Raw genomic sequence first — 45,126 nt, forward strand, 5'->3', positions numbered from 1 at the left:
GCGATTTTTCCTTTTGGTAACGAACCATAATACGTCCCATAAGGCACTAAGAAAAGAACGGTCTGGAAACCTGCACCAGACAGTTCTTTTCTAAGTGCCTTAAAAATTGATCAATAGACTTTCGCAACATATTCTCACTGCGTTCCGATATTTCACGATTCTATTGACCAATTTTTAATGGGAGTATTACGTTCTTAACTACCAAAAGGGAAAAATCTTCCCCTTTGGGAAGAGAATTGCTTCGTTATCAAAAGCAAAAATCAAATCTAAAAATCAGAGGAGAAATGCAAAATGGAAAAAAATACAGATAAAATGATTCTTTTAGTAAAAGGACAAGGAAACTGGTCATTATACATTAGACCAAGTTTCAATATGACAACCGTTTTCTCTATTGCTCATGAAGGTAGTGGGGCAAAAGATAGCGTGTTTGGTAATCTGAGTTACTTTACAAGATGGTTAAAACAAGAGCTAAAAATTAATTCATCAATTGAAACAGGAATTACACCTGAAGGAAGAAGAATTTTAACCGAAACAAAATAAGCCGATTGCTATTGAAATAGCAATCGACTAGGGGGTCAAGATATTGAGAACCTTGCCCCTCAATCCTAACACAAATAGAGAGGTTGAGGAAAATGAGCAAAAAAATCTATGAAACCATTACAAACAAAATAATAGAGAAATTAGAAGAGGGAACTATCCCATGGAAAAAACCTTTCCAAGATGGAGACGGTACGCCAGTAAATTGGGTGACACAAAAGCCCTATCGTGGAATCAATACTTTCCTTTTAGATGGTGGGGAGTATGCCACCTACAAACAAATCAAAGATAACGGGGGGGCGGTTTTAAAAGGTGAAAAAGGAAATCCAATCTTCTTTTGGAAAATCATGGATATTGAAGACGAAGACACAAAGGAAGATAAAAAAATTCCTTTATTAAAAACTTACACCGTTTTCAAAATCGGAGTTCAAACAAAAGGTATAGAGCCAAAAAGAAAAATGGTAGAACATGAACATCAATCAATCGAACAAGCTGAAGAGATTTATAAAAATTATATGAATGGTCCAGATTTCACTTTTAAAAATGACGATGCATATTACAAGCCGGCTTTAGATGTTGTGAACGTTCCACCAATGAAAAGCTTTGCTGATGTGAACGCATATTATTCTACTCTCTTTCATGAAATGGTACACAGTACAGGACATAAAACACGTTTAGACCGTGCAGGCGTTGTAAGATTCAATGGATTTGGGACAGAGCAATACAGCAAAGAAGAGTTAGTAGCTGAATTAGGAGCATCTATGCTATGCGGAGTGGCACAGATAGACAATACCACCTTAGATAATTCAGCCAGTTATATCAAGTCATGGTTAAAAGCTTTGAAAGACGACCAAACGCTAATTATAAGTGCTTCCCAATTAGCGCAAAAAGCCAGTGACCATATCTTAAATACAAAGTTCGAATAATTTTAAGAAGGCAGCAACCAACAAACGGTTGATGCCTTCCTAAAATATTCATTTCAAAGGCGAACAATGAAGCTTTCCGGATCTTCCGGAAACGCACTCAAAGACGAACGATCAAAAGCCCAGGACAGCTGTAAAATGCACTTAAAACCGAACAATACAAATAAAAGTGAGAAAGGAAGATAAAAATGAATCTACTATTAAAAATCCTTTTAGCGATTGCCGTTTTAATATTCATTGATAAAACAATTTTAATGCTTTCCCCTCTAATGCTATTCACTGTTCTTGTTATGGCTTTTCCGTTTTATATCGGGTATAAATCTTTCAGATTTATACAAAGGAAAAAAATAGCCTTTTAAATCAACTATCAAAGGAGGAAAAATGATGAATCCTAATAACGCTTGTAAAGGGTGTACAAAGATTATAGAAACCGAAGGTGTACCGATTAGTGAAAACTATTGCCATGACTGTACAGTCTATCCAGAGCTAAATAAAGACCGTCTCAAAACTTTCATTAAGAAAGATGGCTATGTAAAGTTCTTATTCACTGATTTAAAAAGTAAAGGTCACAGTCCAGATCGTGCCCTCGAAATTCTTCACAGCATATTATTAGAAGATAAGAGTCTATTAAATAGCTACAGAATGCTTTAAAGTTTTAATAGTGATATACACCAAATAAAATCCGATAGGGAGTCTTTGAATGAAAAGCACAGGTATAGTAAGAAAAATAGACCAATTAGGGAGAATCACCCTTCCGAAATCGCTTAGAAGCGTTTTAAATTTGAGTATCGGTGACCCAATGGAAATATTTGTTGAAGGAGACCAAATCATAACAAAGAAATATAACGTTCAAAAGGCTTGTATAATCACAGGTGAAATTTTAGATGATAATATTGAATATGCTCAAGGAATTTTTCTAAGTCCTGAAGGTGCAAAAATCCTTCTGCAGAAATTACAAAAAAAACAAAATTAAAGGAGAGATTACATTGGAATTCGATTATAAAAATGTTGGAGATATATTATATGCGGTAGAAAATTTCAAATTCAGAGTTAAAGGAAAAGAAACAGCAGATATCACTTTACTAAACTTTCTTGATGACGACCTATATGCGTACGATATTCAACTAGATAAAAGCATTCCTGCTGAATTCAAGCATATTAATAGTGCAAATTCCCGAATATACGAATCCCTCGAAATTGAATTTAAAAGTGTTTTCAATGATAAAAAGGAAGCTTTACAACATGCAATAAATGTGATAAATGAAATTATGTTAAAAACAGAAAAAGTATAATAAAACAGATATTGTATTCAATAATGAAAGCGACAAAGAGAGTATTTTCTCTTGTCGCTTTTTTTTGAGCATCTAATCATGAAAACGTGTCTGTACGGGCGATTTTAAGACGTTTTATAAACATTTCAAATACAATCCCCCATTAACATTCTTTAAATCCCTTCTCTAAATCTAAATACTGTCGAGTTCTAACATGAAGATCAATTTCAAGATGAAAAAGCGAATACGGGTTGCCTAAAGGTCTGCTGATAATTTGTAAAGTTGCAAAAGACGCAACTAAACAATTTATCGCATCTCGCTTGAATCTAAAAGGTTCGATAACAACGATCCGTAATGTGTGGCCACTTTCCAAAAGACGAAAGTAGCAGCACAAACGGTTCGTAAGTTCCTGTACCTTTCTTAACGATTCAACGACTACAAAGGTCAATAGCCTAAGTTCAAGTGCCAAATTCCAAACCTATTCGCTCTCGTCCACTCGTACACTCCTTTTATTATGGTTCATTTTTGTGTACTAAGTCATTTGCTGAAACGTGATTATAGACCACCAAATTAAAAAGCAAAAGGGTAAATGGCACTTCGCTACGCTCGCCCTTTCGCTTTTTAATTCGGAGGTCTTTTTTATAATCACAGCAAACGACTAAGTACACTGAAAAAAATGAACCATAAACAACAAAAGGAACGAGTAAGTATGACGAAAGCGAATATGGAATTTTTAAAGATTCCAGCACCAACAAAAGTTCCTAAAAAAAATGGTTTGAAAGACATTAAAAACAAAAAAAGGAAGTGACGAAATGAATATCACAATGTATGTATCAGTTTTATCAGACGAAAAACAGTCAACAATCGCACAACTTATACAAAAGGAATTAGAGTCTATCGGTTATGAAGAGCAAGCTGAAATGGACGAAATAATCTCGAACGGTCTTGATAGTAAATTGTGTGACCTTGAAGAATTGATTCCCTTGAATGTTTTAAAATCATTCGCAAACTAAAATCAAAGGTGTATATGACAACGTAGAAATAGATTGGGACAGATACAATTTTGAAGGACGTTCCCCAGTAGCAACAAAAGAATATTCAGTCGTAGTTGATTTTATAAATGAAGAAATCAGAGGTGATTGCATAAAATACGGAAGTTGGTATAAGTTAGAAAAAGAAGAGTGTTTAGAGATACTTACATCAATGTTAATCGACCATGAACCAAAAAGAGATTTTTCTCATATCATCTAAAAATAATTTAAGTCATTCCCATACCTTGTTGACGGTGTGGGTTCTACTTTTCTATATCCTTAAATAGATTTCTACTTAAGGATATTTATAAAAAACATAACTGTCAGTAACAAGGTGAATGTATGTTTGATATTTATTGTTTTCAAAATAAAAACTACTTCTATCCAGAAGACTTATACTCTGAATAGAAGTAGTTTTTATTTTGCTCGTATCTATTTCGTTATCTTTGTTTTCTTCTATTAGTAAGTGCAAAGACAATTACAAGAATAACCAAAATAACAATTATCAAAAAAAGTCCCACATTGGCATAAAGCGATTCTATATACTCCATTTATTTCTCTCCTTCCTTTGATGAAGAGTAAACCTAAAGGTAAAGAACAATTATTACCTCATACCCTTTTTTTCAAAAAAACATGTATCTTGAATTTTGATACCAATAAATACTTAATCTTAAATAAATGACCTAGTGGTACGTGAAATTCACGCAACACTAGGTCACCATCAACTCTTTCTTCATTAATAAACTATTAATTATTCCATCCTGTATACAAGTTATTCGCCACTCTTAATGTTAAATATACTATTGAGCTCGCCGTACCCCCTGCTGCTACATATTGAAACTTTAACTGTGCTTGTGCTGGGTTATCAAGCGTTTCATACTTTCTAATAATACTTAAGCTTATATTATTAGCAGTTCCGCCAAAGGTTCCTACCCACGCACCCCAAACACTTGAAATGTAATCTTTACTGCTACCAGATAGAATGGTGAAATTAGCATAGAAATGTGCATCAGCAATACCAGTCTTCATGTATACTTTTGCCCCAGAGTACGTAGCATATCCTGTACCTGTACTAATTGTCCCTGGACTAACACCCAAAGGTACAATTAGGTCTCCATCAGAATCTGCTTTTACTACCCCTTCTTCTACTTTGGCAGGATCTATAGTTGTTATTTTTACCGAACCATCTTTAAAAGTGTCGATAGTTTCTATTTCATCATCTATTTTGATTGTTTGAGAATTTACAATCTCACTATTTTCATTGAGAGAATCCCAAACTTTCCCTGACTTTATCTTTGCTATTAACTTTTGCTGTACTGGTTCCTCAACACCATATTCAGTTAGGAAGCTTTTCAAATATTCTACGTCTTCTTTTGTCACTTTATATTTTTCGAAATGTTGCTCCTGTGAAACAGGACTCTCTGCAGTTGGACTAGATGCATAAACACCAGCATTTGAACTTAAAAGTAAAGATAGAGCCAAGCCGGAAGAACCTAAAACTTTCAAAACATTTTTCTTCTGCATTTTATAGCCTCCATTTTTTCTATTTTCTTACATACATATTATATTCTTAATATTCTAACAAATCAAAATTTTTTTTGGATAAAAATACTATTTTTAAAAAATTAGTAAATAATACATACAAAAAACTTTTAGTATGAAAATACAGACGCTTTTATCTGTTCATTTTGAGTGTAATTCTAAGGGGATTTATCTTTTTTTGTAACTTTAATCGATAATTCTTAGAAATTTTATGTGTTATTTTGCATAGAATATAAAAAAACCAGTAACCTTAGTACAGAGGTCACTGGTTTTTAGAATTATATATTTCAGTTATAAAACTACCGATACGCCCTCATATGTTAACTTTATTAGAATTGAAGGTATAATCAACTATTGCTTCAATAACTTGACAGAGAGTCATTTTGCGATAATCTTCTCTACGCATTATAAAAATAAAAAGTATGGAACAGTACCGCAGAGAGCGCAGCCATTTGCTCAGTTTCTGCGTAAGCGTCCAATAGTTCACACCTAGTTTCTTAGAAAAGAAAATGCCTTTCCGATTTTTTGTCGGAAAGGCATTTTCTATTTTTTCTTTTGGATGTAACAGTCTTTTGGAAGTTCCGTTGACCAGGGCATGAGATGATCGAGGTTCAGGTCCGCCGTCATGTCCAGCGGCTGGCTGGACCCAGGGTCCGGCCAATCGAACAACCCTTTTTCCAACCGCCGATAGTAGAGCCAGAAGCCATTGTGATCCCAAAACAGGATCTTGAGCTTGTCCTTTTTCCGGTTACAGAACACAAAAAGTGCGTTGGAGAAGGGATCGAGCTGGAACAGTTCCTGGACGATGACCGCGAGCCCGTCAATCGACTTTCGGAGGTCTGTCGGTCTAGCAGCCAAATACACCCGCTCGACAATTCGGCCGTTCATCATAATTGATTAAGTGTCCGAAGGACCTTCAGCAACAGTTCGTCCTGGAAGCCACTCATCACCTCAATTTCCACATTTTTTATCTTCAACGTAATCGTATCGCTCGAAGGTTCTTCCACCAGACAGGAGACCCAAGCGGTCTCTTGCGACTTTTTGGATACGGGCGACTGCTTGCGCAGCCAGTATTTCATCGTGTGGATTTTAATGTCCTTCTTCTCACACCATTGAACTAAAGTTTCTCCACTTTCCCGATATTCACAGGTTTGACCTGTCCAATATAATTCTTTCTCTTTTCTTTTCAAAAAAACTCCTCCCAGAAATTTAAATCTGGAAAGAGTATCTCATGAAGAATCTTCTATTAGAATGTGTTCACTATTTGATGCTTACGTACAAAGTAAATATTGCGGATTTAGGAGAGGTGTACTTAATCAAAATGTTAGACCGAGAGACAAGCATTTGTTCACCAGAAGCGGATCTGGGCTTAGACGATCTGAGTGAAGAGACTTTTTTAGTCAAGATGGATGATTTAATGAAGTTACCCATATTAAAAGAGATTGTTCCTGTGCCGACTCGCAGCATTTACCAGAAACTTTTCAACTGATTAAAAGCTAGCTGCACTTTTGTGAAATTGGAGGCATTTTTGAGTCACCTGGATGAAGCGAAGTTGTCTAGCTTATATTGACAAACAGAATTATTAGTAAATTTATGAATTTTTATATAATAAATATTTAAATGTAAAAAAAAGTAGTATAATGGAAATGTTGGGAGGTGTAAATATGAAAAAGAAATTGATAACTCTATTGTTTGTTTTTTCTTTAGCTTTGGGTATTTTTGCTGTTAGTGGGGAAGAGGCTAGCGCAGCTCGTGCAGATGTAGTAGTCCAGAGTCATCTAATCAATTATAACAATTGGGACAAGTACAATTATGTGTATAAAACTTTGTACTTCAATACGGGATACACATCTAGCTATAAAGATACAAAGTACTCCGGTACTTCAATTTTTCAAAGAACTTTTACTTATTACACGTATTAATTTGATAAGCAAAAGGCCATCGATTTTTAGACAACTAGAAAAGAAGGGTTGTCCAAATTATATTTTGGACAGCCCTTCTTATATAATATTAGTGGAACTACTTCTCATTTTACTGTCACCGCATTTTATTGGCTAATTCCACTAAGTTACCTAACTTGATAGATTTAATAAAAATATGAAGTTATATTTATCTACATTATTATCTAGATTAAATTAAAAAACTAGTAGAAGCATAAAGATAACGTCCTATAAACCAATTTTATTAGTATACTTTGTTAAACGCTCACCGAATAATTTTTGTGCAATACCGATTTTTAGGCTAATAAAACCGTATACTCCTCCACCAATTAAAGCAACAATAAAAATTCGAACAAGTGAATGGAATTTAGAATCCAGACCAAGCCATTGATTTAGAAGAGTTATCGTAACAAAGATTATAATAGCCATAACGAGATTCAGTCCCACAATTAATACAATCCGCCTTGTAACCATTACAGATTTATAGTTTAAGGTTTTTGAAATGATAACTAAATTCATACCATTAGCTATTAAGTATCCAATAACTGTAGCTACAATTGCACCATTTGTTTCGAACAAATGGATTAATGGAATGTTAAGAAGTGCTTTAAATGTTATACCAGTTAGTAGATTTAGAATAATCCATTTTTGCTGATTAATTCCTTGAAGTATTGAGGCCGTTACAGGGAAAAGTGCAAAAAGTATTGCTACTGGTAAATATGATGACAAGATATTAGAACCAATATCACTGAGTTTGTAAAATACATGGTAAAGTTCATCAGAAAGCATGGTCATTCCTATGACTGCAGGTAGGGTTAGAAACAAAAGAATTTGAAATGACTGATCCAGCGTTCTTTTGACCAAATGCATTTCATTTTTTGTGTAATACTTAGTAATTAAAGGTATAAGAGCCATTGAAAATCCAGTAGCAAGCATTACTGGAATCATAACAAGCTTGTGAGCGGTCAGATTCAGAATACCTAGGTAAATATCGGATGATTCCGCACTTTCAGTAACACTCATAGCTCGATTGAAAGTTAAGAGATCAACAAGTTGAAATAAAGGGTTTGCAATTCCAAGAAATACAACCGGAACTGCATAGAAAAGAATCTCTTTGTACATGTCTCGTAACTTTACGTCATAAGATTCAGATGAATTATGTAATAGGTTGTCATACTCTAATTTCTTCTTTTTCCAAAAGTAGTATAGAGTAAGTAATCCACCTAATGCACCGATGAAAGCTGAAAGAACTGCGAATTGAATAGCTGTTTTAGGTGTTCCTCCGTAAAAGTAAATTATTATATATGCTGCACTCAGCAGAAATAAAATACGAACAATTTGCTCAATCAGTTGAGAGACAGCTGTTGGCATCATATAATTATTTCCTTGAAAGAATCCCCGCAACAAACTCATAAAAGGAACAGCAATTAATGCGAAGCTGACCCACTGGATTACCTCTTTAACGTCTTCTGTCGTATGAATTTTTTCATCTCCAGCAATAATTAGATGTGCTAATGGTTCTGCAAATATATATAGAACCAGGAAAGATATAAAACCTGTAACAAGCATTGTGATTAATCCAGATCTTAACAAACGTCTGCCAGTCTCATAATCTCCTAGCGAATTATATTTCGCTACAAATTTAGAGAACGCAATAGGTGCCCCAGATATGGCTATTGATAGCATGAGATTATAGGGTATATAAGCATATTGATAAAGCACAATATTTTCTTCTCCGACCATCTTATAGAAAGGAATGACATAAATAACTCCGAGAATTTTTGATAAAAACAAACCTAAAGTTAAAATCGCTGTTCCTTTGATTAGTGTAGACACATTGCACTTCCCGACTAGTTAATTATTAGAAACTTTTATATGGAATTTTACACTTATTTAAAATAATAATCAAAATTTTTAGTCGAAGTAGTAACACATATAAAAGTTAAATATAAATTATCTGATACGCCTTTTCAAACCTTTAAATTTCGTTAATAGTAAATATATTACTTGAAATAAAAAAGAGGTATCGTTAAAAATTTATAATTAAGAGGAGCGTTTTTTACGAAAGATTTTCACATATAATGCTTATAAATATCTATTTTGAGCATTTTAGAAAGGTATTTGAAATTAAGTTTTAGCTACTAATGTGGTCTGATAATTATTTCGCCACTCATTCTCCTCAATTTTGAAAAGGGACTCTCAATAATTAAAAGAAAAAGCCGGAATGTTTATCCGGCTGTCTCTTATAATAATAGAAAAAGTGAAGAAATTTAATATGCTTTAATTTATTTTAAGATAACTTCTTTGTTTTAAGTATTAATACAGAAATTACAGTCAAAAACAAACTGGACAAAATAGAAGCAGATATACCATTTTTAACACTTATTCCGAAATTTTTTGTTTGCACAGCTAATGAACCTTCAATAACATCTGCCACATTTATGTAAGTAAATGGAATTAAGTGAATTAAACTATTCATAACTTCCTTACTAGGAATAACGTAACCAAATATATAATAGGTAATTATAACTACAATTAAAACTAACATGCTATTATCAATGGTTACCGATAGAAGAAATATAAACGAGATTGTGAATAAAATCAAAAACAAGAATAATAACGTGGACATACTTAAATATTCTATTAAATTTACGATTTTATAGGACAACTCTTGTTGTAATAACACGGGATATTGTATATCACCAATTCCAAACACAAAAGTCCCACTTAAGAAAATAAATACAATAAATGTTGATATCATCGCTACGCCGAAAATAATGCTAAGAAGAAATTTCATCGAGAATATATTTATTTTTGAAAAAGATTGGGCTAAGAGAAATTTTATAGTACTTTGTTCTTTTTCTTTGGTGTATATATTACCAATGAATATGCCTAGAATAAGAATTCCTATTATCCCGTAAAATATGTCAAGTACATACTTTAAAAAATAAAACCCTTTAGTATTTCCACTAAATTCCATAGGCTGAACATTTCTAGTTAAAAATTCGTTGTTCAAAGAAATTTGTTGCTCGATTTCTTCGTTTGTAGAAGATGTAACTATATTTCCGTTCTCTACTCCAAGTAGTACCAATTCTTGTTGTTCATTTTGGAACTTCAAATATTCTTTCCAATTTCCTGTTTCAAAAGCTTGTGCTTGTTTCTCTTTTATAGAAATTTGAATCATGATGTTTTCTTTAATATCCTGAGTTTCTGGTATCTCAGGGAGATTATTATGAGCTTGTGTAAGCGAGTCCAATTCACTATTCAGGGTAGTTGATAACATTTGTTTGGAATTTTCATCTTGGTTACTTACTACGAATAAAAAAATTAGAATAACAACAAATGGGATTAAAAAAAGAAAGATGTTTTTTCTAATAAATATTTTTTGTAATTCAAAGAAAAAAAGGTTTTTATTCATAACTATCTCCATATACTTCTTTATAATGTTTTTCTAGTAATGTGGTTTCTTGATTTACTGATTTGACTGTAACACCATTTTCATAAATTTTCTTGAAAACCAAATCTAAGTTTGCTTCACTTACTATTACTACTATTTTTTCAGCAGTATATTCTAAGATTTCTATTTGATGAGTTTTCAGACAATCAATTAAACTCGTACTAGATTCGGAAACATTTAGTTTATAAATTTTTTCATCTACTTTATTTTTGTTATTAATAGTTTTTTCGATCTTACCCTTCTTTAAAAAGAACGTTCTATCTGAAATTAAATCGACTTCAGATAACATGTGTGACGAGAATAAAATGCATGTACCCTCTTCTTTTAGTTTTTTTATAATATCTCTAAATTTAATAACACTATCTGGATCTAATCCATTCAAAGGCTCATCTAATAAAAAAATATTAGGTCTACATATTAATCCACATGCAAACATCAGATGTTGTTTCATACCTAAAGAATAATTCTTAACTTTTACAGAAATATAACTATGCATGTTTAACTCATTTATTACGTTGTCAATATCCAAAGCAGTTTTCTTGTTTAATTTAGCCACAAACTTTAAGTGCTGCAATCCAGTCAAATCCTTATAGAGTACAGTAGATTCTTGCATAAAGAAAATTTTGTTTTTTGTTTTTCTTATTTCACCAGAATCAATTGTGCTAATACCTGCAATAAGATTTAATAAAGTAGTCTTGCCTACTCCATTTGGTCCAATCAAACCTACAATCTCACCAGATTTTAACTCAAATGTAATATTGTTAATGACATCTTTGTTTTTATAGTTCTTCACAACATTCTTTAACGTTAACAATTAATCATACCTTTCTTAACTACGACATTATCGGATTACAATTTATTTATTTAATTATAAATATTCTTTATTTTTTTAAAATTTTAAAAAATATTTAAATTAAAGATATTTTAATAATTAGTAGTAATATTTTAATTTAATCTATCAGTTAGGTAGCTTAGTGGAATTAGCCAATAAAATGCGATGACAGTAAAATGAGAAGTAGTTCCGCTAATATTATATAAGAAGGGCTCTCCAAAATATAATTTGGACAGCCCTTCTTTTCTAGTTGTCTAAAAATCGATGACCTTTTGCTTATCAAATTAATACGTGTAATAAGTAAAAGTTCTTTGATAAATTGAAGTACCGGAGTACTTTGTATCTTTAAAGCTAGATGTGTATCCCGTATTGAAGTACAAAGTTTTATACGCATAATTAAACTTGTTCATAGTTTCATAATTGATTAGATGACTCTGGACTACTACATCTGCACGAGCTGCGCTAGCCTCTTCCCCACTAACAGCAAAAATACCCAAAACTAAAGAAAAAACAAACAATAGAGTTATCAATTTCTTTTTCATATTTATACCTCCCAACATTTCCATTATACTACTTTTTTTTACATTTAAAAGGCTCATTATAAAAAAATTCACAAATTTACTAATAAATAAAAAATTAACAACTAAATAGGAATAATTACGCTAGCATTGGCAACGTTAAATTTTAACTTAGTTCTTAATCAAACACTTTAATGTCTTAGCAATACAGAAAAATATTTATGCCTTCTTTTCCTATGTATATTAGAGATCGTCAATAAGTATGTGTAAATAAGTAAAACCTTTTCTTGTATGTATTTTGATTAAGCCTGTTTGAACTTCTCGGCCAGCTCTGCGCGAGCTTGATCGAATCCAATATGGGAGCGTGTGGAGAAGTTCTAGTTATAGATTTCAAACTGGGAAACCAGAAAGCGGTCCAAAGAATCTTCATTCGGGAATTGCTCTTTACGCTTGCCGTATTTCTTCACTTTCTTGTTGAACGACTCGATGAGGTTCGTCGAATAAATGCTTCGTCAAATCGATTTGGTTTGCCAAGGCCGTCTTTTCAATTAAACTGGTTCGGACAGACTCGTAATTCAGCGTAATTTTTCCTAGTCGCTTATAAAGATTAGTTCCTGGGATTTTAATAGAAGTAAAATACGTCAAATTTAGATATATTTAAAGCGTTCGTAAAAGTACACTTTTACGAACGCTTTGAAAAGGGCCGAAAATGACCGAAAAGAGCGTTCGTAAACGTGTCAAATCACTTTACGAACGTTCGCGAATTTACATACACTTTTACGAACGCTTTTCGGGTATAATGAGAGAAAAGAATCGTTTACAGAGGTGAATTATGGAACATCGCAAATTTGGCTACATACGTGTCAGCAGCAAAGATCAAAATGAAGGTCGTCAATTGGAAGCCATGCGGAAAATGGGCATCACTGAACGGGACATATATTTGGACAAGCAAAGTGGAAAAAACTTTGAACGAGCGAACTATCAATTACTGAAACGGATTATCCGCAAAGGTGATATTTTGTATATCCATTCACTAGATCGGTTTGGACGGAACAAAGAAGAGATTCTCCAGGAATGGAATGACCTTACGAAAAATATTGAAGCTGATATTGTGGTGTTGGATATGCCGTTATTGGATACGACCCAATACAAAGACAGCATGGGAACGTTCATTGCGGATCTGGTGTTGCAGATTCTTTCCTGGATGGCCGAAGAGGAACGGGAACGAATCCGGAAACGGCAGCGTGAAGGAATCGATCTGGCACTGCAAAATGGTATTCAGTTTGGCAGACCTGCAGTTTATGTTTCAGAGGAATTTAAAGAGGTTTATAGAAAATGGAAATCTGGAGAATTAACAGCAGTGCAGGCGATGCAGGAAGCCGAAGTCAAAAAGACTAGTTTTTATAAATTGGTAAGAGCACTCGAAGAACAGACAGCAAATCTATTATAATAGAAGAAACTTCAAAAAAGAACGGCACTAAAGTTAACGAATAACTTCAGTGTCGTTCTTTTTTTGTTCTAGTACTTGTTATTTTTCTAAGATTCTATCTCTGGTGAGGATGGCGGAGTATAATTTTTATGTACATATAATTCTTCTGAAATCTCTCCGTTTTCCTTCTTTCTATACAAAAGTGTTAGTCTGGTTTGAGTTTTTTCATAATCATTATTCAATCTAGGAAAGAAAGAGATGGGGATATAGTCGTTTGACAACTTGTCTTTTTTCAAAAATAAATTCAAGTAATATTCTTTGGAGTCTTGTCTTATCTTTAATCGTAATAAATAATCAGCATCTATTTTACTGTATGCTTTTTTCTTCAAAAAAATGAAGCTTGCTTCTCCAACGTCAATTCCTTCATCAAAAATAGGCTTAATTAGAGGGAAAAACTTAATCCTATTTTCAATAGAATGCTCAAACTGACCATGTATATAAAGACTACTTTTTTCAATTTCGCTTAGCTTGATTTCGCCATTTTGTATCCCAGCAACAATCTTCGCCTTACTTTTTCCTCTGTATATTGAATCGGCTATATCAGTTAACTTATCTAAACCAATAAGATGAGGAAAATGTTCATCCGAAGCTGAGATAGTTATTACTTGTTGTTCTCGTTTTTTGTTACCGAAAATAAACGTGAATTTGTATTTTGATAAATCATTAAACAAAGCTGTAGCTTCTTGAAGAATATCCACGAACTCACCTCAACCAATTCAAAGATTATAAAAGTAAACAAAAAAGGAGCTGCAAAACAGCTCCTTTTCGTTTGATATTTTCTTTCGAGCAAACTTTTGAATTTGCTCTAGTCATCTTGAGGCGAATATCAAAAACCCTTTCGAGGACTCCTCTAACCACCGCCAGATGACCCAGCCATTAGAATCAACATCCAATGCACACTCGAGTTGTACATTTAACCAATTTCTTTACCTACTCAAATTATAACTGATAACGGCATAAAAATCAAACAGAAAAGATTAAGCTATTCTATACTCATTAATCAAGGGCGTAACTTTCAATATACTCATTCTTTATTTTCTTTTCATCGCTTACAAAGCACACACTATATCGAGCTCTAGTTAAAGCAACATAATATGGTGCTTTCGATTTTAGATGTGGTTCTAATTCTCCTGTTTTCAAAAATTTATTTAAAGGACCATTACATAAAATAAGAACTCGATTAAACGTAAGGCCTTTCGACTTTCTAAAATTTAATGGCAGACTTTCTCCTTTAAATTTCGTCTTTCTATCATACCGTAAAATTTGAGGATTATATTTTGATATATAGCTCTCAACATCTTGGCTGGTTATGTGAAATAATCCATCATGTCCAGTTATCTCTTGATTCAAAGATTTTGTTTTAGGCATTTCCGGATAGAATAAATCCGCTAAATCACAAATTTCCTGGTTGCTTCTATAGCAATTTGTTTTATAACTAATTTTACAAAACCCTTTATCTTCCCATGCTTTAAACAGATTAAAGATATGCTCGCCTTTTTTATTCTTATTTTTTGCTGCTTGATTGGTGAAAAATACTGCCTGTCGATTATCTCCCACTACCACTACTTCAATTTTCGACTTAAATAGTTCAAATAGAAAGTCTAGATCATGGCCAGCTAAATCTTGGACTTCATCAATCATAATTACATCATATAAGCTCTCTAATCTTTTAATAATCGCATGATGAGAAAGTTTGTTAACCTCCATGATGAAATCACACATTTTATCTGTATAAATGTATTTTCCAGCCCTAAAATAGTATTTTTCAATTTGGTTCTTTCTTACATAGTTTGTGGACCGACCAGTGACAAACTCGATATTTTCGATCCTATTTTTATCGTACAAAAAATTTTGATAAGGTCGTACACCTTCATTTAATAGAAATGAAAACCAAGTCTGAATTTTTACGTTGGAAGGAGCATATCCGGAATCCTCAAAAAACTTCCTTTTTATTTCTTCAGAGTTTTCGATAGTAAATGTGGTAATTAAAATTCTTTTATTCAATATTTTATTTGCTTTAGTGATTAGCTCACTTGTTTTTCCAGAACCGGCAGCAGCAATGACGACTTCATTATTATATTGCATTTGCTATATACTCCGGTATTTGAAGAATTTCTTCACTATCAAATAATAGCATCGCACATTCGCTCTTCTTACTTGGACTGGTCATGTATTTTATTAGCTCTTTTTCAGTGGAATAGGTAGTTTCTAAAATTCCATTCAAAAAATCCACCCCATTTGCCTTAATGAGTTGCGGTTCCAAAGTTGAGTAATTTTCATCTTTACCATAACAAATGCGGATTCTTGGATGATTTATGTATTTCTCTCCATACTTCTTATTTATGTTCTTTTCAATATCCCCATCATTATCTGTAATGACCGTCACAAATTTCGATAATTTGTCAGCAATCTCCAGATAACGCTTAAAAGAAAGGCCTCTTATTGTAATTACATCAATTCCATCTTCAATTGGAAGCACTCCATACTTTTGTAAATATGCTTTTTGAACAATTAATTCATCTGAGGGCCCTTCCACTAAAATAGCCTTTTCACTTAAGATGAGCCGAAGAGTATCATAACCTGGAAGCTTTTTAAAATAGTTATAAGTGTCTTCATCTAAGTCTTTTAGAGTCATTGTCTTTCCTTCGTTCAGAAAAATGACATGATCTAAACCAAGTTTATTCAAAACATACGTGCTATGGGTAGTAATTAATAATTGTTTCCCCACACATTTCTCAGAGATCTGCTTTACCAATTTACTCATATTTGCATATGATAAATGCGTCTCAGGCTCCTCTATTAGAATGACGTGTACATCTTCTAAGTTTGTTTCTAAGGATAGTTTTAATTTAATGGAATTTTGTTCGCCTTTTCCGATTAAATCAAAAGGTATCTCATCTAAATATGCCGTTAAATGACTCTCCCATCCACTCTTTTGAGAAACATCTAATGATATGCTTAAGCCTTTATCAGATATTTGTCCGGTCTTACTCGATAGGCTTCTATTGATATCCTGGATAGCATTTATACTAGAGAAACTTTCTTTTAAATCTCTGTAATTCACGTTTAGTGCTACTTTTTCTTTTAAATCTAATGTATTACCAATAATATTGGAAATGTATCTTTCCGTGCCATTCCAAGCTTTCCCTTCAGTAGCATCTATCAGCAGACACTTAATGGGATTGCTGCGTAGCGTCAATGGAGAAAAAGCAAACGAATACCATTTCACCGCGTAATATTCGATAGGAACGTTGTTAATTTCATCCGGATTTCTGATGTATTCTTTGTATTCATCCGCAAACTCTTCATCCAATTCTATAGATAGACTAATCCCCCAAGCATCTTCTTTTAATGAGTTGTTTGTTCCTTTCAAGCTTGCAACTGTTTCGTTTTCTTGAAAGTATACTTCTATTAGAATTTTAGGAGGTTCACTAGTCGTTTTATTCCGAAGAAGATCAAGATAATTATTAACAGTATTCCTATTAAAAATAAAAGGAGATATTTCATTATGTATGCTTCTTTTGTTCAAACTCGCAGTAAGAGCTAAATTTATCGCTTCAAGTATTGTTGATTTTCCTTGCTCGTTATCCCCTACAAGAATATTAATGTCCTTATCAACATTTAGAGATAAAGACTCTATCGATTTGAAGTTTTTAATGATTACTTTTTCAATCATTTTGAAAGTTCCCCCTTTTCTTAATAACCGTTATTATTTACTTTAAGTATAGATGGATTAAAAATATGCCATAACTGGTATTTACAAACTACTCTGATTTTAACATAAATATCCATTATTTCTTCAGTTCTTCAAATATAACTCTTCATGAAATCTATCCCTTTATGATTTAATAATTTAAAAAGAGATTTTGCTATAAAAACCCATAAAAAAAGAAGGAGAATTTTATCTCCTTCTTCTTTCCTTAAAAACCATCGTTAAAGATAAGGAGAAATCATTTCTTCAACATATAATCCTTTAATATGACTAATTTTATTAATTACTTCAGGGGTTAAAGCTTCTCCAACAAAATACATATAATAATCGTAACCAAAATGAACTTCAAACAAATCATTTGCTCGGAGTATACACCAAAGTTCCCCTCTTAAAACCATTCGTGCGACTACGTCGATATCAGAAAAACTTACATGTTCTCCTTCTTTTATGGTTAACTCTGATCTGTGGGAAGAAAGTTCAAGGTCTTTAATTTGCATAGATTCTAAATTGACATCCTTCATTACTATCTTAATAGCCGCTATATACTTATCTTCAGTTTCTAAATATTCTTCATAAGTAAAAATTTTACCTTCGTACATTTTTCCGATATTAAATATACTAATCCATTCTTCTTTAACGTAAACCCCTTTCTCATTTCTATATTGTGGATTGTACTTTGTTACTCTATAAGATTTCATATTCAATCTCCGATCCAATTTAAGTTTTCATCATAAGTACCGGAACGAGTATTGTCATTTCTTAAGTTTGCTGGAGAGTCGGCTCCCTTCCACACACCGCCAACATGCCCATCTCTATCTTTAGTTATATACTGCTTCACGCGTGTTGATTAGCCAGAATCATCCAAACCCATACAAAAAGAGACACCTTTCTTGTAGACTGTAAGTGCGAACCAACAACTACAGGAAGAGGTGTCCCTTATGAAACAGAATACCATGTTCCCGAATTTGATTCAAAAGTTTATTACAGCGGAAGATGTGGCTTTACTCACGGAATTGATCGGCTACGAAGATACTGCCCGCAAGCTCACCGTCGGCAAGCTGATTGAATACCTGGTCACCGCAGCGGCGTCCGAATGGAAGGGGTACCGCCATTGCGGAGATGTCGGAACTTCCGCAGGGTTGGTGGACATTGACCACTCGACGCTTTCCAAAAAGATGAAGAACCTGGATTACGGGCTCATGAAAAAAGCCTTCGCCCTGGTTGTCGATAAATGCAACCGGGCCACCCGGCGCGCGCTCAAGATTCCCAAACGGCTTCTGCTGGTGGATTCTACCACCCTGACCGTCGGGAAGAACCGGCTCCCGTGGGCGCTTTACCACGGCGAACGTTCCGGCATCAAGCTTCATGTCAGCTACACACCCGAAACTTGTATGCCGCTCGACGTGGTGGAAACCACCGGCTTGGTGCACGATGGACCGGTCGGCGAAGGATTAGCCGACCAACGGTTTATTCTGGTGCAGGACCGGGCGTATTTCAACATCAAGCGCATCGACCAATTTGTAGCGGATAAACAGGATTTCGTTATTCGAATGAAAGAAAATATCGAGTTGTCGACCGTTCGGTCGCTCCAGCGTCTGCCGGAAGACGGAACCAACATCACCCGAGATTTTACTTGCCGGATCGGGACGCCTCAATCGCGCTCGAAGAAACGCCACCGCGTTGTCTTCTTCACCGACCACGAAGGACAGGAGATCCGGGTCGTCACAAGCCTGCGCCATGTTTCGGCTGAAGCCATCGCGGCGATGTACAAAGCGCGCTGGGGCATTGAATCGTTTTTCCGCTGGATCAAACAAAACTTGAATGTGCCGAAGTTATTCGGCCAAACGCCGAATGCCGTCTATAATCAACTGTTTGCGGCATTGATCGCTTATGTGCTCGTGCAATGGCTCTATCAAAAGACGAAACCCGCCATCCGAAAGCCGTCCTTATCGCTCGTGGCTTTTCAGCGCACGCTGTTGAGCGGCACTTTGCCCCTGATTTGGCTGGACGCCTTGACGACGTTTCTGTACGAGCATTTTGCGCGCAGCAGGAGTGGTCTGTAATTTATTGGTTAATCAACACGCCTGTTAAAAGATATACGCAACTAGAAATTAAAATACAATTTCTTGCCTTTATATATTTTACAATATATAATTAAGCAAATTGATATCTTTGAAAGTATCATTTTGAACAATTGAATATCATTAAAAAATCAACCAGAGAGGGAAATGATTATGAAAGTAATAATCGATAATCATGGATCTCGCAATTGCCAGGCCTGGATTGATGATATGGAAAGAACAGATCGTATCGCTTACAAGAAGTTGAAAAATGATCTCGTTTACTTAGAAATGTTTGGTGAACATATGCTAAAAGGCGGAAAGAAGCCTCAGAATATCAAACCTTTAACTAATGCGGATGGACTTTGGCAAATCCGGATTGATGATCACAGGGTGCTGTTCTTCTATTATGAAAAAAACATCATAGTAGTGACAAATGGCTTTACGAAAAAAAGGGCAACAACTCCAGATGGGGAAATCAAGAAAGCCAAATCAATCAAAAATTCGTATCTTTAATTTTATATCATGGCCTGGCGTGCGATGATTCTAAACATTGATTGAAGTATTCCATTACATTAAAAAATGGAGTACTTCAATAATCGATGATTACTAATAATCAGATTGACACCTCAATACTATAATTCCATCGTTAATTTGATTGACGAACACACTCAATGAACCATTAATTAATTATGTTAGGAGGAATATTGAAATGATTAGTGAGAATTTACTAAAGCTTATACACTCACAAAAGAATCTTTAATTTTACTTTTATAACTATACTTATTAATAAATTATAGTTTTTATGATTCTTAACTTTATGAAATATGAACCTTAGGAGAGAATATTATGTATACGTTAAAGCAAATGCACAGAAAGGAAGCTGCACAAAACATTGATCGCTTTATAATAGAGACTTTAGTTTCAAAAATAAGAGCATACCGTATCTTTTTTAACATATCTCAACGTGAACTTTCTAGAAAATCAGGAGTAACCCAAAATATTATTTCTCGCATGGAAAGTGGTATTGCAGTACCACAATTACAAACATTAATTAAGTTGTTAGATGCATTAGAATTAGATATAGAGATTAATGTAAAACCTAGAGAAAAAGAGGAAGATTTTTTAGAGTCTATAAATCAAGATAAGCTAAAAGATATGCGCCAAAAAACTCTGGAAGTAATTAATAATAATTTTCAAGAAATGAAGTAAGCGATTCTGAAGTGTTTGTTCCATCATCTCTTTTATTTTTAGTCTGAGAATACTATTTTAATCTTAGCAAATTAGAATTTTCGTTTTAATTTAGTTATCTTCATAATAGGAGGAGAATAGAATGAGCGAATTGATCAAACCTGGTACTGACAATAAACCGCCAGGCACATAAACAGAAGTCGGTCTCCGTGGAGGTCAAGTATCTAATCTCCGAGAAGTAAAGATTGATAAAGGAGATTGTCTGCCGCCGACTCGGAAACCGGGTCGAAAGTGGGTAAAAACTAAATAAAAACGCTTATGATTCGATTTTTCTAAAGTAAAAAAAACGCCTTTACAGTATTGAGCTGTAAGGGCGTCTTCTAGTTGATTAGTAAAGCTACACTGATTTAAGTTTTAATAATCCTCTATTTAAGAAAAGCTAATGAAATTACAAGTGAATAAACTTATTTAAACCACAAGTGGTTTTTAGACCGTAGTCTAAAAAAACAATAGCTTTTATAGTATACTAAAGAGAATTTACTGTTCATTTTAAGTTGGTCATTAATTGTTTTAATAGAAAGGGGAAAATCATATGAATTTGCGCGCAGCTGTAATCAAAAGAATTGATAATCTGTTATTTGAAAAAGGGTGGAAAACGAGCGAACTAATCAGAAGATCGGGCGTCCATCAAACCACTTTGTCAGAGCTAAGACAGGGTAGAACTAAAAACCCTCAACTTGATACGCTTGATAAAATCGCCATAGGATTTGGACTGACCCTATCGGAATTCTTTAAAGATGAAGTTTTCGAAAAAGAAAGACCAAAACAGAATGAAAAACTAGAATACAAATTTTTAGAAATAAAATAAAAAAGCTGGTGATTAGATGTTAGTTGGTTATGTGAGAGTCAGCACTAAAAAACAAAACGCCCAGAGACAGATTAATAGTTTAGAAAAGTACGGGTGCGAAGAAATTTTTATTGATCATGAATCTGGTAAAGATTTTAATCGAAAAGAATATATAAGAATGAAAAAATTTCTAAGAAAAAAAGATGTATTGGTCTTTGGAGAGTTAGATCGTTTAGGGAGAAATAAACAGGAGATTGATAGAGAGTGGCAAGAGTTGATAGATAAAGGAGTTGATATTGTCGTCTTAGATGTTCCGATACTTGATACACGCAAATATCAGGACGGACTTGAAAAGCTTATTATGGGCCTCACAAGAGACATATTTTCCTACCTTGCCGAGAAGGAACGAGAGAATATTTTGGAACGTCAAAAGCAAGGAATTGAAATAGCCAAAAGAGAAGGTAAATTCAAAGGCAGACCTGTGAAATACAGTGCAAATGCTATTGGTAAGGACAAAGTTATTTATGAAAAAATCGTTGAACTTCTTAAAGAAAAGAAAAGTATTCAAGATATTTCTAAGGACATAGGCGTTTCTCGAAATACAGTATATAAGATAAAGAAACAGATTTCCCAAAAATAAAAACCACAAGTGGTCTATCATTAGAAAGACCACTTGTGGTTTTTAAACTTATGCAATTTTAATTTTATAACGGTATCTTAGGAAAGAACAAGGTTATTCACTAAATCAATTTAAATTATCTATTACGACTCCTGCAACTAAGGAAACTAAAAAAGGAAGTATCACATATTTTATAGACCATATCAGAATTTTTAATGGTAGTTTATCTTTTTTAACTTTCTCTTTTTCTGCCGTTTTTTCTTTCAACATAATTTGATGTTTTCGGAAAAGCTTGTTTCTTATTTTCGGGTTAGATATTACTCCAGATAAAACTAGAAGCGTAGCCGCAATTATTATTAAATTAGGTTCTTTAAATCCAAAGCCTATTCCACCTAAAATACCTGCCGTCACTCCAACATATATAAAAAGTTTCTCACTAATCCAAGTATTATATTTCCCGGAATTTGATTCACGTCTCTTAAAGAAATCTTCTAATAAAAACACTTTACTTTTAAGCCAAAGAATATCATCACTTATTACTTCCGCATAGGCAGTATTTTTAGTGAATGCTAATTCTATTCTTTTTTTCAAACCATTTTTTCCAAACTCTAATTTTTCTATTATTAATAAATTTACTTCAATTTTCTCATGGTCGCTTTTTAATTCACTCATACTCTTAATCCTAAAAGAAGCTTCTTTTCCCTCTTTTAGATAATTAATTGTGATTTTAAAAATACTGTTATTCTGCAACGACTCTCCGTAATCAGTATTAATGTCCCCACTTTTTAATAACTCTTCTAACTGAATTAAATCTTTCTTATCCAGCAGTACACCGTTTTTAATTATAATACGATCAGTGAAGTTTTCCATTTTCTTTGCCCCCTTGTATATAACAAGTATATATGTGAAAAAACTAAAAAGTAAAAAGTGTTTTCAAACCACATGTGGTTTTATAATAACACAAAAAAAGAGCCACCCGAAGGTGACTCCTTTTCCTACCCCCTAAGGGTGATAACTTGTTCATTTTATCATAGCAGCCATTGCGAGAAAAGATTAATTCTCTTTAATTGATTCCTCAATTTCAGTTATTTTCGCTTTTATTTGTTCGGAGTCTTTTGTTAAAGCATCAACGGTTTTCTTTAATTCCCCTTTTTTCTTTTTATCTTTTTCGGCATCAAATTTCTTTTTCGCTTCTTCTACTTCCAAATCTTTAGCTTTCTTTTCTTCGGCCAGATCCCGCATTTGCATGTAACTTGCTAGATATCTATCAGAGAACTTCATGAGATTATCATAGCTTGCTTCGTCCTCTTTTTTCGCATCAATCAATGTCCCAAGAGATTCACTTTGATTTGTTAAAACAAAGGCTTCAACGACTTTCTTTGCCCGTCTTTCATTAAAGCGAATATCGCTATTTTCAATCATGATTTGATACTGATTTTGCATTGACGCTATATCAAAGGCTAGAACTTCATTTTCTTCAATTGACCCAGCCAACTCTTCTAATTCTTCTAATCCATTTTCTTGAGCTACCAGATAATCACCCACAGCATACGAACTTTCTCGATCAGTAGCAACGGCTTTCGAATATTTCGCTTGTTCGATGTACCAGTCAATCAATATTGCCTTATCCTTTTTAGCTAAATTCTCATAGCCTACGCTATCCAGCGTTGCATAAGCAACTTCTTTATCAGCTTCATCTTTAGAAATATAAAGCCGATATGCTTCAGTTACTTTTTCTTTCATTTTCACTTCTTCTTCCACTTCCTGAAGTTGGTTCGCTTTTGCTGAACCGCCTTCAATATCGGTCAAGAAATAAATTAGTCCAACTAGTGCTAGGACACCTATAGTGGTAAACATTCCTTTAGGCGAAGTCATTTTGTCCATAAAGGATTCTTTAGAAGTTTCCTTTGCTTGGGTTCGATCAAAATTAGTATTCAGGTTTTCTTTCAGCGTTTCTTCAGGAGTTTTTACCACAGGTGCTTTCTTAAATCGACCAGCAAAACGATTTAACTTACTGTCCTCTTGCTTTTTCTTTTTGTCGGCCTCTAATTGCGATTCTCTGTACTCGATTTCTCTAATCATCGAGGAAATAACACGAGAAACCTCTTCAATTGAAGAAGTTTTTAAAATATCTTCAGCAAACTGAAACACTTCTTCTTCTTTGATGATGAAATCACTTCTTTTAGGCTTCCCCAAAATTGCATGATGTTTGGTCAATGCTAAGAGAATTAATTCTTTCAATCCCTCAAATGCCGAATCTTTTTTGTAAACAATAAATCCATCAAATTCAAAAAGGATAGCTTTCACTTTTTTCTCTGTTAAATCTACGACAAAGTTATTTCGTTCCCACAGAACATTTACATTTTCATTTGCAATATCAACCATCGTTTCCATGTAGTACAGTACATCTTTAAATTTGAATCTATGAAGATGGTGGAAATCCATACACCCTTCTAAATCATACGCCAATTGTACTCTGTCTCGAATTGAACTGATATGATTGGCATAAACGAAAGTATCTGCATGATTTAACTCTTTTGCCTTCAGACGGTAATTTTCCTCTAAAATCTCAATTTCTTCTGTTCCTAATTTTATCAACGGCATTGTGAACAAGGCTTCGTTTTTGCTAAATTCAATCTCACCAAATCTGTTTAGTTTTCTTAACATTTGTTATCACCCTTTGAGAAAGATTTTATTACATTTTAAGAAGCTTTAGTAAATCTTCAGGAGTATCTTCAGTATCATCTTTTTTATCATTCTTTTTTGGTTCTGGTACTTCTTCTGATTCTTCTTCTATATCGAAAGATAAAAGATTAGAGAATTTATCTTCCACTTCCTCTTTTTCTTCCATATCATCGAGTTGATCGGCATGGTCTTTGGCGGGTTCGTCGACGCTGCTGCTTTCTGCAGAAGCATCAACTTCAGCAGAATCGTTACTGTCTTCTGTTTTTTCTTCTGGATCTTCATCACTGAACGCTTCAGCTAACTTGTCATGTTCATCAACTGAAATAGGTGTGCCATATTCTATGACGCTGCCACTTTCAGTGAGAGCATCATTTTCGTCGAATGATTCTTGAAATTGCGAAGCTATGTTTTCATATTGCTCAACTTCAATCATTTTTTCTGCTGCTGCTGTTGCTAAATCTGTAGATTTTGAAATTTCTTCAGCTTCATTCATTTCTTCTGGTTCTATGTCATTAACAAGGCTTTCAATCGTTCCCTTTTTTCTATTTCGATACTGTTTAAATAAATTAACGGAATCATCATTAGAAAAGCCATATACATCATCAACAGGTTTTTCTTTAAAGCCGAGCGATTGACGTATTTTCAAGTAATTCGGTTCTCTATTTTTGTCGGCCAACAAATCAGGATAAAGCTTGTATTGCCATGCTTTATCAATTTTTATCGGATCGTGACCACTTAAAAGCAAATAAGCTTTTTCATCGTCCATTCCCATTAAATCAGTGGAAGGGAGCAAATCAATTTGTTCATATTGTTTACTGGTGTTTGTGGTTTTCCCTGATTTTGAATGAGAAGAACTTACACTTTTATAGCTAATTGTCGTTTTACCGAACCATTGAGACCAATATTTCGCGGCATCATTTTCGCCAACTTTTAAAATCAATTTAGCCGAATGGTTAGCAAGAATGGCTTTTGTCACTTCTTTTCCATACAAAATTCGTTGTTCTAACTGAGATACATCTTGAACAATTGTGTGCATATAAATCCGATAGCCACGACATAAAGCTAAAGTCTCTTGGTAGCTGTCTATCTTCCCGATATTCGGAAATTCATCTAACAGAAAATGTACAGGAGTTTTCAATCGTCCTAATGGATCTTGATCGCCTATTTCAAAGAATCGTTCAATCATTTGAGAGAAAAACACGCTAGTTAGTGATTTGTATGGGTTTGAAGGTGCTGATATTTTTACATAAACCACACTTTTTTCCTTTGGAAAATCATCAAAAGTAAAATCACTAGTCAAAGTCATTTTTTTTACTCGATTTAATTGGAAAATACTAATCGCACTTTGAAAACTGGAAGTAACGGAAGAACGTGTATTTTCTGAAGTCAAATCAGCTAAAACACTAACTAGTAACTGTTTCGCCGGTTGTTCATCGGACATATTGTATAGCCATTTCTCACACTTAGAAGCGTCAGCTACATTCTTTGTATATACATCAATCAAGGTGGCCATATTCGCTTGATCGTCAGGGTATTCGGTTTTAACAAAGCTGATTAGTCCAGCTAAAAGTTTTTGAGCTCTCTCAGTAAAGAAATCTTCTTTTCCATCGCCCACGCTATTCATAGAAATAATTTTACTTACCTTTTGTGCGTCTTCATCATTCTTCACATAATCCAATGGATTATATCTTGCAAACTCAAAATTTCTAAAATCAACTAGATAAACTTTATATCCCTGGTCTCTTTTTAATTGAGATGTTAAAGCGTAGTTTTCACCCTTAGGGTCAACAACTATCATGCTTTCACTTCTGTTATTTATTAAGTTGGGAAGTACATATGCCTGACCTTTACCAGCACCAGATGAACCGTTCACGAAAACATTTTTCGTTGCTAAGTTCGATTTATCATGAAGAATCAATGGGTTTTTCGTACCTTCAGCAACACCTAGAATAATCCCTTCAGGCAGTGCCAGTGATTTATTCAAATCACCATACTTTCCCTTTACCGCTAAAACCTTACCATTCATGAGATTTAATGGGTTCCCCCATTTAGCCGAACCTTTGACGCCGAACTTTGAAGCATCATCATATTTGAGATTGAATATACTCTCTCTCAAAAGATACAAAGCACCGCCAATCAAAAGGAAAGGGAGAAACGGCACAATCACCTTCAAGTTTTCATCTGCCATAATACCTTCGTAGACGTTCAAAGGTTGCAACACTGCACCCATCAAGTCGATTTCTTCAAGAGCGATAAATTTATAGAGATAAGCCAATAGGACGTAAGCCAGAACTAACGCCCCTATGATGGCAACAATTGAAATCTTTAGCCAACCCTTTTTAAATTTCGCCATTCCGTTTCACCTCACATCATTTTCTCATGGACATATAACGTGTAACTGATTTCGTTCCACTGATAACACCTTTACCACTTCCTGAACTGTTACCGAATTCTTTCAGCAATGCCGGAATACTTATACCGACCACCAAAAACGCGAGGGCAGCGATTTTTTCAAAGAATTGGTCTGTAATGCTTGCCCCTTCTGTCATAAAGTCGATTCTCGAAGCAAAACTCAAACAAAGAACGACCGTCAGACCTTGTAAGGCAAGAGTTAAAAACCTTGAAATAATTGTCTTCAGCCAGAGGTTAAACATGTTGTAATCGTCATTTACCATCGTTGTAATAGCTACTGGACCGACTACATAAAATAGCGACACCATCGCAAAAGAATAAATCATTTGGAAGAACAGGACAGCGATTAGAACAGCTAATAGCAAAATCATAATGACAAACATTGTGCCATTTGGAGTCAGGAGCATATTTAACATAACGTCACTTGTCACTTCTTCAGAATTGGTCAAGTAATTATAAATTCCGTAGTTCACTCGATACTGGATATTTAAAATCATTTGGAAAAAGAAATCGTAGCCGAATAGCAAGATGCTAGCGATAGAGATTTTGATAACTTTTTCACTTAACACATTTCCTGTATCCGAATGATTGGTCATTCTGAAGGCGTATGTTTTTATAATCTGAAAAGCAACAAATACAGCCAAAAGAGAAACAGTAAATGTATTGAACGCATCTTTGAATTTATTAAGTGTGGTATCATTCAAGATTTTTTCAGGTTCAATTGCCAGTTTAGAAATGGGAGCAAGAAAGGCGTTCACGACAGAAGAACCTGTCACATATCCAAAATTGACAATGTGACACATGACATCGAATTTTCCACACTCGAAATTTCCTTTTTGATAGTTGTATCGTTTTATCAGTTCTCGATATACTTCACCGCCAGGAACTTCTTGAGCCCATCTATCAAATTCAGTTCTATAAGCGTCATAAAAATCGCCTGCTTTATCTCCTATTTCTTTGACTCCATGCGTATTTAACTCTTTAGTATCACCTGATATTTCGTCTCTTAGTTCATCGCCCGTCTTTTGAAATTCAACGTCTCCCCGGTTTAAGCTGTCGGCCATCGAGTTAAGAGGGAATGATAGAAAGACAAACATCATTGCTAGTGAAATTATCTTCATTCTTTTCCTAGAAAATTTCATTTGTTATCACCCCTGTTTATTCCGATCAAGTAAATATCAAAATGAAGGGAATTAAGATTATTACCATTGCAATCAGAACGTAGACAGTGAAAAGGGAAAACTTATATTTCTCGATTTCATCAATTCCCATTTCTCGATTGTACTTTCGCTGAAACAACACTTTCTTTTTATCTATCTTGTTTGAGAAAAGAACAGTCTTTAAACTACCTTCTATCCGATTGATCGTGTTGAATAGCTGATTTAGTTTCATGCTAATCATTCCACCTTTTCAAATTTACAAATTAATCCTTCTGAAACGTTTTCGTTATGCATAGTTAAAATTTCTTTGTCATCAATTTGAATCGTGTAGCGTCTTAAATCTTCATAACCACCATCAACTATTAAATAACCACTCTCTCGATCAGTTTCTTCTATCCCATAATTCGTGAAACCTAATACTCCTTCGATTGTTCCATTTTCATTAATCCTTACTCCGTTCTCTATATCAGGGTCACAACCGTCCATTTCTGGAACTACAGACCATTCGCCAATAACTCTCTCTTCTAAATTATCTTCAAATCCCCCTGTTGCGGAATATGCTGTAAAACCAATAATTAAGATACATGCTAGTACGATTGCCACACCAATTTTTTTCCTACTCATTTTCAACACTCCTATTCATTTGCTTTTTCTTCGAATTTTCTTACACGCCACACATCATTGCTTCCTTTAATCAAGGTAACTTCAGTAATAACGTTGCTCAAAACCTCTTCTTCTTTATACATATAACTTACAGTTGCTTGTACTAATGCTTTGTATTCATCATTCATTACATAATGACCGTATATTTCTACATCACTTACTTTTCGGTCAACACTAGTTTCTCCTGAAAAACTGGACGCTTCAGGTGGTAACTTATCGCCAAAGAGTTGTTGAGCAACGGGATCTGTTATTGATTCGTTAATTGCATCGTAGAGAGCTTTAGTATCAGATATTTCGTAGATACTTTCGACAAACCATTGAATATCTTCGTCAAACGTATTTTCTTCTGAAACTTCGTTTTCGATAGACAGCATTTCATTTTCTGATTCCAGTGAACTTACTTTTGTGTTGAGTTCGACTATTTCCTCTTGATAGGAAGCACTTTTGTTGTAACCAACAAAGAGTGCTGCCATCAATAAAATTGCGACTATACCTAAAACCCAAGTCATTTTGTTCTTCATTTTCTCACCACCATATTAGATTCCTAATAACGAACGAGGATTGACTGTTGATTGTTGTGATTCATTTGTCTGAACTTCAAAATGCAAGTGAGGGTTAGTTGATTTTCCTGTATTTCCACAAATGCCGATTACATCGCCAGCATTTACGCTACCACCTGCACTAACTGCCATTGAACTTAAATGAGAGTAACGAGTGTAAAGATTATCAGCGTGTTTGATAAACACCATTTGCCCCCAACCGCCAGCCCAATCAGCCCGTTCAACCGTACCGTCTTGGCTTGCTTGAATCTTGGTGACACCACCGACACAGCCAAAATCAATTCCGGCGTGTAGTCTCCATACTTTATCGACAGGGTGAAATCTGTCACCGTATTCCGATGTAACTATTGCCGGAGAAAGTGGCATTCCCAATTGACCTTTAAATTCAATCGGTCCACCTTCAGCATTTGGAAGAAAAGCTAAGATGGCAGGTACATATAAAATATCTCCATAACATGCCCCACTGTCTTTTGCTTCTGGTCTATGACATTTGTAAATGCCAGGGTTCGGAACTTTCTTCATCATCATTTTAGAAAATTCGATGGCTATTTCAGGAGACCATTTATTGTCATGGTTTTCTTGCGTCCATGTAGCGAATCCATTCCCAAAGTTATAGGACTGAATCGCAACTTCCATATTGTCTTTAGACATTTTCACCGTTTCTTTAAAGTGAATGACAGCCTGATCTATACTTTCCAAAGGGTCTTTGATACAACCAACTGACCCACATTTACTTTCTGAGGATTGAAAAATATCTCCGTTCGTGCCTGCAACATCACCATTAGATTCTTGCTTTAAAATCGCGAGCATTACGTATAAATACTTTTTATCTAATTCGTGCTTTTCCATCGCTTCAGTAATATCAGATTCCCAAAGTAATACACTTTCAGGTAACTGTTTGCCCTTTCCACCAATCGGCCCACTGCCTGTCTCTTCATCTGAAGAAAACACAGCTGCTATGATGACGATGATTAAAAGGACGACCAAACCAACTAAACCCACAGTAGAAAATAGAAGCTTTGTGACCAGTGACTTAGCAACCGTTGATAAAATGCCTTTGACATTCTCCATACGGCTTAAATCCCTTTATTTTCTATCGCACTGTAGTTTTTGTTTATCCATAGCTCATGTTCTAACTCAGTCAATTCGACTTTCATTTTCACTTTTCTACTACCGACAAACAAAAATCCTTTACCTGCCTTTGCGGAACGTTCGACTTCCTGAAACTCTAAGAAATCAATATCATCTTGTGAAAAGTCATAGTACATTTCATTATTAACGAACATGACTTCTTTTTTCTGCATGGGAAGAATTAATTGCTGGACCGACAACGAAATAACGGCTTCCCCATAATTTCGGTTTTGATCTTTCGCACTTAGAAAATCCTGAATCTGTTGAGTTGCTGAAGTGACACCGCAATTGAATGACCGAACCACTTTCATCATTTCATATAGATATTCCATTGCTACCGTAATTTTGGGGTCAGCTATGATATGGGCTTCATCAATATAAAGTTGCGTTGATTTTTTATCGCCATTCATGATTTCATCACGCAAAGATGAAAGAAGTAAGAAATAAAGTGGTTTCTGCAGGCGTTTATTGTTGTAAACCGAAAACAAATCATAGGCAATCAAATCACTCTTCACATCAACGTTTGTGTAGCCGTTAAAGATGTTTGAGTACGTTCCTAGTGCGTATGAGCGCAGGGTTTGATGGAAGTTCGCAAGGACGCCATAAAGCTCTGTATTCTCTGTTTTCTTCCGTTCCAACAAATCATATAAATTTTCCATAATCGGAAAATCGGTTTTTCCAAGTTCAGAAGTATCAGTATCAATATCGATGGAAACGCCATATCTTTTATCTTTATAAAGCTCTAATATCAATTCCGATAGAACGTCAGCTTCTAAATCAGTCATATCCGAATACATTAACTGGAACATGGTTATTAGGGTAGAAACTTTGTCATACAACGGTTTTGTTGCTCTAATGTGTCCGTCCTGTTCTTCAAAAGCATAATTCGGTAAATCAAATGGATTAATGATGGACCCTCCACCTTCAAGCGAGAACTTCACCCATTCCCCATTCAATTCCTTAAACGGTCTTCCAAATTCACCTTTCGGGTCAATCGCAATAATGCGACTTCCAAACGAATATTTACGCATCATATTTGAAAACATCGCTGTCGATTTTCCAGATCCCGTAGTACCGATATAGACAGCGTGTTTATTTAAATAGTTTTCATCATTTATCATCACGATATTATTAGTATCAATGTTTTTCCCTTGGATAATCCCGTAATCATCGAAAATTTCATTTTCGTGAAAAGGGAAAAAGAAACTTACAGCTTCACTGTTCATGGCACGATAAGATAAGTCATAAACTTTGTTTTTGACTAACGGCAGAAAACTGTCGAAAGCGTCTTTGCTTCTTGTAACCGGAAAAATTAATTTTCCAATCGGAGCAACCCTTGTCTTAACAAGAGTAGATACGGTTTCAAGTTCATCTGAACTTGAAGCAACGATATGGATTAAATACTGGAACATGAACATTCTTTCTTTTTGCCTCACCAATTGCCGGAGCAAGCTTCTTGCTGATTCAATTTGTGCCATCGCATCTTCTTTTACGGATTGAGATAATTTTTCAGATTCCAATTTGTTGCTGTTCTGCTTGATCGAGCGTGATAATTCCGAATGGACCTTTGAAGTATCGTAAACATTTAAGTATTGAACCACTGTTATTGTTTCGGATAATTCGGAGATACTTCGTATATCCTCTTGATTAATCAATGGCTCAAAATCAACACAGACAAGGGTTCTGGTGAAGTTGTTTCCTGAACGAATGTACGTTTCGCCAACTTCTATACTGTCTGGTGCTATTTGATTGGTTATCACATTGTCTTCTCTCAATGTGCCTTCAAAATCAAATTCATCTTCTTTTGGTTTTTTGTTACCTACTTTGAATTTCCGAACCAACTCTTTCAACATTGTTATCACCCTTTAAACAGAATTTAATTGATTTTAAATTCGTTCTCTTCCTGCCAACTTTTCTGCATTTCTTCAAATGTCTTTTGACCAACGGTAATCGGAGACTGGAAGGAAGACTTTCTCATTCCTTGTTTAATTTGTGCATTTTCGTAGTCAATTGAAGAGTAGATTAAGTCAAATAATTCCTCATTGTTTAATACATGAGCATTTAATTTATGTTTTTCACTCAACATATTTTCAATTCCTGAAACCATTGTTTCAGCTTTTGTACTTACTTTTTGCAGCGCTTTTTCTTTATTTCCACCGACTTTTTCAGAAATCATGATATATCGAGCTTTACTAACCATTTTTTTCGATTTCTGGATTTCGTTCGTTTTGTTGATATAACTTTCATTCAACATGCGCTTTACATAATTTTTTTCTTTATCAGCTTTTTCATGAACAAACTGTAAATAACTCTTTAAATTTATCGGTTTTGAGAATTGGTGCATTTGCAATGGGAAAGCGTCTAACGGATAGTCATTTAAAAACGCCTGGTATGCACTTAGCGTCTTGTTTCTGTCATTGTCGGACATTCCCGTCAAATTCACACTAGAGACTTCCACGACTTTCACAAGCGTGTTTTCAAGTGTCTCGAAACAATCGTTAGCTATATTGAATATGCCTAGTTGTGACCGAATATCATTTTGCACATCTTCAGTCCTTTCTTTCGTTAATTCATATAGTTTTTTACTTCGTGCAAATTTCACTCGCTGGTACATCGTATTGACCAGTGAAATATTCTTCCGATCGGGGTGCTTAATCCAAAGGACCGTTAAAGCAAGGACAGGAGGAGTGAATGCAAAAACAGCTGTGCTGCTGTTTAAATTTCCAGTATCGTTTAAAAAGTAAATAATGATGATGGAAACAATCAAAAAGGGGATTGTGTAAACAATGTCCATTAGCCGGAACGTTCCGATGAAGTAGCGTGAGGAATCAACGGCCATCGGGATTTCAAGCAAACCTTCTTGTCTTAACTTTTTCTTTTGATAAATATAATTTTCGCTAGGTTCCAAAATGTCACCGACTTTCATTTAAAAAATGACACCTTGCCGTTAAAGAATACTCAACGACAAAGTGCTTTGGACATTACCTAAGGAATGGAAGACTACATCAAGTTTGTTCTAAAGAATTCGATGATTGGTTTAACTAAGAAGAAGACGATTAAGCCAACAACAGAAATAATAAAACCACTTTGGAATTTACGCTTATTCTCTTCTCCACCCATCGCAGTCAAGACCGCCATCACAAGCATACCGATAGCAAAAATCGTCATTCCTAACTGTCTAAACTCAATAAAAATTGTATTTAAGAGATTATTTAACGAATCAAACATTTTATCAACTCCTTTCAAATCGTGTTTAACGTGTACTTAATAGATACCCTCAGGTATCATATGAGGGTATTATACACCACTCATATATGTGATACAATTAATCATACAAAAATGAGTATAAAATCTATTAGAAAGTGTGATTCCTTTGAAAAAAGATGATAACCCAGTAGAAAAGACACAGTTGAAAAGCATTCATTTAAAGCTCAATGAAGAATTGTTATCGGAAATTGATGATTTCACCGTAGATTATCATTTCTTAAATCGCACAGATGCCATGAGGTTTCTATTGTCGAGTGGATTGAAATCCCAATACAAAAAAGAAGAAAAAGGAAATAATAATTAAAAAAAGTATAATACAGGTAATTAAAGATAAAAAAGTAGAGTGCCTACGAGATAGGCAGCCTACTTTTTTTTTAGGTTAATTCCTATCTTGTAACCAATCATAAAATCTAACTTCCTCGTTTGGTACTTCTGATTCTTCTAGTTGTTCTAAATCAGAAGTTGGAAGATTTTGGGTAGGTCTGAAGTTGTCACAGAGTGTTTGATAAACACTTTTATAAATATAACCAGAGGGATTATCAACTTTTTTCTTGCTGTTTTCTATTTTTCTAACAGCTCTAATAAATGATTGTGCCATAATATTAGCCAATTGAGGAATATCTTCAAAGAGTAAATTGAAGGATAAATGTTTTTCTGCATTTTTCTTAGCAGTAATCATCGCTTTATAGTATTCGGTTCTTTGTTGTTCAGAATCGCAGAAAATATTTAAGACCTCGCTGATCTCCAAAGGTATCTTTGTGGTATTTTCACGATAAGCCTTTTCCATTAGTTCTTTTCTCTTTCTTTGTCTTTCAGCTTCATGACCCTTAGATTTTTCTGATAAATCTTCTTTGGTATCTTTAGTATCTTTAGTATCTAAATCTTTCAAAACCTTAGTATTACTAGACTCAGTATTATTAGGCTTCATTTTTTGAAGTTCCGGAACTTCAATTTTTGGAGCTTCATTTTTTAAAGTTCCTTGTGGCTCTAAGGTTGAACTATTTTCTATATTATTTTGATTAACTGTTCCGTCAGGTTCGGTTCTGTAATTTTCAAACTCATCAATCTTGTATATATCTTCAATTACAATTTCAGGATATAGTAAGTACATTTTGTTTGGACGGTTGAAGCCTTGTCTAAACTGTTCTATCAATCCTGCACTTACTAATTCTTTTTTTACTTTGACCAAAGTTGCTTCACTATTTATATTTAGTATTTTCATAAGGTCTTCGTTTTTAAAGATAAAATATACTCGTCCAGTATCAGTATCGAACCATTTGTTTTTTCTTGAAAGGGAAGAACGATCTCGCAGGATAGCCCAAGCAACTTTTGCGTTGTTTGACATATCTTTATATTTCTCACTTACAAAGAAAACTTGTGGTAACTGAAAAAACTTGTGTTGATATTCCTCATAAATCGTGACGTAATTATTATTTTCCATTAAAAAAACCTCCATTTGATTTCCCCTGTTGCAGACTTTAAGGAAATTCAAAGAAGGTTATAAGATAAGAAAACAGTCGGTTCCCTTGAATTCAAGAGACTACCATGATATTATCAGAGATATATATTCTTTGAAAAATCCCTCTGTTCCGATACTTAATTATTGACTGTCGCCAAACTAACCAATAATTAAGTAACTCAGGGGTTTTTTTCTGTTCTAATTTAAGGGAATTTCAAGTAAATTGACAATTAATTCATAGTATATCATACTTCTTATCTTGCTTCTTCTTAATCTCTAAAACCAATTCTTCTTTAAAATACTTCAGACAAACCGTCAGCAAATACTTTGCCGGAATCTTTGTCTCTTTCGATAAATCCTTCAAGTACTGATTAAATTCCGCAGAAATACGAATGTTCTTTTGGGCTTCACCATCAATGTCCTCTTTTGAAATTGGATTCAGAATGGAAGATCCTTTTTCTTCGACTGCTTCTTTTAACCTTTTATGAACATCATTCAGCGCGCTGGTTACTGATTGTTCAGTAGACCAAGCGTAGAGATCGAGAAGCTTGTAATCGCTCAAAAATATTTTTCTGGAAGTTGTTTTCTCTGAATCAATCCCTTGTGTCAAAGTGGTTGATTTTTTTTTAGGCGTTTGTGATGTCGATAATTCACCTGAAAGCTTTTTCATGATTCAATGTGACCTCCTGTCTTCGTTTTAACTTCTTCGGCTAATTCTTCAAAGATAGCCATGATTTCTTTATCCCAGCGATCGTATTCAATAGCTGATTCTATTTTTCGCTTATACATCCCATTAGACATATATTTAGCAAGTCGTTTCCGTTTTGGAATAACAGTTGTAAAATACGTTTCCCTATCATTAAGGTTATATCTTTCATCAAGTTCTGCAAATATTTCATCATCATCTTCTCTCATATTAATTAGAACACCGAGAAAGTCCAGGGAATCATTAACGGTTGAATGAATGCGTAAGGCAGCATCATAAAAATCTTGAATCCCTTCAAAAGAGAAGTTCGATGTTTCTGTCAGTATTATAAAATAATCGCTAGCTGCTAACGCATTATTTAAAAAGTCACTAAAGATTGTCGGAGGAACATCAAAGAAAATGTAATCATAGTCCCCTTCGATTTTCTCGATGTACTTTCTCAAAAAAGTATATTTACTTTTTTCTGTCAGTAGTCTGCTAAAGTCTACCGTATTTTGAGAAGAAGGAATCAAATGTAAGTTTTCATTTATTTTGTGAATCGCAATTGAAAGGTCCTTTGCTTCAAGACCTTCAAAAAGTGTAGTGAAGTCTTGACTCTCTCCTTTATAGAAGGTGTTCTGAAAAAGTCGAGTTGTATTTGATTGAGGATCTAAGTCAACGATTAAAACTTTAGCACCTTTTTTCGAAAATTGGAATCCAAGCATGGAACTAACTGTGGTTTTTCCGACACCACCTTTTGAGTTTGCAATCGTAATTTTTTTAGCCATTTTCAGTCTCCCCTTTTCCGAACATCTATGATTGATATAACTCTATTTTACCATGGAGATACATAAAACCACAAGTGGTTTTATGTGATTCGATAAAAAATAAACCACAAGTGGTTCGAGAATTTCATAAAGAAAATTTTCTCTAAAAGTAAAAAATAACTCCTTTTTTATGAATAAATTAAGAAAGAGAGAAAAAACCACAAGAGACTTTTAAAAGTCCACTTGTGGTTTTTATTTTTGATTTATTGTCAGGACAACCCAAAAGATATTCTTTAAAGGCTATGTTCAATCTCAACTGTTCGAGTTGGTGTATTTTCTCTGGATTTCTCAAACTGATCGTCTTGATCTTTTTGAAATCCTTCATTCAACTTTTCATAGGTTTTACTAGTTTCTTGATTCTTTTCCAAATCCGATACTTTTTCTTGAAGAGCATCAATTTGCAATGAAAGACTATCTTTAATTTCGTAAATCTTTTCAAAATTAGCATCTTTTTTATTCAAGAGTGAATTCAGATTTTCTAATTGATCCTTAGAATGTGATAGAAGCTTTCTCATTGAACCCAATTGATATAAAGCGACTGCACCCTTCAATAAATCAGGATTAGCTAAAATTTGATTTGTAACACTCTTGCCAAGCTTGCTATCCAAAACTTTTTGGTTATAAGTGATTTCAGTTTCTTCACTGGTATCTTCAGTATTTAATTTTTGCTTTTCATTTTCTAAAGCGATTTGTTCCAGTGTTTTACCGAATCCATGACGCTCTAATTCTGCTTTATCAAATTCATTTGAAACTGTTTTTTGATTAGCATAGTTGTTTTCTTTGTTGGAAAGTAAATGAGTTACCTTTCCAGTTTCAGTTTTAAGGTTATAAGAAACTTCTTTTACATCGCCAGGGTTTTCCTTGTGTTTAAAAAAGAGCATAGCTTTATTTTCAGTAATACTTTTACTGGAAAGATGATAACCCTCTAAATTCAGACTTTGTGCATAAGAAGTCATTGAATCAACTAAGTTAATTTTTTTCCCAACGCTATCTTTTTGAGAATCAATAATCTTGTCAGGATATAAATTTTCATAGTGACTTTTCAATTCTTCTTTAGAAAATCTTTCTTCAACAGATGTGAGAGTTTGGAAGCTACCCTTTTCTTCACCAAAGTAATGATTTTTAATAGAACCTTTATCTGCTTCTAAATTATAAGTAAGAGAATATCTAATTGTATCAGGCCCATTATCATCACCTTTAAAACTCAAAGTTAACTCTTTCTCATTTATCATTTCACTGTCTAACTTCAGGTTATATTTTTCTAAATTTAAGTTATTCGAATAAGCTTTTAGATATATTAAATCTTCTTCTTTAGATAATCTATCTTCTGGTAAGAGAATATTTTTTTCTGCAGCTACAGACTTTTCGTTTGAATCCATGGGATCTAATCCAGCGTTAATTCTAGCTCTATCAACACTATTAAATGGGTCTGCTTTTATATGTCCATTTGCGCCTTTAGCATTATCATTTTTACTTCTTTGCATTGCTTTTCTTTTTGACATCGCCTTAAACAAATTTTCTAATATCTCAATTAAATCATCTTGACCAACGTTTCCAGAGGACATACTTATTCACCTGACTTTCTTTTGAATTTCAAAGGCTTGTTTTCGTTAACATAGGCAGAAAAAGTTTTTAACAATTCTTCTGTTTCTTCTATGGACAGGTCTTCACATTCAAAATAATTTTCAAGCAATGCACCTTTATTGATTAGCCGGTTGGCTCTTTCTTTTCTGAAGTCTGCCATGATATTCCTCCAACTGTTTTTTTCACGCTCGATCAGTTGTTTATTTCGCTTGATTAAGATGAATGGGTCTGTAGTGTTTCGGACTCTTCGTAGTTTCCCTTTGCTTCTTCATATTCACTTCCGTTTAACCGCTTCTTCACATCATCACTGTAGCTACGGATAATATCGAACAGAATCTCGCTATCCACATCGTCATCAATTTCCCATTCTTTTAACAGATACTTTCCAATTTCTTGTTGAGACTTGATTTCTAACTCTTTAATTTCTTTATTCATCTTTTCGATTTTCTCCTGCATTTCCTTTTTCTTAGATAGTGCTTTTGATGTTTTTGTTACCATGTTTAATCTTCCTCTCTTATTAACTATGTTTGTTATTTATCACCTTATACCAATTGCTCCCATTAATCAATAAATTATTGTAAAATATAAGAAGAAAATGGTATAATAAAGTCACGAGTTAAAGGCGAGTGCCCATTTACACGCAGTGGTCTACTTCGTAGCCAACTGCGTCTGTAATGGTTTCCCGCAGGGGCTTCTGGATTAAATTCAACTTCATCTAAAATCTATCTAAATCAAAAGGAGGTGTTAGCATGGCTAACGGTTATTATTTGTTCAGTGCAAATACAGTAAATCGTTCAAAACAATCAGCAGTAGCAATGTCAGCTTATCGATCAGATGAATCGATCTATTCAGAACGTGATGGATTAACTAAAAAATATAAAGCACATAATGTAAAGCCTGAATCATTTATTTTAAAACCTAGCCATGCTCCGGCCTGGACATTAGATAGAGAGAAACTATGGAATGAAGTTGAGAAGTTTGAAGACAGAGAAAACGCTAGAATTGCTAGAAGTGTATTGCTAGGACTGCCTAATGATTTTTCAAATGAACAGCAATTAGAACTAACAAAAGAATATATTCAAGAAGCGTTTGTTGATGAAGGGATGGTTGCAGATGTTTCTATTCACAGAGATGAAGAAAACAATCCTCACGCTCATATCCTTTTAACTGTTCGTGAATTTAATGAAAAAGGCGAATGGGAAAAGAGAAAATCTAAACGTGTTCCTTCACTAAATCAGGATGGTAATCAAATATTAAATGAAAAAGGTTGGAAGGTTACAAAGTCAGTAAAACTAAATGATTGGGATAAAACTGAAAAGCTAGTTCAATGGAGATCTACTTGGTCAGAAAAGCTTAATGAAAAATCTCAAGAGTTTGGCAAAGGAAAAAGGTATAGCCATGAATCATATGAGAAACAAGGGAAAGAAATTAAACCCACTATCCGTTTAACTCGTGAAGAATATCAGTATGAAGAGAAAGTGAAAAAGACGCATGAACAAGAGCAAACTCCTTATGAACCAACTTCTTATTATGCGAAAAAGAATGTTGAAATTAAAAAGTATAACGAGAAATTTGCAAACGTCATTCATCTTGATCAGTACAGAACTGATAAAGAACTTGTTAAAAAATTAGATAAGTTTAGATACGACAACAAGCCAGATACGAAAAACATTGAAGCTACCAAGTTACTTGTTAATCGTGTGAAAGGCTATGTTGATTTTGGTGTATCTCAAAAACTTTATAATGAGTTTTCAGACTCCAGAAACAAATGGAATTTAAAACTTGTAAAAGAGCAAACTCAAATTCATGCAGAACGAAAACTTTACGCCGATCTCATTAATAAATTTGGCGAAAGTCCAGAGTATGTAGAGAAGTTCGGTTACTCAAAAGAAGCGTTCAAAACTGAAATCAAACAGGACATTTTAAAATTGCAAGAACGTGAAAACAAATACAATGCCGAATTTGAGAAGTTCAATGAATTGAAATCAGCCACAAGTATCAGTCTTAATTATCAAAAGCATTTATTGAACACAGAGTTCAGTATTGTGTACGATCCGAAACTGCTTAATGATTTCTCCTATGAAGAGAAATATTTTGCAATGGACTTGTTGCGTAAACACAATATCATCTTGCCGAAAGAATTGATTAATGAAGAGTTTACGTTAAGACAAAAAGATTATGATTATATGGCTCTACAGGTTCCAGTATGGAAACAGGCGAAAGATACATTAACTTCTATCGGTATTTACGATAGAACAATTAAAAAGATAAATCGCACAAGACCTGAAGAGATGAAAGACTTGAAAGCCGAAGTCGTTAAGCTACGTTCTTTCACAGAGTTGAAGGCGAATTATGAAAAATACATTGAAGATATTACGCCAATTATCGACCACCAAATTAGTGGAATTGGGTTGAAGCCAAAACATATATCTGGATTGAATGTCGAATCGAAAGTCGCTGTTTTGGAAGAGTACGACAAGCTGAACGATAACCAAAAAGAAGAATTGAATATCAAAGAATTTGTTTCTGAAATTCAAGAGCAATACGAAGAGCAAGCGAAGCAAGCTGAATTTAAGAAATCTGAAGCCAATGGAAATGAAAAAGATGTTTATCAAAGCATCGCTGATAACTCTAAGAACATTTCAGATGGGTTGTTCGCTGTTCTGAATCAATTGCAAAATGCCAATGAACTCAGCGATTCTTCCCAACGAAATAAATCGAAAAAACCATTTAGAAGAAGAGCGAGTGATGGAAGAGAATTGTAAGATGGAATTTTTGAAACGGCAGCAACCTGAAAAAACGGTTGTGGCCTTTTCAAAAAAATATATCTTTAAGGGTGATAACAGTGACAATGAAACTTCCGGTGATTTTAGCTGAAAAACCAAGCCAAGCAAAAGCCTACGCAAGTGCCTTTAAAATCAAGAGCCGAACAAAAACGCATATAGAAATTGAACCGTGTGAAATCTTTAAAGATGGTGCGATCATTACCTGGGCGATTGGTCATTTAATTGAATTACAGTCTCCTGCAGATTACGACGAGAAGTTTAAAAGATGGAGTTTATCAAACCTTCCTATCGTTCCAGAGAAATTTATCTATAAAGTATCAGTCGACAAAAAATCTCATTATGCCGAGGTTGCGAAATTGTTGAAGGCCACAAGCACAATCGTTATTGCTACCGACATTGATAGAGAAGGTGAAGCCATCGCACGATTGATTATCAATCAAGCAAATGCCAGTAATAAAGTAATCAAGCGACTATGGATCAACTCACTGGAAGAAGACGAGATCAGAAAAGGGTTCAATCAATTAAAAGATGGAAAAGATACATACAATCTTTTTGTTGAAGCCCAATCCCGACAAATGGCAGATTGGATTATCGGCATGAACTTCTCCCCTCTCTATACTTTGTTGCTTCAGCAAAAAGGATTCGAAGGTTTTCTGTCCGTTGGACGAGTGCAAACCCCGACCGTATATCTGATCTATCAGCGTCAGAAAGAAATCGAGAATTTCAAACCGAAACCGTTCTATGAAATTGAAGGAATTTTTACAGCTGCCAATGGAAAGTATAAAGGCAAAGCGAAAATCAAAAGCGATAAAAAAGAAGAGGTTCAAGATCTTCTTTCTAAAAATGGAATTGCTGAAAAGAATGAAGGAATTGTGAAGTCTGTAGCCAAAAAAGAAAAACGCACGAAGTCACCAAAACTCCATGCCTTGTCTACCCTTCAGGCGACCGCCAATAGGAATTGGCGTTATAGTCCGGCCGAAGTCTTAAAGCTTGTTCAAGGGTTATATGAGAAGAAATTAGTGTCATATCCGAGGACCGACACGCAATTCATTACAGACAGCGAATTTGCCTACTTACTGAAAAATGTCGATTCATTACAAAAGCTTGCAGAAAAAACCTTTGAAGTCGCCAGTACAGAACCCAATAAACGATTTGTTGATGGCTCAAAAGTAGCCGAGCATTACGCCATAGTGCCGACAAAAGTTATTCCTTCAGAAAGTACACTAAATGGATTATCTGAACAGGAACGAAATTTGTACTTTGAAATTCTTCATACGACATTAGCCATGTTCCACTCAGATTATATCTATGAAGAAACGAAAATCATTACTGGTGTAAACGAATTGGAGTTCGAAACGACTGGAAATACTGAAAAGTCGCTAGGTTGGAAGGAATTGTTCAAAAACACGCCTGAATTTTCGAATGAAGAGAAAAAAGAGGTCTCCCCAGCTTTGCCAGCACTCGGAAATAACGAAAGAGTGTTAGGAGCCATTAAATTAAAAGAAGGTATCACAACGCCGGCTAAACCTTATACAGAGGGTCAGTTGATTGGCATGATGAAGACGTGCGGTAAGTCAGTACAAGATGAAGAAGATATGGAAATCTTAAAAGAAGTTGAAGGGCTTGGTACTGAAGCCACTCGATCTAACATTATTGAAGCGATTAAGAAGCAAGAATATATAGAAGTAAAAAAGAACATTGTGAACGTCACCAAAAAAGGTGAAATTCTATGTGAATCGGTTGAAGGTACATTGTTAGCCAGTCCGTCTATGACAGCAAAATGGGAATTATATCTTAAAAAAATCGGTGAAGGCAAAGCGTCACAAGAGCAATTTGTAAAACAGACCACTTCTTTTGTTGAAAAGATGATTCAGGAAGTGCCAGGGAAATTATCAGCCGAACTTATTTCAACGGCCATCAAAGAATCAAAGGAAGAAGATTTTCTATGTAAGTGTCCAGCTTGTCAGAACGGTCATATTTTAGAGAAGAAAAACAACTTCGCTTGTAGCCAATCTTGTAATTTCAGCTTGCCGAAAGTCTTATTAAAGAAAAAATTAAGTGTGGCAGCCATCAAAAGTCTTTGCGAAAAACAGAAGACTCCTAAGATCAAGGGATTTGAAAGCAAAGTCGGAAAGAAATTCGACGCTATTTTAGAACTGGACAATCAGAAGAAAATCAAATTCAGTTTTAATTAACTGGAATAAAGGAGATTGATAAAGGTGAAAGATTATACAATCGCTTTCCACTATTTTGAAGGTGAAATGGAATTCATGCTTCATACGGATCATATCTTTAAAGCAAAAAATCATAAACAGGCTATGGAACAGGCACAGATCATTGAAGATAAGTTTACCGATTTCCTTATCCCCTACTATGATAAGAAAGAGCGAGATATGCTAGTTGATATAAAGGAGAATCCTTACTTCAAGACAGCTAGTCTTTATGAATTTAGAAATTCATCGTTTGACGAGAATTTGTTCTCGATACCAGGAAAAATCATTTCTAAAGAAGAATTTCTTGAAATATTTGAAAAAAATTATGAAGATCATATGAAAACCCGAGAACGTGAAACTTTCGAATGTGTTGCATACGGAGTAAAAGAGCTATCTTAATTTCTAAGACTTGAAGAATGAATTTATTCTTCAAGTCTTTTTTATTTGTAAGAGAAGATTATTCTTTTAATCGAGGTGGTATAATAGGAACAAACGTTCTTATTGGAAGGAGAGAAAAACATGAAAATGAATAAAAATATGAAGCACATCGGAGAGATTAAAGACCGAGGAATTATAAAGTGGCAAGGCATGTTTCTTCCAGAACACGTTGAAATGATACGGGCTTGGCGAGAGGAAGACAATCGAGTTGAGAAGCCTGATCTAACCGATTTTGATTTACAGTTGATACAAGAAGAATTGGAAATCGCCATGAAGCGAAGATGTACGGTAAAAATTCAAACATGGAAAGACGCTCAGTTTTACTATCATGAGGGTATCGTTGAGGATATAGATTTTAGAACCAAAGTTCTTATCTATAATGATTCAGTGAAAAATAGACGGATACCAGTTAGCGAAATTGTATCAATTACTATGCTTGAGTAAACTTTAGAACCACAAGTGGTTTTAAGTTGCAACAGGCTACTATAAACCACTTGTGGTTTATTCGTGCATTACCATTACAGAATTATCGCCATGTAACAGAAAAACAAAATGCTCTTTTGGTGAAGTAAATCTATCGGCTACAAATATACGGTGACTTTTATTTATCAAAAAGAAGGTGGATATTTAGAACCACAAGTGGTTTCGTTGTGAATAATCGAAATTTAAACCACTTGTGGTTTTTAAATGGGTGTAAGTCTAACAAGAATTTAGAGTATGTAGATATAAAAACCGTTTCGGGATTGCCTAAAGGTCTGCTCATAATTTGTACGGCTGCTAAAAGACGCACCCCAACAATTTATGGCATCTCGCTGTGACCTAAACCAGTCGATAACAAGAAAGTGTAATTAGTTGGCCATTTACAAAGATCGTGTAAATAGCGAACTACTAACGCTTTCTAAGTTCCTGTCTGGTTCTTCACGATCCCACGACAATGGAAGATCGAAACCAAAACCCTAGGAACAAAAGAGTGAAAAACAAAAGGAAAGCAAAGCAAGCTTTGCTATTGAAGAGCGATTTTTCCTTTTGGTAACGAACCATAATACGTCCCATAAGGCACTAAGAAAAGAACGGTCTGGAAACCTGCACCAGACAGTTCTTTTCTAAGTGCCTTAAAAATTGATCAATAGACTTTCGCAACATATTCTCACTGCGTTCCGATATTTCACGATTCTATTGACCAATTTTTAATGGGAGTATTACGTTCTTAACTACCAAAAGGGAAAAATCTTCCCCTTTGGGAAGAGAATTGCTTCGTTATCAAAAGCAAAAATCAAATCTAAAAAT

At 34.4% G+C, this 45,126-nt stretch carries 45 protein-coding genes and 3 pseudogenes; 19 read left to right on the forward strand and 29 right to left on the reverse strand.

The annotated features are described in order from the left end of the window. The first annotated feature begins 291 nt into the window (after nucleotides 1-291). The 6 genes from ACRC6Q_RS18865 to ACRC6Q_RS18890 all read left to right on the forward strand — a co-directional run bounded on the left by ACRC6Q_RS18865 (nucleotide 292) and on the right by ACRC6Q_RS18890 (nucleotide 3,744). Nucleotides 292-540, forward strand: coding sequence for a hypothetical protein (locus ACRC6Q_RS18865; RefSeq protein WP_431467213.1), 249 nt, complete (start codon nucleotides 292-294; stop codon nucleotides 538-540). 92 nt (nucleotides 541-632) lie between these two features. Further along, entirely contained in the window at nucleotides 633-1,463 is an 831-nt protein-coding gene (locus tag ACRC6Q_RS18870) for an ArdC family protein (RefSeq protein WP_431467214.1), read from the forward strand. A gap of 381 nt (nucleotides 1,464-1,844) precedes the next feature. Beyond that, nucleotides 1,845-2,111, forward strand: coding sequence for a hypothetical protein (locus tag ACRC6Q_RS18875; RefSeq protein WP_431467215.1), 267 nt, complete (start codon nucleotides 1,845-1,847; stop codon nucleotides 2,109-2,111). 49 nt (nucleotides 2,112-2,160) lie between these two features. Continuing rightward, complete coding sequence (locus ACRC6Q_RS18880) at nucleotides 2,161-2,433, forward strand: AbrB/MazE/SpoVT family DNA-binding domain-containing protein (RefSeq protein WP_431467216.1); 273 nt, start codon at nucleotides 2,161-2,163, stop codon at nucleotides 2,431-2,433. A gap of 13 nt (nucleotides 2,434-2,446) precedes the next feature. Continuing rightward, entirely contained in the window at nucleotides 2,447-2,752 is a 306-nt protein-coding gene (locus ACRC6Q_RS18885) for a hypothetical protein (protein WP_431467217.1), read from the forward strand. A 791-nt stretch (nucleotides 2,753-3,543) separates the two neighbouring features. Continuing rightward, a complete protein-coding gene (locus tag ACRC6Q_RS18890) occupies nucleotides 3,544-3,744 on the forward strand; it encodes a hypothetical protein (protein ID WP_431467218.1) in 201 nt (66 codons plus the stop codon). A gap of 765 nt (nucleotides 3,745-4,509) precedes the next feature. On the opposite strand, the gene ACRC6Q_RS18895 is transcribed toward ACRC6Q_RS18890, so the two are convergent. The 3 genes from ACRC6Q_RS18895 to tnpA form a co-directional block, all read right to left on the reverse strand. Further along, nucleotides 4,510-5,286 (reverse strand): hypothetical protein, encoded by a 777-nt coding sequence (locus tag ACRC6Q_RS18895; RefSeq protein ID WP_431467219.1) that lies wholly within the window; start codon nucleotides 5,284-5,286, stop codon nucleotides 4,510-4,512. 561 nt (nucleotides 5,287-5,847) lie between these two features. Further along, a complete protein-coding gene (gene tnpB, locus ACRC6Q_RS18900) occupies nucleotides 5,848-6,195 on the reverse strand; it encodes an IS66 family insertion sequence element accessory protein TnpB (RefSeq protein ID WP_431467220.1) in 348 nt (115 codons plus the stop codon). Beyond that, a complete protein-coding gene (gene tnpA, locus ACRC6Q_RS18905) occupies nucleotides 6,192-6,494 on the reverse strand; it encodes an IS66 family insertion sequence element accessory protein TnpA (RefSeq protein ID WP_431467221.1) in 303 nt (100 codons plus the stop codon). Before tnpA ends, tnpB begins: the two co-directional genes overlap by 4 nt. A gap of 474 nt (nucleotides 6,495-6,968) precedes the next feature. Between tnpA and ACRC6Q_RS18910 the strand changes: the two genes are divergently transcribed. After that, nucleotides 6,969-7,226, forward strand: coding sequence for a hypothetical protein (locus ACRC6Q_RS18910; protein WP_431467222.1), 258 nt, complete (start codon nucleotides 6,969-6,971; stop codon nucleotides 7,224-7,226). A 246-nt stretch (nucleotides 7,227-7,472) separates the two neighbouring features. On the opposite strand, the gene ACRC6Q_RS18915 is transcribed toward ACRC6Q_RS18910, so the two are convergent. From ACRC6Q_RS18915 to ACRC6Q_RS18935, 5 genes and pseudogenes are all read right to left on the reverse strand, one after another. Beyond that, nucleotides 7,473-9,080, reverse strand: a complete 1,608-nt coding sequence (locus ACRC6Q_RS18915; RefSeq protein WP_431467223.1) for a putative polysaccharide biosynthesis protein — start codon at nucleotides 9,078-9,080, stop codon at nucleotides 7,473-7,475. Between the two features lie 454 nt (nucleotides 9,081-9,534). Further along, entirely contained in the window at nucleotides 9,535-10,662 is a 1,128-nt protein-coding gene (locus ACRC6Q_RS18920; RefSeq protein ID WP_431467224.1) for a hypothetical protein, read from the reverse strand. Continuing rightward, the gene (locus ACRC6Q_RS18925) at nucleotides 10,655-11,494 is read right to left on the reverse strand and encodes an ABC transporter ATP-binding protein (protein ID WP_431467225.1); all 840 of its coding nucleotides are present in this window, start codon (nucleotides 11,492-11,494) and stop codon (nucleotides 10,655-10,657) included. The genes ACRC6Q_RS18920 and ACRC6Q_RS18925 overlap by 8 nt, the downstream gene beginning before the upstream one ends. Before the next feature lie 323 nt (nucleotides 11,495-11,817). After that, nucleotides 11,818-12,075: a hypothetical protein gene (locus tag ACRC6Q_RS18930; RefSeq protein ID WP_431467226.1), complete on the reverse strand. Its 258-nt coding sequence runs from the start codon at nucleotides 12,073-12,075 to the stop codon at nucleotides 11,818-11,820. Nucleotides 12,076-12,353: 278 nt separating this feature from the next. Beyond that, nucleotides 12,354-12,563: pseudogene (locus ACRC6Q_RS18935) on the reverse strand (transposase); the annotation flags it as partial. Nucleotides 12,564-12,883: 320 nt separating this feature from the next. Between ACRC6Q_RS18935 and ACRC6Q_RS18940 the strand changes: the two are divergent. Continuing rightward, nucleotides 12,884-13,501 carry a recombinase family protein gene (locus tag ACRC6Q_RS18940; RefSeq protein WP_431467227.1) on the forward strand — a complete coding sequence of 206 codons (618 nt, stop codon included), beginning with the start codon at nucleotides 12,884-12,886 and terminating at the stop codon, nucleotides 13,499-13,501. A gap of 86 nt (nucleotides 13,502-13,587) precedes the next feature. Here ACRC6Q_RS18940 and ACRC6Q_RS18945 read toward each other — a convergent pair whose 3' ends face one another. The 5 genes and pseudogenes from ACRC6Q_RS18945 to ACRC6Q_RS18965 all read right to left on the reverse strand — a co-directional run. Further along, on the reverse strand, nucleotides 13,588-14,238 hold the full coding sequence (locus ACRC6Q_RS18945; RefSeq protein WP_431467228.1) for a PBECR4 domain-containing protein: 651 nt from the start codon (nucleotides 14,236-14,238) through the stop codon (nucleotides 13,588-13,590). 298 nt (nucleotides 14,239-14,536) lie between these two features. Beyond that, on the reverse strand, nucleotides 14,537-15,625 hold the full coding sequence (locus tag ACRC6Q_RS18950; protein ID WP_431467229.1) for a UvrD-helicase domain-containing protein: 1,089 nt from the start codon (nucleotides 15,623-15,625) through the stop codon (nucleotides 14,537-14,539). After that, a complete protein-coding gene (locus ACRC6Q_RS18955) occupies nucleotides 15,615-17,216 on the reverse strand; it encodes an ATP-dependent nuclease (RefSeq protein ID WP_431467230.1) in 1,602 nt (533 codons plus the stop codon). The genes ACRC6Q_RS18950 and ACRC6Q_RS18955 overlap by 11 nt, the downstream gene beginning before the upstream one ends. Before the next feature lie 257 nt (nucleotides 17,217-17,473). After that, nucleotides 17,474-17,950: a hypothetical protein gene (locus ACRC6Q_RS18960; RefSeq protein ID WP_431467231.1), complete on the reverse strand. Its 477-nt coding sequence runs from the start codon at nucleotides 17,948-17,950 to the stop codon at nucleotides 17,474-17,476. A gap of 2 nt (nucleotides 17,951-17,952) precedes the next feature. Further along, nucleotides 17,953-18,084: pseudogene (locus ACRC6Q_RS18965) on the reverse strand (toxin C-terminal domain-containing protein); the annotation flags it as partial. A 106-nt stretch (nucleotides 18,085-18,190) separates the two neighbouring features. On the opposite strand from ACRC6Q_RS18965, the gene ACRC6Q_RS18970 reads away from it, so the two are divergent. The 6 genes and pseudogenes from ACRC6Q_RS18970 to ACRC6Q_RS18995 all read left to right on the forward strand — a co-directional run bounded on the left by ACRC6Q_RS18970 (nucleotide 18,191) and on the right by ACRC6Q_RS18995 (nucleotide 21,990). Next, on the forward strand, nucleotides 18,191-19,315 hold the full coding sequence (locus ACRC6Q_RS18970; RefSeq protein WP_431467232.1) for an IS4 family transposase: 1,125 nt from the start codon (nucleotides 18,191-18,193) through the stop codon (nucleotides 19,313-19,315). A 171-nt stretch (nucleotides 19,316-19,486) separates the two neighbouring features. Continuing rightward, the gene (locus tag ACRC6Q_RS18975) at nucleotides 19,487-19,828 is read left to right on the forward strand and encodes a type II toxin-antitoxin system RelE/ParE family toxin (protein WP_431467233.1); all 342 of its coding nucleotides are present in this window, start codon (nucleotides 19,487-19,489) and stop codon (nucleotides 19,826-19,828) included. A 333-nt stretch (nucleotides 19,829-20,161) separates the two neighbouring features. Then, nucleotides 20,162-20,524 carry a helix-turn-helix domain-containing protein gene (locus tag ACRC6Q_RS18980; RefSeq protein ID WP_431467234.1) on the forward strand — a complete coding sequence of 121 codons (363 nt, stop codon included), beginning with the start codon at nucleotides 20,162-20,164 and terminating at the stop codon, nucleotides 20,522-20,524. A gap of 184 nt (nucleotides 20,525-20,708) precedes the next feature. After that, nucleotides 20,709-20,813: pseudogene (locus tag ACRC6Q_RS18985) on the forward strand (YjzC family protein); the annotation flags it as partial. A 282-nt stretch (nucleotides 20,814-21,095) separates the two neighbouring features. Continuing rightward, a complete protein-coding gene (locus ACRC6Q_RS18990; RefSeq protein WP_431467235.1) occupies nucleotides 21,096-21,371 on the forward strand; it encodes a helix-turn-helix domain-containing protein in 276 nt (91 codons plus the stop codon). 16 nt (nucleotides 21,372-21,387) lie between these two features. Continuing rightward, nucleotides 21,388-21,990, forward strand: coding sequence for a recombinase family protein (locus ACRC6Q_RS18995; protein ID WP_431467236.1), 603 nt, complete (start codon nucleotides 21,388-21,390; stop codon nucleotides 21,988-21,990). Nucleotides 21,991-22,095: 105 nt separating this feature from the next. On the opposite strand, the gene ACRC6Q_RS19000 is transcribed toward ACRC6Q_RS18995, so the two are convergent. The 10 genes from ACRC6Q_RS19000 to ACRC6Q_RS19045 form a co-directional block, all read right to left on the reverse strand. Next, complete coding sequence (locus tag ACRC6Q_RS19000; protein WP_431467237.1) at nucleotides 22,096-22,839, reverse strand: hypothetical protein; 744 nt, start codon at nucleotides 22,837-22,839, stop codon at nucleotides 22,096-22,098. A 183-nt stretch (nucleotides 22,840-23,022) separates the two neighbouring features. Next, complete coding sequence (locus tag ACRC6Q_RS19005) at nucleotides 23,023-24,636, reverse strand: hypothetical protein (protein ID WP_431467238.1); 1,614 nt, start codon at nucleotides 24,634-24,636, stop codon at nucleotides 23,023-23,025. 28 nt (nucleotides 24,637-24,664) lie between these two features. Beyond that, entirely contained in the window at nucleotides 24,665-27,007 is a 2,343-nt protein-coding gene (locus ACRC6Q_RS19010; protein WP_431467239.1) for a VirD4-like conjugal transfer protein, CD1115 family, read from the reverse strand. Nucleotides 27,008-27,023: 16 nt separating this feature from the next. Continuing rightward, nucleotides 27,024-28,208 carry a conjugal transfer protein TrbL family protein gene (locus tag ACRC6Q_RS19015; protein WP_431467240.1) on the reverse strand — a complete coding sequence of 395 codons (1,185 nt, stop codon included), beginning with the start codon at nucleotides 28,206-28,208 and terminating at the stop codon, nucleotides 27,024-27,026. 255 nt (nucleotides 28,209-28,463) lie between these two features. Then, nucleotides 28,464-28,850 carry a hypothetical protein gene (locus tag ACRC6Q_RS19020; protein ID WP_431467241.1) on the reverse strand — a complete coding sequence of 129 codons (387 nt, stop codon included), beginning with the start codon at nucleotides 28,848-28,850 and terminating at the stop codon, nucleotides 28,464-28,466. A gap of 11 nt (nucleotides 28,851-28,861) precedes the next feature. Beyond that, nucleotides 28,862-29,410, reverse strand: coding sequence for a hypothetical protein (locus tag ACRC6Q_RS19025; protein WP_431467242.1), 549 nt, complete (start codon nucleotides 29,408-29,410; stop codon nucleotides 28,862-28,864). 15 nt (nucleotides 29,411-29,425) lie between these two features. After that, on the reverse strand, nucleotides 29,426-30,520 hold the full coding sequence (locus tag ACRC6Q_RS19030; RefSeq protein ID WP_431467243.1) for a lysozyme family protein: 1,095 nt from the start codon (nucleotides 30,518-30,520) through the stop codon (nucleotides 29,426-29,428). Nucleotides 30,521-30,525: 5 nt separating this feature from the next. Further along, a complete protein-coding gene (locus ACRC6Q_RS19035; protein WP_431467244.1) occupies nucleotides 30,526-32,433 on the reverse strand; it encodes a VirB4 family type IV secretion system protein in 1,908 nt (635 codons plus the stop codon). Nucleotides 32,434-32,456: 23 nt separating this feature from the next. Continuing rightward, complete coding sequence (locus tag ACRC6Q_RS19040) at nucleotides 32,457-33,506, reverse strand: hypothetical protein (protein ID WP_431467245.1); 1,050 nt, start codon at nucleotides 33,504-33,506, stop codon at nucleotides 32,457-32,459. 74 nt (nucleotides 33,507-33,580) lie between these two features. Next, nucleotides 33,581-33,808, reverse strand: coding sequence for a hypothetical protein (locus ACRC6Q_RS19045; RefSeq protein WP_431467246.1), 228 nt, complete (start codon nucleotides 33,806-33,808; stop codon nucleotides 33,581-33,583). Nucleotides 33,809-33,953: 145 nt separating this feature from the next. Here ACRC6Q_RS19045 and ACRC6Q_RS19050 point away from each other — a divergent pair, with 145 nt between their 5' ends. Next, entirely contained in the window at nucleotides 33,954-34,151 is a 198-nt protein-coding gene (locus ACRC6Q_RS19050) for a hypothetical protein (protein WP_431467247.1), read from the forward strand. A gap of 75 nt (nucleotides 34,152-34,226) precedes the next feature. On the opposite strand, the gene ACRC6Q_RS19055 is transcribed toward ACRC6Q_RS19050, so the two are convergent. From ACRC6Q_RS19055 to ACRC6Q_RS19080, 6 genes are all read right to left on the reverse strand, one after another. Next, on the reverse strand, nucleotides 34,227-35,288 hold the full coding sequence (locus tag ACRC6Q_RS19055) for a replication initiator protein A (protein WP_431467248.1): 1,062 nt from the start codon (nucleotides 35,286-35,288) through the stop codon (nucleotides 34,227-34,229). Nucleotides 35,289-35,541: 253 nt separating this feature from the next. After that, nucleotides 35,542-35,976, reverse strand: coding sequence for a hypothetical protein (locus ACRC6Q_RS19060; RefSeq protein ID WP_431467249.1), 435 nt, complete (start codon nucleotides 35,974-35,976; stop codon nucleotides 35,542-35,544). Further along, nucleotides 35,973-36,779: a ParA family protein gene (locus ACRC6Q_RS19065; protein ID WP_431467250.1), complete on the reverse strand. Its 807-nt coding sequence runs from the start codon at nucleotides 36,777-36,779 to the stop codon at nucleotides 35,973-35,975. The genes ACRC6Q_RS19060 and ACRC6Q_RS19065 overlap by 4 nt, the downstream gene beginning before the upstream one ends. A gap of 272 nt (nucleotides 36,780-37,051) precedes the next feature. Continuing rightward, the gene (locus ACRC6Q_RS19070) at nucleotides 37,052-38,383 is read right to left on the reverse strand and encodes a hypothetical protein (RefSeq protein WP_431467251.1); all 1,332 of its coding nucleotides are present in this window, start codon (nucleotides 38,381-38,383) and stop codon (nucleotides 37,052-37,054) included. A gap of 2 nt (nucleotides 38,384-38,385) precedes the next feature. Then, entirely contained in the window at nucleotides 38,386-38,562 is a 177-nt protein-coding gene (locus ACRC6Q_RS19075) for a hypothetical protein (protein ID WP_431467252.1), read from the reverse strand. A 53-nt stretch (nucleotides 38,563-38,615) separates the two neighbouring features. Further along, nucleotides 38,616-38,900, reverse strand: coding sequence for a hypothetical protein (locus ACRC6Q_RS19080; protein WP_431467253.1), 285 nt, complete (start codon nucleotides 38,898-38,900; stop codon nucleotides 38,616-38,618). Between the two features lie 251 nt (nucleotides 38,901-39,151). On the opposite strand from ACRC6Q_RS19080, the gene mobQ reads away from it, so the two are divergent. The 4 genes from mobQ (at nucleotide 39,152) to ACRC6Q_RS19100 (ending at nucleotide 44,283) form a co-directional block, all read left to right on the forward strand. Beyond that, nucleotides 39,152-41,167 (forward strand): MobQ family relaxase, encoded by a 2,016-nt coding sequence (gene mobQ, locus ACRC6Q_RS19085; RefSeq protein WP_431467254.1) that lies wholly within the window; start codon nucleotides 39,152-39,154, stop codon nucleotides 41,165-41,167. A gap of 86 nt (nucleotides 41,168-41,253) precedes the next feature. Further along, nucleotides 41,254-43,383, forward strand: coding sequence for a DNA topoisomerase 3 (locus ACRC6Q_RS19090; RefSeq protein WP_431467257.1), 2,130 nt, complete (start codon nucleotides 41,254-41,256; stop codon nucleotides 43,381-43,383). A gap of 24 nt (nucleotides 43,384-43,407) precedes the next feature. Next, nucleotides 43,408-43,800, forward strand: a complete 393-nt coding sequence (locus ACRC6Q_RS19095) for a hypothetical protein (RefSeq protein WP_431467255.1) — start codon at nucleotides 43,408-43,410, stop codon at nucleotides 43,798-43,800. Nucleotides 43,801-43,920: 120 nt separating this feature from the next. After that, complete coding sequence (locus ACRC6Q_RS19100) at nucleotides 43,921-44,283, forward strand: YolD-like family protein (protein WP_431467256.1); 363 nt, start codon at nucleotides 43,921-43,923, stop codon at nucleotides 44,281-44,283. Nucleotides 44,284-45,126 lie beyond the last annotated feature (843 nt).

Origin of the sequence: Planococcus sp. SE5232, assembly GCF_050686535.1 — a bacterium.
Classification (GTDB): domain Bacteria; phylum Bacillota; class Bacilli; order Bacillales_A; family Planococcaceae; genus Planococcus.

Excerpts from the sequence above, each read along its gene's own strand:
- ACRC6Q_RS19070 (WP_431467251.1), bottom strand. The coding sequence starts at position 38,383 with ATGTCCTCTGGAAACGTTGGTCAAGATGATTTAATTGAGATATTAGAA.
- ACRC6Q_RS18930 (WP_431467226.1), bottom strand. The coding sequence starts at position 12,075 with ATGAAAAAGAAATTGATAACTCTATTGTTTGTTTTTTCTTTAGTTTTG.
- ACRC6Q_RS19065 (WP_431467250.1), bottom strand. The coding sequence starts at position 36,779 with ATGGCTAAAAAAATTACGATTGCAAACTCAAAAGGTGGTGTCGGAAAA.
- ACRC6Q_RS18870 (WP_431467214.1), top strand. The coding sequence starts at position 633 with ATGAGCAAAAAAATCTATGAAACCATTACAAACAAAATAATAGAGAAA.
- ACRC6Q_RS18875 (WP_431467215.1), top strand. The coding sequence starts at position 1,845 with ATGAATCCTAATAACGCTTGTAAAGGGTGTACAAAGATTATAGAAACC.
- ACRC6Q_RS18960 (WP_431467231.1), bottom strand. The coding sequence starts at position 17,950 with ATGAAATCTTATAGAGTAACAAAGTACAATCCACAATATAGAAATGAG.
- ACRC6Q_RS18970 (WP_431467232.1), top strand. The coding sequence starts at position 18,191 with ATGAAACAGAATACCATGTTCCCGAATTTGATTCAAAAGTTTATTACA.
- ACRC6Q_RS18950 (WP_431467229.1), bottom strand. The coding sequence starts at position 15,625 with ATGCAATATAATAATGAAGTCGTCATTGCTGCTGCCGGTTCTGGAAAA.
- ACRC6Q_RS19045 (WP_431467246.1), bottom strand. The coding sequence starts at position 33,808 with ATGTTTGATTCGTTAAATAATCTCTTAAATACAATTTTTATTGAGTTT.
- ACRC6Q_RS19090 (WP_431467257.1), top strand. The coding sequence starts at position 41,254 with ATGAAACTTCCGGTGATTTTAGCTGAAAAACCAAGCCAAGCAAAAGCC.
- ACRC6Q_RS19005 (WP_431467238.1), bottom strand. The coding sequence starts at position 24,636 with ATGTTAAGAAAACTAAACAGATTTGGTGAGATTGAATTTAGCAAAAAC.
- ACRC6Q_RS18910 (WP_431467222.1), top strand. The coding sequence starts at position 6,969 with ATGAAAAAGAAATTGATAACTCTATTGTTTGTTTTTTCTTTAGCTTTG.
- ACRC6Q_RS18940 (WP_431467227.1), top strand. The coding sequence starts at position 12,884 with ATGGAACATCGCAAATTTGGCTACATACGTGTCAGCAGCAAAGATCAA.
- tnpB (WP_431467220.1), bottom strand. The coding sequence starts at position 6,195 with ATGATGAACGGCCGAATTGTCGAGCGGGTGTATTTGGCTGCTAGACCG.
- mobQ (WP_431467254.1), top strand. The coding sequence starts at position 39,152 with ATGGCTAACGGTTATTATTTGTTCAGTGCAAATACAGTAAATCGTTCA.
- ACRC6Q_RS18980 (WP_431467234.1), top strand. The coding sequence starts at position 20,162 with ATGTATACGTTAAAGCAAATGCACAGAAAGGAAGCTGCACAAAACATT.
- ACRC6Q_RS19075 (WP_431467252.1), bottom strand. The coding sequence starts at position 38,562 with ATGGCAGACTTCAGAAAAGAAAGAGCCAACCGGCTAATCAATAAAGGT.
- ACRC6Q_RS19025 (WP_431467242.1), bottom strand. The coding sequence starts at position 29,410 with ATGAAGAACAAAATGACTTGGGTTTTAGGTATAGTCGCAATTTTATTG.
- ACRC6Q_RS18895 (WP_431467219.1), bottom strand. The coding sequence starts at position 5,286 with ATGCAGAAGAAAAATGTTTTGAAAGTTTTAGGTTCTTCCGGCTTGGCT.
- ACRC6Q_RS18975 (WP_431467233.1), top strand. The coding sequence starts at position 19,487 with ATGAAAGTAATAATCGATAATCATGGATCTCGCAATTGCCAGGCCTGG.
- ACRC6Q_RS18880 (WP_431467216.1), top strand. The coding sequence starts at position 2,161 with ATGAAAAGCACAGGTATAGTAAGAAAAATAGACCAATTAGGGAGAATC.
- ACRC6Q_RS19020 (WP_431467241.1), bottom strand. The coding sequence starts at position 28,850 with ATGAGTAGGAAAAAAATTGGTGTGGCAATCGTACTAGCATGTATCTTA.
- ACRC6Q_RS18920 (WP_431467224.1), bottom strand. The coding sequence starts at position 10,662 with ATGAATAAAAACCTTTTTTTCTTTGAATTACAAAAAATATTTATTAGA.
- ACRC6Q_RS19055 (WP_431467248.1), bottom strand. The coding sequence starts at position 35,288 with ATGGAAAATAATAATTACGTCACGATTTATGAGGAATATCAACACAAG.
- ACRC6Q_RS19100 (WP_431467256.1), top strand. The coding sequence starts at position 43,921 with ATGAAAATGAATAAAAATATGAAGCACATCGGAGAGATTAAAGACCGA.
- ACRC6Q_RS19040 (WP_431467245.1), bottom strand. The coding sequence starts at position 33,506 with ATGAAAGTCGGTGACATTTTGGAACCTAGCGAAAATTATATTTATCAA.
- ACRC6Q_RS19080 (WP_431467253.1), bottom strand. The coding sequence starts at position 38,900 with ATGGTAACAAAAACATCAAAAGCACTATCTAAGAAAAAGGAAATGCAG.
- ACRC6Q_RS19060 (WP_431467249.1), bottom strand. The coding sequence starts at position 35,976 with ATGAAAAAGCTTTCAGGTGAATTATCGACATCACAAACGCCTAAAAAA.
- ACRC6Q_RS19010 (WP_431467239.1), bottom strand. The coding sequence starts at position 27,007 with ATGGCGAAATTTAAAAAGGGTTGGCTAAAGATTTCAATTGTTGCCATC.
- ACRC6Q_RS19015 (WP_431467240.1), bottom strand. The coding sequence starts at position 28,208 with ATGAAATTTTCTAGGAAAAGAATGAAGATAATTTCACTAGCAATGATG.
- ACRC6Q_RS18990 (WP_431467235.1), top strand. The coding sequence starts at position 21,096 with ATGAATTTGCGCGCAGCTGTAATCAAAAGAATTGATAATCTGTTATTT.
- ACRC6Q_RS19030 (WP_431467243.1), bottom strand. The coding sequence starts at position 30,520 with ATGGAGAATGTCAAAGGCATTTTATCAACGGTTGCTAAGTCACTGGTC.
- ACRC6Q_RS18890 (WP_431467218.1), top strand. The coding sequence starts at position 3,544 with ATGAATATCACAATGTATGTATCAGTTTTATCAGACGAAAAACAGTCA.
- ACRC6Q_RS18995 (WP_431467236.1), top strand. The coding sequence starts at position 21,388 with ATGTTAGTTGGTTATGTGAGAGTCAGCACTAAAAAACAAAACGCCCAG.
- ACRC6Q_RS19035 (WP_431467244.1), bottom strand. The coding sequence starts at position 32,433 with ATGTTGAAAGAGTTGGTTCGGAAATTCAAAGTAGGTAACAAAAAACCA.
- ACRC6Q_RS18955 (WP_431467230.1), bottom strand. The coding sequence starts at position 17,216 with ATGATTGAAAAAGTAATCATTAAAAACTTCAAATCGATAGAGTCTTTA.
- ACRC6Q_RS18865 (WP_431467213.1), top strand. The coding sequence starts at position 292 with ATGGAAAAAAATACAGATAAAATGATTCTTTTAGTAAAAGGACAAGGA.
- ACRC6Q_RS19000 (WP_431467237.1), bottom strand. The coding sequence starts at position 22,839 with ATGGAAAACTTCACTGATCGTATTATAATTAAAAACGGTGTACTGCTG.